Annotated in this window: 48 protein-coding genes; 15 read left to right on the top strand and 33 right to left on the bottom strand. The window is 58.7% G+C overall.

Features of this window, described 5'->3' with window-relative positions:
• Nucleotides 1-164: 164 nt before the first annotated feature.
• From MLD04_RS02470 to bioB, 4 genes are all read right to left on the bottom strand, one after another.
• Entirely contained in the window at nt 165-410 is a 246-nt protein-coding gene (locus tag MLD04_RS02470; protein ID WP_248154449.1) for a flagellar basal body rod C-terminal domain-containing protein, read from the bottom strand.
• Between the two features lie 50 nt (nt 411-460).
• Nucleotides 461-1153, bottom strand: coding sequence for a dethiobiotin synthase (gene bioD / locus MLD04_RS02465; RefSeq protein ID WP_248154447.1), 693 nt, complete (start codon nt 1151-1153; stop codon nt 461-463).
• 54 nt (nt 1154-1207) lie between these two features.
• The gene (gene bioF / locus MLD04_RS02460) at nt 1208-2386 is read right to left on the bottom strand and encodes an 8-amino-7-oxononanoate synthase (RefSeq protein WP_248154445.1); all 1179 of its coding nucleotides are present in this window, start codon (nt 2384-2386) and stop codon (nt 1208-1210) included.
• Nucleotides 2387-2561: 175 nt separating this feature from the next.
• Complete coding sequence (gene bioB / locus MLD04_RS02455; RefSeq protein WP_248154443.1) at nt 2562-3620, bottom strand: biotin synthase BioB; 1059 nt, start codon at nt 3618-3620, stop codon at nt 2562-2564.
• A gap of 49 nt (nt 3621-3669) precedes the next feature.
• Here bioB and MLD04_RS02450 point away from each other — a divergent pair, with 49 nt between their 5' ends.
• On the top strand, nt 3670-4422 hold the full coding sequence (locus tag MLD04_RS02450) for a ComFC family protein (RefSeq protein WP_465262281.1): 753 nt from the start codon (nt 3670-3672) through the stop codon (nt 4420-4422).
• Here MLD04_RS02450 and MLD04_RS02445 read toward each other — a convergent pair.
• Nucleotides 4419-5525 carry an NAD(P)/FAD-dependent oxidoreductase gene (locus MLD04_RS02445; RefSeq protein WP_248154439.1) on the bottom strand — a complete coding sequence of 369 codons (1107 nt, stop codon included), beginning with the start codon at nt 5523-5525 and terminating at the stop codon, nt 4419-4421. The two genes, MLD04_RS02450 and MLD04_RS02445, sit on opposite strands and share 4 nt — an antisense overlap.
• A 148-nt stretch (nt 5526-5673) precedes the next feature.
• Between MLD04_RS02445 and MLD04_RS02440 the strand changes: the two genes are divergently transcribed.
• Genes MLD04_RS02440 through cmoB form a run of 4 tightly spaced genes read left to right on the top strand, consistent with a single transcriptional unit; the run spans nt 5674 to nt 8818 of the window.
• Nucleotides 5674-6675: a serine/threonine protein kinase gene (locus MLD04_RS02440; RefSeq protein WP_248154437.1), complete on the top strand. Its 1002-nt coding sequence runs from the start codon at nt 5674-5676 to the stop codon at nt 6673-6675.
• A gap of 27 nt (nt 6676-6702) precedes the next feature.
• Nucleotides 6703-7062 carry a PA3694 family proteiin gene (locus MLD04_RS02435; RefSeq protein ID WP_248154435.1) on the top strand — a complete coding sequence of 120 codons (360 nt, stop codon included), beginning with the start codon at nt 6703-6705 and terminating at the stop codon, nt 7060-7062.
• Nucleotides 7055-7810 (top strand): carboxy-S-adenosyl-L-methionine synthase CmoA, encoded by a 756-nt coding sequence (gene cmoA / locus MLD04_RS02430; RefSeq protein WP_248154433.1) that lies wholly within the window; start codon nt 7055-7057, stop codon nt 7808-7810. Before MLD04_RS02435 ends, cmoA begins: the two co-directional genes overlap by 8 nt.
• A 15-nt stretch (nt 7811-7825) precedes the next feature.
• Nucleotides 7826-8818, top strand: a complete 993-nt coding sequence (cmoB, locus tag MLD04_RS02425) for a tRNA 5-methoxyuridine(34)/uridine 5-oxyacetic acid(34) synthase CmoB (protein WP_248154431.1) — start codon at nt 7826-7828, stop codon at nt 8816-8818.
• A gap of 47 nt (nt 8819-8865) precedes the next feature.
• On the opposite strand, the gene MLD04_RS02420 is transcribed toward cmoB, so the two are convergent.
• The 11 genes from MLD04_RS02420 to MLD04_RS02370 form a co-directional block, all read right to left on the bottom strand.
• Nucleotides 8866-10161 (bottom strand): adenylosuccinate synthase, encoded by a 1296-nt coding sequence (locus tag MLD04_RS02420; protein WP_248154429.1) that lies wholly within the window; start codon nt 10159-10161, stop codon nt 8866-8868.
• Between the two features lie 14 nt (nt 10162-10175).
• The gene (locus tag MLD04_RS02415; RefSeq protein ID WP_248154427.1) at nt 10176-11357 is read right to left on the bottom strand and encodes an ATP phosphoribosyltransferase regulatory subunit; all 1182 of its coding nucleotides are present in this window, start codon (nt 11355-11357) and stop codon (nt 10176-10178) included.
• A gap of 176 nt (nt 11358-11533) precedes the next feature.
• Nucleotides 11534-12412 carry a protease modulator HflC gene (gene hflC / locus MLD04_RS02410; protein WP_248154425.1) on the bottom strand — a complete coding sequence of 293 codons (879 nt, stop codon included), beginning with the start codon at nt 12410-12412 and terminating at the stop codon, nt 11534-11536.
• Nucleotides 12413-12415: 3 nt separating this feature from the next.
• Complete coding sequence (gene hflK / locus MLD04_RS02405; RefSeq protein WP_248154423.1) at nt 12416-13609, bottom strand: FtsH protease activity modulator HflK; 1194 nt, start codon at nt 13607-13609, stop codon at nt 12416-12418.
• 77 nt (nt 13610-13686) lie between these two features.
• Complete coding sequence (gene hflX, locus MLD04_RS02400) at nt 13687-14985, bottom strand: ribosome rescue GTPase HflX (protein WP_248154421.1); 1299 nt, start codon at nt 14983-14985, stop codon at nt 13687-13689.
• Nucleotides 14986-15101: 116 nt separating this feature from the next.
• Nucleotides 15102-15353: an RNA chaperone Hfq gene (gene hfq / locus MLD04_RS02395; protein WP_008938998.1), complete on the bottom strand. Its 252-nt coding sequence runs from the start codon at nt 15351-15353 to the stop codon at nt 15102-15104.
• Between the two features lie 33 nt (nt 15354-15386).
• Nucleotides 15387-16427 carry a tRNA (adenosine(37)-N6)-dimethylallyltransferase MiaA gene (gene miaA, locus MLD04_RS02390; RefSeq protein ID WP_248154419.1) on the bottom strand — a complete coding sequence of 347 codons (1041 nt, stop codon included), beginning with the start codon at nt 16425-16427 and terminating at the stop codon, nt 15387-15389.
• A 9-nt stretch (nt 16428-16436) separates the two neighbouring features.
• The gene (gene mutL / locus MLD04_RS02385) at nt 16437-18332 is read right to left on the bottom strand and encodes a DNA mismatch repair endonuclease MutL (RefSeq protein ID WP_248154417.1); all 1896 of its coding nucleotides are present in this window, start codon (nt 18330-18332) and stop codon (nt 16437-16439) included.
• 20 nt (nt 18333-18352) lie between these two features.
• Nucleotides 18353-19708 carry an N-acetylmuramoyl-L-alanine amidase gene (locus tag MLD04_RS02380; protein ID WP_248154415.1) on the bottom strand — a complete coding sequence of 452 codons (1356 nt, stop codon included), beginning with the start codon at nt 19706-19708 and terminating at the stop codon, nt 18353-18355.
• A gap of 36 nt (nt 19709-19744) precedes the next feature.
• Entirely contained in the window at nt 19745-20242 is a 498-nt protein-coding gene (gene tsaE, locus MLD04_RS02375) for a tRNA (adenosine(37)-N6)-threonylcarbamoyltransferase complex ATPase subunit type 1 TsaE (protein WP_248154413.1), read from the bottom strand.
• Nucleotides 20242-21798, bottom strand: a complete 1557-nt coding sequence (locus tag MLD04_RS02370) for an NAD(P)H-hydrate dehydratase (RefSeq protein ID WP_248154411.1) — start codon at nt 21796-21798, stop codon at nt 20242-20244. The genes tsaE and MLD04_RS02370 overlap by 1 nt, the downstream gene beginning before the upstream one ends.
• 145 nt (nt 21799-21943) lie before the next feature.
• On the opposite strand from MLD04_RS02370, the gene queG reads away from it, so the two are divergent.
• A complete protein-coding gene (gene queG, locus MLD04_RS02365) occupies nt 21944-23029 on the top strand; it encodes a tRNA epoxyqueuosine(34) reductase QueG (protein WP_248154409.1) in 1086 nt (361 codons plus the stop codon).
• Here queG and orn read toward each other — a convergent pair.
• Complete coding sequence (gene orn, locus MLD04_RS02360) at nt 23019-23561, bottom strand: oligoribonuclease (RefSeq protein WP_248154407.1); 543 nt, start codon at nt 23559-23561, stop codon at nt 23019-23021. The two genes, queG and orn, sit on opposite strands and share 11 nt — an antisense overlap.
• A gap of 163 nt (nt 23562-23724) precedes the next feature.
• On the opposite strand from orn, the gene rsgA reads away from it, so the two are divergent.
• Nucleotides 23725-24780 carry a small ribosomal subunit biogenesis GTPase RsgA gene (rsgA, locus tag MLD04_RS02355; RefSeq protein ID WP_248154405.1) on the top strand — a complete coding sequence of 352 codons (1056 nt, stop codon included), beginning with the start codon at nt 23725-23727 and terminating at the stop codon, nt 24778-24780.
• Nucleotides 24781-24800: 20 nt separating this feature from the next.
• On the opposite strand, the gene motB is transcribed toward rsgA, so the two are convergent.
• Together motB and motA are read right to left on the bottom strand one after the other, a co-directional pair.
• Nucleotides 24801-25766 (bottom strand): flagellar motor protein MotB, encoded by a 966-nt coding sequence (motB, locus tag MLD04_RS02350; RefSeq protein WP_248154403.1) that lies wholly within the window; start codon nt 25764-25766, stop codon nt 24801-24803.
• Between the two features lie 29 nt (nt 25767-25795).
• On the bottom strand, nt 25796-26647 hold the full coding sequence (gene motA / locus MLD04_RS02345; RefSeq protein ID WP_248154401.1) for a flagellar motor stator protein MotA: 852 nt from the start codon (nt 26645-26647) through the stop codon (nt 25796-25798).
• A 174-nt stretch (nt 26648-26821) separates the two neighbouring features.
• On the opposite strand from motA, the gene asd reads away from it, so the two are divergent.
• Nucleotides 26822-27676 (top strand): archaetidylserine decarboxylase, encoded by an 855-nt coding sequence (gene asd / locus MLD04_RS02340; RefSeq protein WP_248154399.1) that lies wholly within the window; start codon nt 26822-26824, stop codon nt 27674-27676.
• Nucleotides 27677-27681: 5 nt separating this feature from the next.
• Here the strand turns inward: asd and epmA are convergent, their stop codons facing one another.
• Together epmA and efp are read right to left on the bottom strand one after the other, a co-directional pair.
• Nucleotides 27682-28650, bottom strand: a complete 969-nt coding sequence (gene epmA / locus MLD04_RS02335; protein ID WP_248154397.1) for an EF-P lysine aminoacylase EpmA — start codon at nt 28648-28650, stop codon at nt 27682-27684.
• A 6-nt stretch (nt 28651-28656) separates the two neighbouring features.
• Nucleotides 28657-29232 (bottom strand): elongation factor P, encoded by a 576-nt coding sequence (gene efp / locus MLD04_RS02330; protein ID WP_008939011.1) that lies wholly within the window; start codon nt 29230-29232, stop codon nt 28657-28659.
• A gap of 45 nt (nt 29233-29277) precedes the next feature.
• On the opposite strand from efp, the gene epmB reads away from it, so the two are divergent.
• The 3 genes from epmB (at nt 29278) to MLD04_RS02315 (ending at nt 34571) form a co-directional block, all read left to right on the top strand.
• Nucleotides 29278-30318 carry an EF-P beta-lysylation protein EpmB gene (gene epmB, locus MLD04_RS02325; RefSeq protein WP_248154395.1) on the top strand — a complete coding sequence of 347 codons (1041 nt, stop codon included), beginning with the start codon at nt 29278-29280 and terminating at the stop codon, nt 30316-30318.
• 223 nt (nt 30319-30541) lie between these two features.
• Nucleotides 30542-32347: a GTPase gene (locus MLD04_RS02320; protein WP_248155373.1), complete on the top strand. Its 1806-nt coding sequence runs from the start codon at nt 30542-30544 to the stop codon at nt 32345-32347.
• A 139-nt stretch (nt 32348-32486) separates the two neighbouring features.
• Nucleotides 32487-34571, top strand: a complete 2085-nt coding sequence (locus tag MLD04_RS02315) for an EAL domain-containing response regulator (protein ID WP_248154394.1) — start codon at nt 32487-32489, stop codon at nt 34569-34571.
• Nucleotides 34572-34637: 66 nt separating this feature from the next.
• Here MLD04_RS02315 and serB read toward each other — a convergent pair whose 3' ends face one another.
• Entirely contained in the window at nt 34638-35870 is a 1233-nt protein-coding gene (gene serB, locus MLD04_RS02310) for a phosphoserine phosphatase SerB (protein WP_248154392.1), read from the bottom strand.
• Complete coding sequence (gene parC, locus MLD04_RS02305; protein WP_248154390.1) at nt 35863-38157, bottom strand: DNA topoisomerase IV subunit A; 2295 nt, start codon at nt 38155-38157, stop codon at nt 35863-35865. Before parC ends, serB begins: the two co-directional genes overlap by 8 nt.
• A 246-nt stretch (nt 38158-38403) precedes the next feature.
• Between parC and MLD04_RS02300 the strand changes: the two genes are divergently transcribed.
• Nucleotides 38404-38646, top strand: a complete 243-nt coding sequence (locus MLD04_RS02300) for a hypothetical protein (protein ID WP_248154388.1) — start codon at nt 38404-38406, stop codon at nt 38644-38646.
• 124 nt (nt 38647-38770) lie between these two features.
• Nucleotides 38771-40408: a methyl-accepting chemotaxis protein gene (locus tag MLD04_RS02295; protein WP_248154386.1), complete on the top strand. Its 1638-nt coding sequence runs from the start codon at nt 38771-38773 to the stop codon at nt 40406-40408.
• A 30-nt stretch (nt 40409-40438) separates the two neighbouring features.
• On the opposite strand, the gene MLD04_RS02290 is transcribed toward MLD04_RS02295, so the two are convergent.
• On the bottom strand, nt 40439-41026 hold the full coding sequence (locus MLD04_RS02290; RefSeq protein WP_248154384.1) for a YceI family protein: 588 nt from the start codon (nt 41024-41026) through the stop codon (nt 40439-40441).
• 66 nt (nt 41027-41092) lie between these two features.
• Nucleotides 41093-41638 carry a cytochrome b gene (locus MLD04_RS02285; protein WP_248154382.1) on the bottom strand — a complete coding sequence of 182 codons (546 nt, stop codon included), beginning with the start codon at nt 41636-41638 and terminating at the stop codon, nt 41093-41095.
• Between the two features lie 494 nt (nt 41639-42132).
• Here MLD04_RS02285 and MLD04_RS02280 point away from each other — a divergent pair, with 494 nt between their 5' ends.
• Nucleotides 42133-43428 carry an EAL domain-containing protein gene (locus MLD04_RS02280; RefSeq protein WP_248154380.1) on the top strand — a complete coding sequence of 432 codons (1296 nt, stop codon included), beginning with the start codon at nt 42133-42135 and terminating at the stop codon, nt 43426-43428.
• On the opposite strand, the gene MLD04_RS02275 is transcribed toward MLD04_RS02280, so the two are convergent.
• The 8 genes from MLD04_RS02275 to MLD04_RS02240 all read right to left on the bottom strand — a co-directional run bounded on the left by MLD04_RS02275 (nt 43415) and on the right by MLD04_RS02240 (nt 55729).
• Complete coding sequence (locus MLD04_RS02275; protein WP_248154378.1) at nt 43415-45190, bottom strand: SLC13 family permease; 1776 nt, start codon at nt 45188-45190, stop codon at nt 43415-43417. The genes MLD04_RS02280 and MLD04_RS02275 overlap by 14 nt on opposite strands.
• Before the next feature lie 95 nt (nt 45191-45285).
• The gene (parE, locus tag MLD04_RS02270) at nt 45286-47181 is read right to left on the bottom strand and encodes a DNA topoisomerase IV subunit B (RefSeq protein ID WP_248154376.1); all 1896 of its coding nucleotides are present in this window, start codon (nt 47179-47181) and stop codon (nt 45286-45288) included.
• Between the two features lie 98 nt (nt 47182-47279).
• Complete coding sequence (locus tag MLD04_RS02265) at nt 47280-47768, bottom strand: protease complex subunit PrcB family protein (protein ID WP_248155371.1); 489 nt, start codon at nt 47766-47768, stop codon at nt 47280-47282.
• An 11-nt stretch (nt 47769-47779) separates the two neighbouring features.
• Complete coding sequence (locus MLD04_RS02260) at nt 47780-50515, bottom strand: S8 family peptidase (RefSeq protein ID WP_248154374.1); 2736 nt, start codon at nt 50513-50515, stop codon at nt 47780-47782.
• A 149-nt stretch (nt 50516-50664) separates the two neighbouring features.
• Nucleotides 50665-52716, bottom strand: a complete 2052-nt coding sequence (locus MLD04_RS02255; RefSeq protein ID WP_248154372.1) for a TRAP transporter large permease subunit — start codon at nt 52714-52716, stop codon at nt 50665-50667.
• Between the two features lie 15 nt (nt 52717-52731).
• Nucleotides 52732-53742, bottom strand: a complete 1011-nt coding sequence (locus MLD04_RS02250; RefSeq protein WP_248154370.1) for a putative solute-binding protein — start codon at nt 53740-53742, stop codon at nt 52732-52734.
• A gap of 58 nt (nt 53743-53800) precedes the next feature.
• Nucleotides 53801-54862 carry a hypothetical protein gene (locus MLD04_RS02245; RefSeq protein ID WP_248155369.1) on the bottom strand — a complete coding sequence of 354 codons (1062 nt, stop codon included), beginning with the start codon at nt 54860-54862 and terminating at the stop codon, nt 53801-53803.
• A 255-nt stretch (nt 54863-55117) separates the two neighbouring features.
• Nucleotides 55118-55729 (bottom strand): TetR/AcrR family transcriptional regulator, encoded by a 612-nt coding sequence (locus tag MLD04_RS02240; RefSeq protein ID WP_248154368.1) that lies wholly within the window; start codon nt 55727-55729, stop codon nt 55118-55120.
• A 138-nt stretch (nt 55730-55867) separates the two neighbouring features.
• Between MLD04_RS02240 and MLD04_RS02235 the strand changes: the two genes are divergently transcribed.
• Nucleotides 55868-57667 carry an acyclic terpene utilization AtuA family protein gene (locus MLD04_RS02235; protein WP_248154366.1) on the top strand — a complete coding sequence of 600 codons (1800 nt, stop codon included), beginning with the start codon at nt 55868-55870 and terminating at the stop codon, nt 57665-57667.
• Nucleotides 57668-57671: the final 4 nt, after the last annotated feature.

Raw genomic sequence — 57671 nt, 5'->3', positions numbered from 1 at the left:
TCTCTTCAGTACCAGGAAACGATTGGGAGCCCGCCTGGTCAGTACCGGCAGGTTGTTGTGATACGGAAGAATTATCAGATCCGGCGGGCCGCGATGTCGGATAGGTGACACCACCCGCCGGCAGCATTGGGGGAAGGGAGGAAAGTGCGCTCACGACGCCGGTTTCAGGCCATGATGTCCAGCAGCGTTCCCAGCGTCTCGTCGGCCGTTTTAACCACTTGCGCCGAGGCCTCTACGCTCCGCTGGTAGAGCTTCATGTCAATGATGGGTTCGACCAGGCCGCCCGCGCCGTCGGCCGTTCCCTGGGGACCATCCACGCCACCACGGGCAATCTTCCGGGCGGCACTGTCCATACCGATCATCCCGTCCTGAATGCCCTGAACACCGATTCCGAGCGTGTTGTTGATCATCACTGACACTCCAATGACAGATTATTGGCTCTATTTAGCCACAAACCTGTTCAATTTTCAAACAGCGGTGCCACGGTGAGAGACTCCGCCAGAACCGGCGGCGCCGGCTCGTCGAGCCAGGGCAACACGCCCAGACGGGGCGCACCAAGATGATTTGTCAGGTAATCCAGTGTTTCCCGCTCGCAAGCCATCGGTTCCTGTTCGGGGCGGTTCGCAACCCAGCCTGCGATAGCAAGACCATCCGCTCTTATCGCCTCTGCGGTCAACAGTGCATGATTGATACAACCCAGCTTCAGTGCCACCACCAGAATCACCGGCACGCCAAGCTCCCGGGGCACTACCGAATAGGTTTCACGATCGTTCAGAGGCACCCGCCAACCACCGGCCCCCTCAATCAACATAAGATCGGCGGGCTGCATTTGCAGACCACGGCAAAACCCGACAAGACGCTGGGCAGACAGTCCTTTCCCCGCCTGCTGGGCTGCAACATGGGGTGCAATTGCCGGCTGGAGGGCGATAGGATTGATCCGGTCGTACGAGAGCTTTTCGGTGATGGCCTGCTGTAGTATGAGGGCGTCTTCATTCCGCAGACCATCGGGCATCTGGTCGCAGCCGGAGGCGATCGGCTTCATGGCAACGGTACGTTTACCGAGGGCTTTTGCGGCCTCAAGAATGGCCGCAGACACCATGGTCTTGCCAACGCCGGTGTCGGTTCCGGTCACAAAATAGGTTTTCCTGGCCATGCAAGAATGGTCCCTTCGTCAGGAGGATTGCGGTGGATGATAGTGCAGAGGTGATTATACCGACGCGGCTGCCGGAACAGACAGGGTTGGCCGGCAGTACGACAGCGCGACCAACAGTTTTTCAACGTCCGCCATTGTGTGTGCGGCACTCAGCGTCACCCGTAATCGGGCCTCTCCAGCCGGCACCGTTGGCGGACGTATGGCGGTCACCAGGAAGCCCCGCGCTTCAAGCGCCCGACTGAGCCCAAGCGCAGACTCATTGTCACCCACCATCAACGGCTGGATCGGCGTGTGCGACGCCATCAATTCGAAACCAAGTTCACTGGCGCCGGCACGAAAACGGGCAATCAACTCATCCAGGTGTGACCGCAGGTGGTCGCCCTGCTCAATCACATCGAGACTGTTGATCGTTGCCCTGGCCACTGCCGGCGGCATGGCCGTCGTGTAGATATAGGTTCGGGCCTTCTGGACCAGATAGTCCATGAGCAGTTCCGAACCGGCCACAAATGCGCCACTGGTACCGACAGCCTTACCCAGGGTACCGATCAGAACCGGCACATCCTGCTCCGTGAGCCCTGCATCGAGAACACTACCCCGCCCCTCCGGACCCAGCACGCCAATACCGTGTGCATCATCGACCACCAACAACGCATCGTTCTCGCGACAAAGACGGGCCAACTCCCGCAACGGTGCGACATCGCCGTCCATGCTGAACACGCCATCGGTAACCACCAGCTTGTGACCCGACGTCTCACGGAGCATGGATTCGAGGGCGTTCACATCACCGTGCGGATAACGCTGAATCCGGGCACGACTGAGAATACAACCGTCGATGATCGACGCATGGTTGAGGCTGTCCGAGAAAATCGTGTCACCACGACCGGCCAACGCCGAAATCACGCCCATATTCGCCATGTAGCCCGTGGAAAAAAACAACGCCGCACTGCGACGGGTAAAGGCTGCCAGACGCTGCTCCAATTCATGATGAGCCTCATGATGGCCACAGATCAGGTGAGATGCCGCGCCGCCCAGACCGGTTTCCGGGAGGGCATTTCGCAAGGCTTCAATGTTGGCAGGATGATTGGCCAGACCAAGGTAATCGTTGCTACAGAAGGACAGCAGCCGGTTACCATCAGCCGTCAGTTCGGGTCGCTGGGGACCAGAAACCAGCCTCCTGGTCCGATACAACCCGGCCTGCTTTCGTTCTTCAATCTCTCGTGCAAAATCACGCATCACTTAAGCCCATATTGGATCGGAAGACGACTACTTGGCCCGGGTTATCGGCAGGGAGGCCCTTCCAGGAATGTGTGAAGCCATGGACGGCTTCACTCAAGCGCACATGGATGTGCTCGTAGCGGTTCCTGGAAGGGCCTCCCTGCCGATAGCATGCTCCAAAGTCGCCCCGCTATCAGGCCGACTCCCGGGTCGCGTCGTAAAACAGGTGGCGGGTTGCCTCATGCTCTACCGCCTCGACAATCGCATCTTCCTCCTGCTCCTCGGTCGCACATTGCTCCCGCTGCTCCGGCCGGATTCCCAGCTTACGGAAGAGCTGCATGTCCGAATCCGCCTCCGGATTGGAGGTGGTCAGCAGTTTCTCTCCATAAAATATGGAGTTGGCTCCCGCCATGAAGCATAGCGCCTGCATCTGCTCGTTCATCTGCTCGCGGCCGGCCGAAAGCCGAACGTGGGAAGCGGGCATCATGATGCGAGCCACTGCAATGATTCGGATAAACTCGAACGGATCCAGATCCTCGACATTCTCCAGGGGTGTCCCCTTCACCTTGACCAGCATATTCACCGGAACACTTTCCGGGTGCTGGGGCAGATTGGCCAGCTGGACCAAAAGCCCAACCCGGTCATCCTCTTCTTCCCCCATGCCCATGATGCCGCCACAGCAGACTTTCATGCCCGCCTTTCGAACGTTGTCCAGTGTGTCCAGACGATCCTGATAGGTCCGGGTGGTAATGATGTGGTTGTAGAACTTCTCGGAGGTATCGAGGTTGTGGTTGTAATAGTCCAGCCCGGCGTCCGCCAGCTCCCTGGCCTGGCTCTCTTCCAGCATCCCCAGGGTCATACAGGTCTCAAGCCCCAGCGACTTGACCTGTCGGATCATATCCAGCACATAAGGCATATCCTTCCGGGCCGGACTCCGCCAGGCGGCGCCCATGCAGAAGCGCGATGCGCCCTTCTCCCGGGCTGCCCGGGCCTCGGCCACCACCTTCTCGATCTCCAGAAGCTTTTCCTTTTCCAGGCCGGTGTTGTAATGACCGCTCTGGGGGCAGTACTTGCAGTCCTCCGGGCAGGCACCGGTCTTGATCGACAACAAGGTGCTCACCTGCACCTCATTAGGGTCGAAATGGGCTCGGTGCACCGTCTGGGCACGGAACAGAAGATCATTGAACGGCAGCTCAAAAAGAGCCCGGGCCTCTTGTAGGGTCCAATCGTGACGCAGTTCAGTAGCGGTCATAGTTCAGTCCTGTTAACCTTTCCCGGTCTCTGGGTTTACGGATAAACAGATGATAAAGGGACTGCCACCGCTGTCAACCTTGATAGGACTAAAGGTTAACAGCAGACCAACAGCCGGGCGTTGCGTCGCCTGCCTGGATACCAATGCATTCAATGGACTGTGCACACCATGCCGGCTTGAACTTCCCGTTAACCGCTTTGGCTGCCGCCGTTGCGGGCTTCCCCTGCCGGAATCAGCGATGCCGCGCTCTTGCGGTGAATGCCTGCTCGACCCACCACCGTTTATCAGGGCCCGGATTCCCTGGCAATACCGGTTTCCGGTCGATGGAATGATCGGTCGTTACAAATACCGGGGAGACCGGAAATTCGGACGCCCGCTCATAGAGGATTTTTCCCGTTTTCTCGAACAGGACCTGAGAGAAGAACCATCCCCGGAAACCCTCGCCCTTGTGCCGGCACCCATGCACCCCGGGCGTCGCCGGCAACGCGGCTTTAACCATGCCGATGACATTGCCGAGGGCCTCGCAAAACACCTGACGCTCCCGATTCATGCCGGACTTATCCGGCGGGCACGGCGGACAACGCCCCAGAGAGCGCTGACACGGGCACAGAGACTGGATAATCTGCGGGATGTGTTCGAGGTCTCCCATGAACCGCCGTCAGACATTGCGATTGTCGATGATGTGGTGACGACCGGCGCAACGGCGAGAGTGATGGCAGCAAACCTCCTGGAAGCCGGTGCGCGGCACGTCGAGATCTGGGCCCTGGCGCGAACGCCCGCCCAGGGCCAGTACGACGGCTAATTCAACAGCTGCCGGACCTCATCGGCCAGAGCCAGGCAAGACGTCAGGCCGGGGGATTCAATGCCGAACAGGTTCACCAGACCCGGAATGCCATGATCGTTCGGGCCGTCGACGCGAAAATCCCGGAAGCCATCGTCCGGCCCTCCCAGTTTCGGCCTTATCCCCGCATAAGCCGGTTGAAGTCGGGATGCATCCAGATCCGGCCACCAACGCCGGATCCCCGCCTCGAACCGATGAACGCGCTGGGGATCCACGAAATAACGTTCCTCCGAAACCCATTCGACATCCGGCCCAAAGCGGGCCTGGCCCGCCAGATCCAGGGTCAGGTGAACACCCAGACCGCCCGGCTCCGGAACGGGATAGATAAGAGTGTCGAAGGGGTGCCGACCCGAATAGGAAAAATAGACACCTCGCGCCAGCCATTGGCGGGGCTGCCAGGCGTTTGGTAAGCCATCCCAGTGGCCGGCCAGTCGGGGTGCTCCCAGACCTGCGGCATTAACGACCCGGTCGGCACGGAGAACGCAGGACGACGCACCTCCAACGGTCAGACGATGACCAGTCGGATCGGACACCCCACTGAGAACCGGCGCATTCAACGCCAGTTGTCCGCCATGGTCCTCGAGGTCCCCAAGCAGCGACAGCATGAGGCCATGAGAATCCACGATGCCCGTTTCCGGCGACCACAGGGCCGCGTCGGCCCGGATACCCGGGAGCCGCCGGGCCAGATTGAGGCCCGCCACCCCGGTCAGCATCACCCCGTTGCACGCCGCTTTTCGCTGAATATCTTCGAGCATAGCGGCCTGTTCCGCCGACGTGGCGACGATCCATTTGCCACATTGGCGGTATCCGACCTGATGCCGCCGGCAATACTCGTAGAGAGCCCGACGACCGGCCATACAAAGGCGCGCCTTCAGGGACCCCTCCGGGTAGTAAATGCCCGCATGGATCACCTCGCTGTTGCGTGAGGATATCCCCGAACCGAAGCGGTCGGCCGCCTCCAGCACAATCACATCCTGCCCGGCCAACGCCAGTGCGCGGCCAACAGCCAGACCAACTACGCCTGCACCGATCACAACCGTCTGTGTTTTCAGTACTTCTCCCATTGGGTTATCCGATACTCCTGCGCGCCTGTTCGACAACTTACCCTGTTGATCCCGATCCTGGAACCGTCAACATTCCTCATCCGCGAGCATTACGGGCCACCCCCTGAACAGGTATAATCGGCCAAATTTTCCGCGGTTTGCAGTCACTATGCCCGATGTTTCCAGCCATCCCTACGACCAACTGACGCCGGACCTGATTCTTGACGCCGTCGAGGCCGCCGGGGTCGCCGTCAATGGCCGGCTGTTCGCACTGAACAGTTATGAGAACCGGGTGTACCAGATTGGTGTTGAGGACGCACCCTCTGTCATAGCCAAGTTCTACCGGCCCGGCCGATGGTCCGAAGCGGCAATCCGGGAGGAGCATGCGTTCAGTCTTGAACTGCAGGAAGCGGGCATTCCGGTCGTTGCGCCGGTGCCCCTGGCCAATGGGGACACGCTGGGATCGGAGGGAGGATTTCTCTTTGCGATCTTCCCGCAGCGAGGCGGACAGGCACCGGACACCAGCGTAACGGACACGCTTTACCGACTGGGCCAGTGGCTCGGGCAACTTCACAACATCGGCGCTCGACACACTTTTGAGCACCGGCCGTCTTTTTCCCTGCTTCAGGGACTGGCTGCCAATAACCAACTGCTGATCGAGGGTGACTGGGTACCCCGGGATCTTCGCCCGGCGTGGGACAGCCTGATTCCTGAGCTCACCAAACTCTGCGCTGCGCGCATTGAAGAGGCCGGCCCCGTCGACACGCTTCGTCTGCATGGCGATTGCCATGCCGGAAACATCCTGTGCCGGGAGGAACAGATGCTGTTCGTTGATCTTGACGATTGCCGTTCCGGGCCTGCAATCCAGGACATGTGGCTGCTGCTCAACGGGGAAGACAACGAACGGGGCGCCCAACTGGGAGAGCTTCTGGAAGGTTATGAAATGTTCCGCGACTTCAACCGGCGGGAACGCCACCTTATTGAGCCGTTCCGCTGCTACCGGCAAATCGCCCACTGCGCCTGGCTGGCGAAACGCTGGGACGACCCGGCCTTTCCCCGGTTCTTTCCGTGGTTTGGCCAGGCCCGGTTCTGGTCCGATCAGATCCTGGCGCTCCGGGAACAGATCGCGGCGCTGCAATCTTCGGCCATCAGCATTCCCGGTCAATACTGATTTCATCCATTCATCATTGAGGTAGGCATGAGCCAGACCGAAGCACGCTTTACCGTCCGCAGCCTGATCCTGACCGCCCTGGTGTCGGTGATCGGCACCATACTGGCCCTCGAGGTCGCCGGCCGGATTGATCATTCCGACAACAAGGATCATGTGCCTGTCGGCGACTTCCAGGCCATCCACGTTGCGCCCGGAGAGGATTTCCGGATGTCTCCAAAGGCCTCGGAACTGCATGCCGCCTGTGAAGATGGCTACCTGGCCATCGCCGCCGACGAGGATCCGTCATTCCTCGGCATCCTGGTGGACTACAAGAATCGTGGCGTACGCTGTACCCGCCCATCGCCAACCGCGCCCGCCGTTCCGAAGCAGGAGCCCGCCAATGAGTGAGGGTCCGAAGACGCCGGAGCAAACCACGGACCGCCTGTTTGCCACCGAACGCAAGCCGGAAGACTTCCGGTTCGACGCGTCCGTCGCCCGGGTCTTCCCGGACATGATCCGTCGCTCGGTGCCCGGCTACACCACGATCATTCCGATGATCGAAGTGATCACGGAGCAATACGCCCAGCCGGACTCCCACTGCTACGATCTGGGCTGTTCCCTGGGCGCCTCGACCCTGGCCATGCGCCATGGCATCCGGCACGATGACTGCCGCCTGTTCGGTGTCGACAACTCGGATGCCATGATCGAACGTTGCGAGCACTATGTGGCGCTGGACGATTCATCGGTACCGGTGACGCTTCGGTGCGAGGACATACTCACGACCGAGCTGAGCAACGCCTCGGTAACGACGCTTAATTTCACGCTCCAGTTCGTACCGCCGGAACAACGTACCGATCTCCTGACCCGTATTGCGTCAGCGACCCGGCCCGGAGGTGTCCTGATCCTGTCGGAGAAGATTCGCTTCGAGTCCGACGCCGAACAGGACATACAAACCCGCCTGCATCACGAGTTCAAACGGGCCAACGGCTACTCGGATCTGGAAATCAGCCAGAAGCGGACGGCCATCGAGCAGGTACTGATTCCCGAGACCCTGGCCGCCCATCGGGAGCGACTGCTGAGTGCAGGATTCGAGCGGGTGGTGCTTTGGTACCAATGCTTCAATTTTGTATCCATGCTGGCCATCAAGGCCGACTGACATCCGACCCTTACCATGACCCGATTTGACTGGCAGTCCACTTTCAATCCTGTACTGAACGCCCTCGACAAGGACGGCCTTCAGGACTGGGCAGAGCTGCTCAGGGAGCAGTTCCGGCACAAGTTTGATGATCATCCCCACGGCGACCTGGGACGCTGGCAGGACGCACTGGCATCGCTCCCCGCCCTGGGCCCGGCGAACGCCGGCCTCAACACCTCCGCAGTTACTCTGGAGGCGCCGAGTCCCCTATCTGCTTCGATCCGCGAGCAAATTGAACGAGGACTCAGGGGGCTCATGCCCTGGCGCAAAGGTCCTTTCCGGTTCTTCGGCATCGACATCGATACCGAATGGCGATCGGACTGGAAATGGGATCGGGTCGCGCCCCACCTCTCGGACCTGAACGGTCGACAGATTCTGGATGTGGGCTGTGGCTCGGGCTATCACTGCTGGCGTATGTACGGTGCCGGCGCCCGACGGGTCATCGGCATTGATCCGGGCCTGCTGTTCCTGTTCCAGTTCCTGGCCGTTAAAAACTATCTTGGCGACGTGCCTGTGGATCTCCTGCCGGTGCGGATGGAAGACCTTCCGACTGGACTGGAAGCGTTCGATACCACGTTTTCAATGGGCGTGCTCTATCATCGCCGCTCACCACTGGACCACCTCCTGGAATTGAAAGGCACGTTGCGCCGCGGCGGGGAACTGGTGCTGGAAACTCTGGTCGTGGACGGCCCCGAGGGCTACAGCCTGATGCCAGAGGATCGTTATGGCCAGATGCGTAACGTCTGGTTCCTGCCCAGTTGCGATACGCTGCTGCGCTGGTTACAACGGACCGGTTTCCGGGATGCCCGGGTGGTGGATGTCTCGGTGACCACCACCGAGGAGCAACGCTCGACAGACTGGATGCGATTCAACTCACTTCAGGATTTCCTGGATCCGGAGGACCCCTCCCGGACCATTGAAGGCTATCCGGGGCCAAAACGCGCAACGGTTATTGCGACCAAGCCCTGAAACGCAAAGACCCCGCAACTGCGGGGTCTTTGAAAGCAACCGAGCGATCACCCACCAAACGGGTGGCGCAGTGTAATCGTCTCGATCCGGTCCGGACCGGTAGAGATGATGTCGATCGGCGCCTCGATCTGCTCCTCCAGGAAACGGATATAAGCCTTGGCATTCTCCGGAAGCTGGTCAATGCTGGTGAGGCCAACGGTGCTCTCGCTCCAGCCCGGCAGTTCCTCGTATACCGGCTCGATGTCCTTGTAGCTGTCGCAACCGATAGGCGGACGGAAGATTTCGCCATTCGGAGTCTTGTATCCCACGCAGACCTTCACGGTTTCCAGACCGTCGAGCACGTCCAGTTTGGTCAGGCAGATGCCGGAGACACTGTTGATCTGGATCGCGTGGCGCAGCGCCACAGCGTCAAACCAGCCACAACGACGTGAACGGCCGGTGGTCGTACCAACTTCGTTACCCTTAACCGCAAGGTGCTTACCCATGTCGTCAAACAATTCGGTCGGAAACGGACCCGAACCCACCCGGGTGGTGTAGGCCTTGGTGATACCCAGCACATAGTCCAGGAACAGCGGGCCAAATCCGGAACCGGTTGCGGTGCCACCAGCCGTGGTGTTGGATGACGTCACGTACGGGTAGGTTCCAAGATCGATATCCAGCAGTGAGCCCTGGGCACCCTCAAACAGGATATTTTCACCACGCTTGCGGAGGTCGTGAATAATGTCGGTCACGTCCGCGGACATGGGCAGGATTTCCTCACCCATCTGGTGCAACTCTTCCAGAGCCGCGTCGATGTCTTCGGCCTCTTCCTTGTAGTATTCAGTCAGGACGAAGTTGTGGTAGGCCATGATTTCCCGCAGCTTTTCTTCAAAGTCGGCGGGATTGCAGAGATCACCCAGACGAACGCCGCGCCGGGAGACCTTGTCTTCATAGGCCGGACCAATGCCACGACCAGTGGTACCGATCTTGTCGTTACCGCGGGCCCGCTCGCGAGCCTGGTCGATTCGTACGTGGGTACGAAGAATGATCGGACAGGCGAGACTGATTTTCAGGCGCTCTCTCACTGCGACGCCATTGCTCTCGAGCTCCCGAACCTCTCTCAACAGCGCTTCCGGAGAGAGCACAACCCCGTTCCCGATCAGGCACTGGACATCCTGGCGAAGGATTCCGGAAGGAATAAGGTGCAGAGCCGTCTTCTTACCCTCGATCACCAGGGTATGACCGGCGTTATGGCCACCCTGAAACCGAACCACAGCCGATACTTTGTCGGTCAACAGGTCGACGATCTTACCTTTGCCTTCGTCACCCCATTGGGTGCCCAGCACAACAACATTCTTACCCATGATTCGCTCTCGATTCAGTCCAGAGATTCGACGACCCACTGGCCATCTTTTTTAACCAATTGCCGGTCACACCCTCGAGTGGCCGGATTGCAACCTTCATCCTCGGGCAATGCCCGGACCACTGCTTCGGTCAGCCGCAGTCCCGATATGACGCCTTCCAGGGCAGGATCCTGGTCGGCTGGGGCCCATATCGCTCCCTGCCTCTGGACCACACGCTCCCCCAGGGAGACCAGCGCTCGAATGTCCAGGCTGAAACCGGTTGCAGGACGCGCGCGGCCAAAATCGCTTCCGATCGCATCGTATCGGCCACCCTTGGCCACCGAATCCCCATGGCCAGGCACATAGGCGGCAAACACCAGGCCGGTATGGTAGTTGTATCCCCGGAGCTCACAGAAATCGAACCCGAAACTGATCTCAGGAAAATCACGGGCGAGCATCCGGGACACACGCTCCAATTGATCCAGGGCACTGTCGAGTGCTTCGGAGGCACCGCTGAGAACCTGACGCGCCTCGTCCAGCGCTTCCGGGCCACCGCTGACCCGGGCCAGCCGACGCAATCGGCTGCCAGCCGAGCCCTCCGGACATTCACCCAGCAACTCATCGAGCTCGGGCACGGACTTACGGGCCATCGCATCAAAAATCGCGGCTTCGGTATCACGGTCGAACTCGGCCTCGCCAACCAGGCTCTCGTAAATGGCGACGTGGGCCAGATCCAGGTGGATACGAGGCAGCCCCGCGACTCGCAATGTCTCCAGCATGAGGCTGATCACTTCCATGTCCGCAGATTCGGAGGCACTACCAAACAGTTCACAGCCTGCCTGAATGGGCGTACGGCCGGTCAGCATGTGGCGGGGGCGGGTATGCAGCACATGCCCGGCATAGCAAAGTCGGGTAATCCCTTCCTCGCCCAGGGTATGGGCGTCGATACGGGCAGCCTGGGGGGTCATGTCCGCACGGACTCCCATCATGCGCCCCGTGAGCTGATCCGTCAGTTTGAAGGTCTGCAGCTCCAGGTCATGACCGGTACCGGTAAACAATGACTCCAGGTATTCAATGAGCGGCGGGATCACCAGCTGGTAGCCCCAGCGCTGGCACGTATCCATTACATCCCGTCGAAGCGATTCGATCCGTCCGGCCAGCGGCGGCAGAATGTCCTCTACCCCGTCCGGCAGTAACCAGCGATCAGATACTGTCATGAGATTCCGTTGGCTGTGGTGTCCGCGACGACCGGTTGGCCTGCACGGACGCTCAGGATTTGTGACGTAGTCGGCGTCCGGAAAAACCCGAAACAAAACCGACCGAATTCTACACGGTTGTCAGGCACAAAAAAACCGGAATACCGCAGCATTCCGGTTCTCTAAACAGGGCACCCTCAGTTGGAGGCGCCCCTGGGGCTCTTCAGGAACTTCAGGAAGTCGCTGTCAGAATCGATGACCATCACGTCATCCTTGTTTGCAAACGCCTTCTGATAGGCTGACAGACTCCGGTAAAAGCTATAGAAATCCGGATCCTTGCTGTAGGCATCGGCGTAAATCTTGGCCGCCGTACCGTCACCTTCACCCCGGGTTTTCTCGGACTTGGCGAAGGCTTCAGCCAGGATGACGGTCTTCTGGCGATCCGCATCAGCCCGGATGCCCTCGGCCGCTTCCTTACCGCGGGAGCGGAATTCCTGGGCCAGTTTTTCCCGTTCCGTAGACATCCTGCGGTAAACGTTCTGACTCACCTGCTTGGGCAGCTCGATTGCCTTGACGCGGATATCAAGCACCCGAATGCCGAATTCCGAAATCGACGTTTCGTTCACCTGGTCACGTAGCGTATGCATCAGCTCGTCCCGCTGGCCGGTGACCACTTCATGCATCGTACGAACGCCGAACTCGTTACGCAGGCCGTTGTCGATGCGGGAGGACAGCAACGACTGTGCGCTGAACTCATTACCGCCGGTCGCCCGGTAGAAGGTATCGACATCGCTGATTTGCCAGGCGATGTAAGAATCGACATCAAGCGGCTTCTTTTCCACTGTCAGATACTGCCGGGACGGCAGATCCATGGTCAGTACCCGAACATCGAATTGCCGCACCTGGTCGATCACCGGCACCTTGAAATGAATGCCCGGACCGACGTTGGTCTCAATCAGTTCACCAAAGCGCAACAGCACGCCCCGGTGAGTTTCAGGAATGATGTAAACACTGGAGGTGACCACCAGAACAACGATCAAGGCCCCAGCAAGACCGATAATACTTTTCGGACCCATTGATTATCTCCCCGTCCTGGAATTGGCACTTTGACGATTGCGCAGTTCGCGCAGCACCTGGTCTGTCACCGACTGGATGTCGACCTGGCCAGATGCGTTACCGGAACCACCCGAGCTACTGCTCTGGCTGGAAGAACCCGACCGGCCCTTCATCATCTGATCCAGGGGCAGATACATCATGTTGCTGGAAGACTTGGTGTCGACCAACACCTTGCTGGTATTGGACATGACGTTCTCCATCGCCTGCAGGTACATGCGCTCACGGGTAACGCCCGGCGCCTGCGAGTAGGCTTCCAGCAAATCCAGATAACGCGCCGTCTCACCCTTGGCGGACTCGGTCACCCGGGATTTATAGGCGTTTGCTTCCTCGACCAACCGCTGGGCCTGACCCCGAGCTTCCGGCACAATCTTGTTCCGGTAGGTCTCGGCCTCTTCAACGAGACGCTGCTCGTCCTCCCGGGCCCGCTGGACTTCACGGAACGCGTCCTGAACCGCAGCAGGCGGCTGTGTGCTTTCAACGTTCACCCGAATGATCTGAAGTCCGGCACCATACTCCTGGAGAAACGCCTGCAGGCGCTGTTCCACGTTGATCGCCAGTTCCGCACGCCCTTCGGTCAGCACGGCATCCATGGTGGCGTTGCCCACCTCGTGACGCAGGGCACTATCGGTGGCGAATGCCAGCGCCTGATTGGAATCACGTACGTTCAACACGTAGTCCCGGGCGTTACTCACCCGGTACTGGACCTGAAGGTCCACGGAAACGAGGTTCTCATCCTGGGTCAGCATCTGACCCTGGGACTCTGCGGTGCGCACACTGGTGACCCGCACCTTGTAGACGTCATCAATGAGAGGCACCTTGAAACGAAGACCGGGATCCTCGGTTCTGGAATACTCACCGAAACGAAGAACGACAGCACGCTCCTGCTCGTCAACGGTATAGAAAGACTGATAGATCACGTAGCCAACAACGAGAATGACTGCGATTGCCAGAATGGCACCGTAGCCACCCGCGCTACCACCGGTATTCCCGCCGCCGGACTTGCCGCCTTTACCGCCCAGCATGCGATTCAGCTTGTCGAGGCCTTTTTTCAGCGCCTCGTCGAGGTCTGGCGGTCCCTGATCATTGCCGCGACGACCGCCCCCGGTTCCCCAGGGATCGTTGTCATTACGGTTTCCACCCGGTTCATTCCAGGCCATAGTGCTCTCCGTTCCTTATCATGTCGAATGGCTGCAAATACTAGGGATTTATCAACGCCCCGGCAATAGCTGCCAGCTCAAGCCCGGCTCTCATCAAGCCGGACCTCATGCTCCTTCATTCCCGCCCGGCTCAGCAACTGGAGCCAGTCGCGGTTTTGCAATCTCACCTCCACCACGCTCTCGCCGGTGTCACGGTGGTCTTCACTCAGTACCGATCCGGCTTCATGCAGCAGCGCCCGGAGTTTCCCGTCGGTCGGCCCGAGCAGCACAAAATAGTGGACAACGTCTTCCGCCAGCCGCTCAACGACCGCATCGAACAGGATGTCGATCCCATCGCCGGTCACCGCTGAAACCCAAACCCTCACCGGAATCCCTTCTTCGTTCCGGTCAATGCGGGGCACAAAACCGTCCAGAAGATCGATTTTGTTGAACACCTGTAATACGGGGATTTCGTCCGCACCGATCTCTGCCAGCACGCCCTCAACCTGATCGATGTTGTCATCCCGACGGTGGTCATGACAATCGATAACGTGCAGCAACAGACTCGCTTCCGTCGTTTCTTCCAGAGTGGCCCGGAATGCTTCGACCAGTTTGTGGGGCAAATGCCGGATGAAGCCGACCGTGTCCGCCAATACGACCGGCCCGATGTCAGGAAGTTCAAGACGACGGAGAGTGGGATCCAGTGTGGCGAACAACTGGTTAGCGGCATAGACCGTCGAGGTGGTCAGTCGGTTGAACAGCGTTGATTTGCCGGCGTTCGTGTAACCCACCAGCGACACGGTAGGAATATCCGCCCGATGACGCGCCCGACGCCCCTGGTTACGCTGACGACGAACCTTCTCAAGGCGCTTGTGGATCGACTTGATCCGCTCCCGGAGCAGACGGCGGTCGGTTTCCAGCTGGGTCTCGCCGGGCCCGCGGAGACCGATACCACCCTTCTGACGCTCAAGGTGCGTCCAGCCCCGAACCAGCCGGGTCGACATGTGCTCCAGCTGGGCCAGTTCGACCTGGAGTTTCCCTTCGTGCGTTCGTGCCCTCTGGGCAAAAATGTCCAGGATCACCCCGGTCCGGTCCAGGACACGGCACTTGAGTTCCCGCTCGATGTTGCGTTCCTGGCTCGGGCTCAACGCGTGATTGAACAGAACCACGTCCGCCTCGTAGGCCGCGATCGCATCCCGAATTTCTTCAAGCTTGCCCTCACCAACAAACAGGCGAGGGCTCGGCTGCTTCCGGGAACCGGTAACCACGACAACCGGCTCTACACCGGCCGACGTGACCAGCTCACGAAACTCATCGGGATCTTCCACATCATCGTGGGCGGTAAATTCGATGTGGACCAGCACCGCCCTTTCACCAACATCGGGACGCTCAAACAAAGGGTAACAACTCCAGGATCACAAAAGCTCAAAGGCCAAAAAAGAAACACCCGCGCTCCTCGAACCGATTACGGCTCTCGGAAACGCGGGTGGCAAAACCTGCTTTACCGGACAGATCAGTCCTCGGACTCACCTTCACCTGCCGGGTTCTGCGGCGGAACGCGAACGTTACGAGCAGGCACCACTGTAGAAATTGCGTGCTTGTAGACCATCTGGCTGACAGTATTTTTCAGCAGAATCACGAACTGGTCGAAAGATTCAATCTGGCCCTGGAGCTTGATGCCATTGACCAGAAAGATGGAAACCGGGATGCGTTCCTTGCGCAAGGCATTCAGGTAAGGGTCTTGTAACGAGTGCCCTTTTGACATGTGTATTCTCCTGTTTTGAGTAATTGCAGATCGTCATTTTTCAGATTTTAATGTGGTGCGTTGTCCGATTTTTTTCAAGGCTGTCGCGACCATAAGTTTATCGTCACTGTCCAGCCAATGGACATCGGACCATTTGCGCAACCAGGTGAGCTGACGCTTCGCCAACTGTCGCGTTGCCGCCACACCGGAATTTACAAATGCTTCATAATTCGTCACGCCTGACAAATACGCCCAGGCTTGTCGGTACCCGACGCAGCGCATCGAGGGCATTTCCGAATGAAGGTCGCCCCGGGCCTTGAGACCCCGAACCTCGTCCAGAAAACCCGCCTCCAGCATCAGCCGGAAACGGCGTTCGATCCGCTCATGGAGGTCCGCACGCGCCCGGGGAGCCACCGCAAGCTGCGTTACAGTATACGGTAGCACATCGCCTTCGTCTGCCTGCCAACGCGTGAAATAGGTGTAATCCTCGACGCCTCCCGCCGGATCAGGGGCATTAACGTCCGGCCCCGCCTGCCAGAACGATGAAATGGGTTTCCCGGTCAGGCGAATGACTTCTACTGCCCTCATCAGACGCTGCCGGTTATTGGGATGGATCATACGGGCCGCAACCGGATCGATCCGTTCAAGCTCTTCGTGGAGCGCCTGCCAGCCCTGTTCATTGGCTTCCCGCTCAATCCCGGCCCGAAGTTCCGCATTGGCTGAAGGCAAGCCAGACATGCCATGCATCAGAGCCTTGAAATACATCATGGTCCCGCCCACCAGGAGAGGAATCCGCCCCTGTTTGGTGATGCTCGCCATTTCCGCCAATGCATCACGCCGAAAATCCGCAGCCGAGTACGTCTCCGCCGGATCGCAGATATCGATCAGACGATGCGGTGCCCGGGCCAGCTCCTCGGCAGAGGGCTTGGCCGTACCAATATCCATGCCCCGGTAAATCAGTGCCGAATCCACGCTGATAATCTCGCAGGGCAGGTGCTCACAAAGGGCCAAAGCCAGGTCCGTCTTGCCGGAGGCAGTGGGTCCCATCAGGAAGATGGCAGGCGGGCGTTGCTCCGGGGCATTCTGTTCTGTCATCCGCTCGACCTATCGCCCCCGCAGGAAAAGCTTGTCCAGTTCGCTCAACGTGACCAGTGTCCAGGTCGGCCGGCCGTGATTGCACTGCCCGCTCCGCTCGGTTGCCTCCATATCCCGCAACAGCGAGTTCATTTCCGGTATGGTCAACTGTCGGTTGGCCCGAACCGAACCATGGCACGCCATGGTGCCCAACAGCTCATGGGTGACCGCTTCGACACGGTCGCTCTGACCGTGCTCGATAAGGTCAGCCAGCACATCCCGGACAAGCTGCTCGGTATCGGCGCCACGCAGCAGTGCGGGAACCTGGCGCACCGCCAGGGTTTCCGGTCCGATCCGCTCAATCTGCAGCCCCAGCTGATGCAGTTCCTCACCGTGGATCTCCGCGAGCGCCGCCTCTTTCTGGCTGACCGCAAGCGATACCGGCACCAGCAGAGGCTGACTCTTGAGATCCTGCTCCGCCAGCGCCCGCTTCATTCGTTCATAGGTAATCCGTTCATGGGCGGCGTGCATATCGACCACCACCATCCCGGCGCGACTCTGGGCCAGGATGTAGATACCGTGGAGCTGGGCAATGGCGTATCCGAGTGGGGGTTCGTCACCGGCATCCGCCGGCGGCGTTGGCGCGGTTTCCGGCAGGTTTGAAACCGGGCGCGCTGGCTGCTCGGTAACGCCACCACCGCCATTGAGCGACTGGTAAAACGCCATCTGGTCACTGGCCTGCCATTCCTGCCTTGGCGGATTCGGGTTCCAGTTGCCACCGGCGCCGGAGTACCCGCTTGGCGCCCCTGACATCGCGCCACCAACCTCGGCCCCGGCGCCGGCCATTGAATCCACCAGGGCCCCCTGAGCCGCAGTTTCGCGACCGACAGACTGGGCAACCGCCCCGCGCAGATGATCATCGGGCCGGACATCCGCCAAGGCCCGGTGCAGGGTTCGAAAAATAAAGTCGTGTACCAGACGGCCATCCCGGAAACGCACTTCGTGTTTCGTGGGATGGACATTGACGTCCACGGTCGCCGGGTCGACTTCCAGATACAGCACGAACGCGGGATGGCGGTTGTTGTAGAGCACATCCCGATAGGCCTGCCGGACTGCGTGAGCGACGAGCTTGTCCCGGATCACACGGCCATTTACAAAGAAATACTGCAGGTCGGCCTGGCTCCGGGAAAACGTCGGCAGCGCCACCCAGCCCCAGAGCCGAAGACCGGTTGCTTCGGCATCGATCACCACAGCGTTGTCGATAAACTGCTGACCACACAGCGCGCCGATCCGCCGCTCCCGGTCCAGCGAGGATTCCGCCGGCCTCAGGCTCTGAACCACTCGCTGGTTGTGGCGGAGGGTGAATCCTGCGTCGAAGCGACTCAGCGCCTGGCGACGGACACACTCCTCAACATGATTGAATTCGGTCTTTTCAGTGCGCAGAAATTTTCGCCGTGCAGGCGTGTTGAAGAAGAGATCACGAACCTCCACGGTAGTCCCGACCGGGTGCGCCGCCGGAGAAATGCGAGCGTCCATCTCCCGCCCCTCGACTTCCACCCGGGAGGCGGCCTCCTGAAACTCGGTCCGGGAGGTCAGGGTCAGCCGGGAAACCGAACTGATACTGGCCAGGGCCTCGCCACGGAACCCCAGCGACGCCACGGACTCGAGATCCTCAAGGCTGGTAATCTTGCTGGTTGCGTGTCGGCTCAGAGCCAGCGGAAGGTCGTCCTCACCAATCCCGCACCCGCTGTCCCGGACGCGAATCAGCTTGGCACCGCCCTGTTCGATTTCCACATCGACCCGCGCAGCGCCGGCGTCCAGCGCATTTTCAACCAACTCTTTGACGACCGATGCGGGACGCTCCACCACCTCGCCGGCGGCGATCTGGTTTGCCAGCCGCGGCGAGAGCAAATGAATGTGGGGCATGTTTCGGGAAAACCTCTTGATCAGGATGCAGGAATACGAATGGTTTGCCCTACCATAACACGGTCATCACTCAAGCCGTTAAAGCGCATCAACTCGTTGACGGAAACCTCGTTTTCCCGTGCCACCTGCGACAGTGTATCGCCCCGCTGGATGCGGTACTGACTGATCCCGTCACTGACGTCGCCATGCTTTTTCTTCCAGGCGAGAAGCGTCCCCGGCGGGGGCGTTTTCCGGAAATATTCATCGATACCGCTGACAACCGCGTTGGCAATCCGGTTACGGTACCACTCCGTCGACAGGTTCTTTTCCTCCCGCGGATTGGAGATAAAGCCGGACTCGACCAGAATTGATGGGATGTCCGGGGATTTGAGCACCACGAACGCGGCCTGCTCTACCCGGGATTTATGCAGTTTTGCCACATCGTCCAGATTGCTGAGTACGGAACCGCCGACGCCGAGGCTGGCATTGATACTCGCCGTCATTGAAAGGTCCAGTAGCACTCCCGCCAGCATATCGTCCTTGCCATCAAGCGAAACGCCTCCGGTGCCGCCAATCAGATCCGAGCGGTTTTCCGATTGCGCCAGCCATCGCGCTGTCTCACTGGTGGCACCTCGCTGCGACAGGGCAAACACCGAGGCACCCCTCGGCTGCGGCGTACGGAAGGCATCGGCATGAATCGATACAAACAGGTCGGCGTTGTACTTCCGCGCCAGCACCGTGCGGTTCCGAAGCCCGACATAGTAGTCTCCGGTACGCGTGAGCTTGGCGGTATAACCAGGTTTCTGATTAATGATCGCAGCGACCTTCTTCGCCAGCTTCAGAACGATATCCTTTTCCTTGGTACCGTGCGGACCACTCGCGCCGGGGTCCTCCCCGCCGTGGCCGGGATCCACCACCACAACCACATCGCGCTTGCCGGTGGCATCCTGGGTGACCGTTGGCTGTGTGGCTTTCTCGATCCGTGTACCGTTCTCGTCAATGAGGTCCACAACCAGCCTGTGGCCATACTGCTGGTTGGGCTCCAACTGGAAACTACGTGGTTTGACGGCGCTTTTCAGATCCAGGACGACCCTGAGATCGTGACCGTGTCTCGGCGCACTCCGAATCTGGCGGATCGGACTTCCGGAGAGGTCCAGAGCGTCCAGATTCGTCTTCAGAGACGCGTTCTTCAAATCGATGACCAGACGGTCAGGTCCGCTCAGGGCAAAGACGTTGTGTTCCACCGGTCCGGTCAGATCCAGCACCAGGCGAGTGTGATCGGGGGCAGGCCAGATACGCGCATCCTTTATACGATCGCCCGCCCAGGCATTCAGCACCAGCAAACTACCGGCGATAAACACAAGGGCCCTCAAAATACCACGATTCTTCCAGTCCATACCGCTATACCTGCAGACTTGAGACATACCCGACCGTCAATGATGCGGCCCGATCAATTCCAGTTCATTCATCAGGTGAGCCCCGCGAGCCGACCGCGCGCGGAGGACAACAGAACGCCCCTCACCTTCCCGCTCGAGATGGATTTCCAGGTCGGGCTCGGGCAAAACACCCTGCCCCCGCTCCGGCCACTCGACCAGGCACAGATTCTCGTCCGAGAAATAATCCCGGATCCCCATGTATTCCAGCTCTTCCGGATCTCCGAGCCGATAAAGATCAAAATGATAGGCTCTCGGCTTGAGATGCTCGTACGGCTCTACCAGGGTATAGGTCGGACTTTTGACCGCCCCTTCATGGCCCAGGCCGTGCATTACGCCGCGGCTCAGGGTCGTCTTGCCCATTCCCAGATCGCCCTCTAGAAAAACCACCAGGCCGCATTCCGATTCAACAGCCCGTCGCGCCAGTTCGCGGCCAAGTTGTTCCGTCTCTGCTTCGCCGTCCAGAAACAGGCGTCGCTCATTCCCGTAAATGGTCATCAATCCTCCTGCAAACCGGGTACAGGAAACTCAATCGGGCGGAAGACTGCCGGCAGGGCATCAATCACGTCCGCCGGTATCATCCCCATGTATCCTTTGTCCCGGGAAGCCAGGTTCGCCGCCTCCAGATGAGCACAAGCCCCGAGTGTGGCGGCTCTGGACATATCGTCCAGCTGTCCGGCCAGTGCGCCAATAACACCTGCCAGAACATCCCCCATGCCGCCGGTCGCCATTCCCGGGTTGCCACCGCCGACAATATCCACCGTTTCTCCGCCCCGGGCTATCACCGTACCTGCGCCTTTCAGCAAGACGGTTCCACCAAAGGTGCTCTGGAGCTTTCTTGCCGCCGAGACCCGATCGTTCTCCACCTCGGCAACCGAGCAGCCCAACAGCCGTGCGGCTTCGCCCGGATGCGGCGTCAGAATCTGCCGATCGGACAGGACAGCGACCCGCGCGGCCATCAGATTCAGCGCGTCGGCATCCAGCACCCTGGGCTTCTCGGACGCCAGCACCTGCTGAAGCATCTGCTGCCCCCAGGATCCGGTACCGATGCCCGGACCACACACCACCACCGACGCAGCTTCCAGCATGGGACCAAGCTCGGAGCCGTGAATAATCCCGTGAGCCATGACCGAGGGGCACCGGGCCAGTGCCGCCGACACGTGTTCTGGTCGAGTGGCCAGGGTAACCAGGCCGGCCCCGGACCTGGACGCAGCCTCAGCCGCCATCAATCCGGCTCCGCCAAATCCGCGTTCACCGGCAATCACCAGCACATGGCCAAACCGCCCTTTGTGAGCGTTGGCCGGCCGCGCAGGCAACCAGGAACCGATCCGGTCGAGAAAGCGCAGGCAGGCCAGGGGCGTTTGACCGCTGCCCCCGAGAGCGTCCGCGGTTCCGAGCGCATCAAACAAGATCTCACCACATACGGCGGCTCCCTGTCCGGTAAACAGCCCGGCCTTGAGACCAATAAACGTTACCGTCAGGTCTGCCCGGACCACGTCGCCTGCCGCAGCCCCTGTGGTTGCATTCAGTCCGGAGGGTAAATCCACGGCCAGCACTGGTACCGGGACATCATTGGTTCGCCGGATCAAGTCGGCAAACACACCCCGAGGCGCGCCGGATACGCCTGTTCCGAGCATGGCATCGACGATCAGCCGGGCCTGTTCGAACAACCTCCCCAACTCGGACTCATCAAGGTCATCAAGTTCCCGGACCACCACACCATCGGACAACGCCTTTTGCCAGGCCTTGCGGGCGTCTCCCGCCAGTTTCTCGGTAGGTGCCACTGCAATACAGTGCACCTCCAGCCCATGACGATGGGCATTGGCTGCCACCAGATAGCCATCGCCACCATTGTTGCCGGCACCACAAAGAACCAGCAACGGACTGATGTCCGGCCACCGGCCCATCAAACGACGGAAGGCAGCGCGGGCCGCGCCCTGCATCAGCTCGAAACCGTCAACGCCCAGCTCATCGATCACAAACCGGTCGATCTGCCGAACGGCATCGGCGGAGTAGAGGTCGTCTGGTAGACTATGCGGAGATTGTGGCGGCATGAGCCAGAGCTCCCGTTACAGAAACCGGTTTAAGAAAATTGGCCAGATCTCTGTAAAGCATAGCAAAACAGCGAAAAAGGTCATAACTTAATCAGATTAAAGATCCATTGGATGATTTTCTCGCCCACCCCCCGTGCATTGCCCCATGAATGACCTGACGCCAGAACAACCGCCAACCCCACCACTGGCCGACCTGCCCGGCACCATTCGTCAGTGGGCCAGGGAGCTCGGCTTTGCGGATGCAGGCATTACCCTTCCCGACACCGGAGAGCATGCCCGATACCTGAAAAGCTGGCTGGCAAGCGGTTATCAGGGTGAGATGGAATACATGGGCCACCACGGCAACAAGCGCTACACGCCCACAGCATTGGTACCGGGGACGGCCCGGGTCATTTCGGTCCGCATGGACTACCTGCCACTTCCCGACAGCCCGAAACAAGTACTCACTAACCGTGAGACCGCCTATGTCACGCGCTATGCCCTTGGTCGGGATTACCACAAGCTGATGCGCAAGCGGCTCGCGACCCTGGCCAAATGGATCGACGACGCTGTCGCCGGCTATGACCATCGCGCCTTTGTCGACAGTGCGCCGGTTCTTGAACGGGCACTGGCGCAACGGGCCGGCCTGGGCTGGATAGGCAAGAACAACATGCTGATTCACCCGAAAGCCGGTTCGTTCTTCTTCCTCGGGGAGATTTTCACCAGCGCCCCGCTGCCAGTGGACCCGCCCTTCGAGAGCGATCACTGCGGCAGCTGTTCGGCGTGCCTGGAGGTCTGCCCGACAGACGCGTTTGTGGGCCCCCACTTACTCGATGCCCGCCGCTGCATCAGCTACCTGACCATCGAGCTGAAGGGCTCTATCCCGGAAGAGCTGCGCCCACTCATGGGCAATCGGGTCTTCGGGTGTGACGATTGCCAGCTGGTCTGCCCCTGGAACAAGTTCAGCAAACCCACCGATGAGCAGGACTTCCAGCCAAGGCACGGCCTGGACAATACGTCATTGGCTGAGCTGTTTCTCTGGTCCGAGACCGAGTTCCTGAACCGCACGGAAGGTTCCGCGATCCGTCGGACGGGCTATGAGGGCTGGCTACGGAATCTTGCAGTTGGCCTTGGCAATGCTCCCTCAACCATCCCGGTGATCGAGGCGCTCAAACAGCGGGCCGACCACCCTTCTGATCTGGTCAGGGAGCATGTCCAGTGGGCGCTCGCCCGCCACGGCATTACACTTTGAAGAAATTTTCCCGGTAGTGGCGCAACTCATTGATGGAATCACGGATGTCATCAAGGGCAAGATGGCTGCCTTTTTTCTTGACCCCATCCAACACGTCGGGGCGCCAGCGACGGGCCAGTTCCTTGATGGTAGAAACGTCCAGGTTCCGGTAATGGAAGAAGGATTCGAGTTCCGGCATGTATTTCACCAGGAAGCGGCGGTCCTGGCCGATGCTGTTACCGCATAAGGGGGACTCGCCCGCACCCAGGTGTTTGTTCAGGAACGCCAGCGTCTGCTGCTCCGCTTCGGCCTCGTCGATGGTACTTTCCTTGACCCGTTGGGTCAGGCCGCTGGCACCGTGGGTTCTGGTGCACCACTCGTCCATGGCATCCAGCAGACTGTCCGGCTGATGGACGGCGATGACGGGGCCTTCGGCGATAATGTTCAATTCAGCGTCAGTAATGATCGTGGCCATTTCGATGATCCGCTCTTTTTCCGGATCCAGGCCGGTCATTTCCAGGTCGATCCATACGAGGCGATTGCCTTCAGACATCTTTTCCTAACCTTCTGGTCTGGGTGACGGCTTGAGGCGACCTCAAGCCCGAAATTGGACACTATGGTCGCGCCAACCCTCAACATAGTAAAGCGGCCCACCATTGATTCCAGTATGATGGCACGGACCACAAGGAACATTCACGGCATTCTCTGATTCATCTATGGCAAAACGGCGACTGAACAAACAGCAGCAATGGCGTATCCAGAAAATCCAGCAGGAACGGGCCGCCCGTGCGGCACGGAAGGAAAAAGCCATTGAGCAACAGACCGAGGCCGGAGAACTGGGGCAGGAACAGGAAGGTCTGATCATTGCCCACTATGGTCAACAGCTGGATGTCGAAGCACTTGAGGGTCAGGACCGGGGTACCGTGTTCCGGTGCTTCGTGCGTGCCAATATCGACAACCTTGTGACCGGTGACAAGGTAATCTGGCGACCGGGCAAAAACGACGCCGGCGTGATTGTCGCCCGGTGCGACCGTCGGAACCTGCTACAACGCCCTGACAACTTCGGGGCATTGAAGCCTGTGGCAGCGAACATCGATCACATCATTCTGGTCATTGCACCGGAGCCCGAACCCCACGACAACCTGATCGACCGGTATCTCGTTGCCTCAGAGACCACCGATATCCCGGCGGTGATCCTGCTCAACAAGACCGACCTCATCACCGACGCCAATTGCGATGCCATTGAACAACTGCTTCATCGCTACGAGTCTCTCGGATACGAGGTGGTGCGCACGTCCGCCGCCGAAGCCGGAGACCAGCCTTCCCCGGAGGTCACTGCCCTGGTGAAGGATCAGACAAGTGTTTTCGTTGGCCAGTCCGGGGTGGGCAAATCCTCGATCATCCAGACCCTGCTGCCCGATGAATCGCTGCGGGTGGGCGCAGTCTCAGAGAGCACCGGCAAGGGGATCCATACCACCACGACCGCCAAACTGTTCCACCTGCCCCTGGGCGGGGATCTTATCGATTCGCCGGGCATTCGGGAGTTCGGTCTCTGGCACATGACGCCGCAGGAAATCGAGTACGGTTTTCGGGAAATCCGCGAGCTCATCGGAACGTGCAAGTTCCGGAACTGCCGCCACATGGGGGACCCGGGGTGCGCGCTGGAGGCAGCGGCGGCCGAGGGCCGGATCAGCCCGGAGCGTCTCCGGAGCTTTCACCGGATCCTGGCCGACATGGCCGAGCAACAGTCCCGTGGGCTCACGATCGACTAGGCAACAATCCGGCGCGCCGCTTACCAGTTGAGCTCGCCGGGCGCGGGCTTCGGCTTGTCCTGCTGCCAGTCACCCGCTTTGAGTTTGTCCATCGCCTGCTGGGCTTCGGCATCGGTGGGGCGGGTCAGATCAATCACCGGCACATCGCCACCACCGGCGCTGTGCTGGATGTCCTCGGCGGTCTTCTTATTGAGCACGATAATGGAAATCCGTCGATTCACCGGTGCGGTGGGATTTTCCTTGTCGAAAAGCACTGAATCGGACAAACCGACCACCCGGGCGATCTGCTCAGGCCGCACACCACCAGCCACAAGGGCCCGCCGTGCGGTATTGGCCCGATCTGCCGACAACTCCCAGTTGGTGTACCCCGGTCGCCCATTGAAAGGCGTCGCATCGGTATGCCCCGTAATACTGAGTTTGTTGTTCACCGAGCCCAGGGTCTTGGCCAACTCGAACAGGATCTCCTGGGAATAATACTTGAGCTCGGCCCGCCCACTGTCGAACATCGGTCGCCCGGAGCGGTCGACAATCTGAATGCGCAGCCCTTCATCGGTAATGTCGATGAGGAGCTGATCCTTGAACTCCTGAAGGGTCTTGTTCTGCTCAATCCGCTGCTTGAGCTCCTGGAAAAGCTCCTGCATGCGTCGTTTTTCAAGTGTGTCGGAGAGCTGGTCGACGACTTCGTCCTTGATCTGAACCTGGCTGTCTGCGACGTCCTGGGTGGCCTCATTCACCACAGACGCGCTGCCCTCGAGATCGACGGGATTGGGAGAGCCGCCTTCGGTGAAACCCACCGGATCCCGAAAATACCCTTCAACCGCCAACTTCTGTTCCGGACTGGCGGTGGAAGTGAGCCAGAGCACCAGAAAGAACGCCATCATGGCCGTGGCAAAATCGGCAAACGCGACCTTCCAGGAACCGCCATGGTGACCACCAACGACCTTTTTCTTGCGTTTGATGATGATCGGCTGATCTTCACCCGCCATGCTTCAGCTCCCGACGCCTATCACGAGGATCACTTCGAACGGACATGATCGTTGAGTTCCTGGAAACCCGGGCGCTTGTCGGTGGGCAAGGCCTTGCGGCCGAATTCGATTGCCATTTGCGGCGCCTGGCCGGAGACCGTCGCCACCAGGGCCGCCTTGACGCATTCGTAGGCTTTCAACTCGTATTTACAGGCATGTTCCAGAGCAATGGATGCAGGACCCACGAATCCATAGCCCATAAAGATACCCATAAACGTACCGACCAGGGCCGCTGCCACACTGTGGCCGATTTTTTCCGGCCCCTCCGACATGAAATTCATGGTGACAACGATGCCCAGCACTGCTGCCACGATACCCAGTCCCGGCAACGCGTCTGCAATCTTGTTAACGGCATGAGCCGGTTCCTCCAGCTCGTGCTGACGACTGTCGATCTCGTTCTCCATCATGCCTTCGAGCTCATGGGTGGCCATATTGCCAGCACTGATGATGCGCAGGTAGTCGGTAATGAAGGCCAGCAGATCCTTGGATTTCATGACGGCGGGATAGCGACTGAAGATCTGACTGGACTCGGGATTGTCGATATCTTCCTCAATCGACATCACGCCCTGCTTTCGGGACTTGTCGAAGATCTCATACATCAGGCTGAGCAGGTCCATGTAAAAAGCCTTGTTGTAGGGTGATCCGGTAATCAGCCGCATACCCTTGCTGAACACTTCCTTGACGGTATGCATTGGATTGGCAATCACAAACGACCCCAGTGCCGCACCGAAAATGATCAGGACTTCCGTGGGCTGCCACAGAACCATGAGATTACCGCCGTGCAGGGTGAAACCGCCCAGTACACAGGCCACAACAACAATCGAACCAATAATCAGCAACATGGGATACTTCGCAAACCTTATGGTTATGTAATCGGCTTCTGCCAGACGCCAGCGCGCAAAAAACTTTCTGATAATAGCAAGGAGCCGCAGGAACCGCGAAGCCGTGAAACAATTTCTATACACGCCCGCGGATTTGGTAAACTTCCGCACCCTGAAATCAAAGGTATCGTTTTAATGCTCGATAAACTGTTCGTACTGAGCCAGTACGTCACACCCCAACTGGCCGTCTCACGCCTTGCCGGGAGACTGGCGGATAACGACCGCACCCCGGCACTGAAAAACCGCGTGATCAAATGGTTTATCGACCGCTATGGCGTAAACATGAGTGAAGCAGCGGAACCGGACTTCACCGCGTATCCGAGCTTCAACGCCTTTTTTACCCGTGCCCTCAAACCCGGCATCCGGCCCGTTGCAGATGGCGATGAGGTCGTGGTGAGCCCGGTCGACGGAGCCATCTCGCAGCTCGGCTCGGTCACCGGCGACCGCGTCTTCCAGGCCAAGGGCCAGTCGTTCAGCCTGATCGAGCTGCTGGGTGGCGATAACCAGCGCGCCCAACCCTTTGCCGGAGGCGAGTTCGCGACAATCTATCTGTCTCCGAAGGATTATCATCGCATCCATATGCCGATGGCCGGCACCCTGCGGGAGATGGTTTACGTGCCGGGCAAGCTGTTCTCCGTCAACCCGGTGACGGCTGAGAATGTCCCGAACCTGTTCGCCCGCAACGAACGCGTTGCCTGCATCTTCGACACCGACGCCGGACCCATGGCCATGGTTCTGGTGGGAGCCATGATCGTCGGCAGCGTCGAAACCACCTGGTCTGGCGTCGTCGCTCCGGGGAACGGACTGGTTACAGCCTCGGTCTACGAGGGCGAGCAGGCAATCCAGTTTGGCAAGGGCGAAGAAATGGGACGTTTCCGTCTGGGATCAACGGTGATCATGGTCATGCCGAAAGGCAGTGTGCACTGGAACGACGATCAACAGGCGGGCAAAACCGTCAGAATGGGTGAAGCCTTCGGCAGGAAAGCCTGACGAGTTCAGGCTTCCTCAAGCGGAAACGTCAACACCTCGGCAATGTCCGTGAGACCGAGTTTGAGCATCAGCAGCCGATCCAGCCCCAGCGCCACTCCGGCACACTCCGGCAGCCCGTGGTCCAGTGCCGCCAGGAACGCGTCATCGATCGCCATCTCAGGCTTTCCTGACGCGCGCCTGATCCGGTTATCCGCCTGGAACCGTTGCCGCTGCTCTTCCGGGTTGGTCAGCTCCCAGTAGCCGTTACACAGCTCGATACCCTTCAGATAAAGCTCGAAGCGGTGTGCGACCGGAACCCCGCTCTCAACCGAGACCTTCGCGAGCGAAGCCTGGGATGCCGGATAGGACGTGATAAAGACGGGTCTTTCCTGCCCAAGGTTGGGCTCGACCGCAAAGCTCATCAAAAGGTCCAGACAACCATCTCGGCCAAGCCCCGCCAACTGTTCCGGTTCAAGCCATTCCTCGCAGCGACGGCGCAGGGTGCGATCGGATGCTTCAAACGGGTCCACGTGAGCCCATGCAATCATGGCATCCCGATAGGAAAGCGTATCCGGGCGTTCGCACTGGAGCCAGTTGCAGACCAGGTCCGCCACTTCCCCCATCAGCTCGTCGTCACTGAAACCCGGCCGGTACCACTCAAGCATCGAGAACTCCGGGTTGTGACGACGGCCTCGCTCGCCATCGCGAAACACCCTGGAAACCTGATAAATCGCCCCAGCCCCTGCGGCCAGAAGCCGTTTCATGTGATATTCAGGCGATGTCTGCAACCAGCCTACTTGCACGCCTGGCGCGGACACGGTCACAGCGACAGGGTCAAGATTGGGATCGGTCACACCAAATCGGCCGAGCGCAGGCGTCTCGACTTCAAGGACCCCTCTTTCAGCAAAAAAGCCGCGCACAAAGGCCAGTTGCTGTGCGCGGCTTTTCAGGACGGCCAATGACGCATGGGGGCGCCAGGCCGGCTGTTCACTCATGGCTAATCAGCTGCTTTTGACGCGGTTAACGTATTCACCGGAGCGGGTATCCACCTTGAGGACCTCGCCAATAGTGATAAACAAAGGCACGTTCACCACCGCACCGGTCGACAGGGTTGCCGGCTTGGAACCGCCCTGCGCCGTATCACCCTTCATGCCGGGGTCCGTGTCCACAACCTCGAGCTCGACAAAGTTGGGCGGGGTGACCGTGAGAGGTGAGCCGTTGTAGAGGGTCACGGTGTAAACGTCCTGCTCCTTGAGCCACTTCACCGTATCGCCGACCGCCTTGGCGTCCGCCGGGAACTGCTCAAAGGAACCGTCGGTCGCCATGAAATGCCAGAATTCACCATCGCTGTACAGGTATTCCATGTCCTGATCGATCACGTCCGCCGACTCCAGGGTTTCCCCGGACTTGAACGTCCGCTCCCACACCCGGTTGGTCATCAGGTTACGCAGCTTCACCCGGTTGAATGCCTGACCCTTACCGGGCTTTACGAACTCGTTTTCCAGAATGATGCAGGGGTCTCCGTCGAGCAAAACCTTAAGACCGCCGCGGAATTCATTGGTAGAATATGAAGCCATGAAATGTCCACCTGACAGTATGTCGTTTAAATTTGAAAGGTCGCTATGATACAGCGAACCCCCGCCCGTATAGAAGCCCAAGAGCTTGAAGTCGCCTCGGGCAGCTGGCAGACGTTGCTATCCCGATCCATCACCACTCCGGAATCACTGCTTGAGCGCCTGGGCCTGGACGCACAGGCATGGTTTGATGGAGCGTCCGACGGGCACCGCCTGTTTCCGATACGGGTTCCCGAACCGTTTCTGATGCGCATGGAGTACGGTAACGCCCACGATCCGCTGTTGCTACAGGTGCTGCCCCGCAAGGAGGAGCGGGAGAATCGCGACGGATTTGTGCGCGATCCTCTGGCGGAGAACGAAGCCATCCAGACTACCGGACTGATCCGGAAATACCGGAGTCGTGCCTTGCTGATGGTGACGGGCCAGTGCGCCATCAATTGTCGCTACTGTTTCCGGCGTCACTTCCCCTATGACGAGCAGCGTCTGACCCCCGAAGACAGACAAAGGGTCCTGAGGACACTGGAACAGAGCCCCGAGCTCAACGAGGTCATATTCAGCGGTGGCGACCCGCTGGCCGTGAACGATCGATTGCTGTCGCAATGGGCCCGGGATATCGCCCGGATCCCGCATATCCGCAGGCTCAGACTCCATACCCGCCTGCCGGTGGTTATCCCACAGCGGGTCTGCGACACACTTTTGCAGTGGATCCGGGAATCGGATCTGCAGATTGTTATTGTGTTACACGTTAACCATCCTGCCGAGCTTGACGGGCCAACCTACCGGGCCCTGGCCGATCTCCGGGCCGCCGGCGCGACTCTGCTGAATCAGAGTGTCATACTGAGGGATGTCAACGACCGTTCGGAAGTGCTGGCGGCACTCAGCGAACGCCTGTTCGATGCGGGTGTCATACCTTATTACCTGCATGCATTCGATCCTGTCGCCGGCGCCCACCATTTCGATGTCAGCGACGACAAGGCCCGTCGGCTGGTACGAGAGCTGCTCGACCAACTCCCGGGCTTTCTGGTGCCAAAACTTGTCCGGGAAATTCCGGGGCGAACAAGCAAGACACCGCTGGACCTGTTCCCGTGACATCGCGCACAGAAAACACGCGTTCGGGACTTGTCAAAGATTGTCAACACGTGATCTTCTCGCTTTTTGATAATGGTTTGCTATTTTAAAGTCGAGTAGTGTTTAACGATAAAAACATGTATTTACGGCGTTTTCCTGAATAACGTGCAGCAAAGGCCGACCGATGCTGTTCATGGAGGTAAACTCCGGGATATTCACCGTGGTCCGAGATTGGCGCGCACTCATGGAAGGCAATACCCTGAAAAACGAGCTGAAAGTTCCCGAGCAGAAAACGTCCAGCCTGTCGTTCAGCGACACCAGCCCAAAGGCATTCCGCCAGTGGGTAAGCCAGCTGCCCATGGCCAATATCGGTGAGGTATCGCGGCAGCTCTATCACGCCATTATCGAAGTGAACCAGCTTTTCATCGCACCGCATCAAAGGCTTCAGTTACTGGAAATGCTCCGGGACAAGATCCACTTCGTGTGCAAGGAACTCTCCCGCCATTTTCTGGGGCTTGCGGTTGCGCTCCCCGAGAAGCAGCGCAAGGTCGCCAACCTGTCCCAGGCACTGCAACTGCACCTGGCCGGTGGCTACAAACTGTGCCTTGTGGAGCTGATCGACAATGGCGGGACGGACAAACACCGGAAACCGGTCGTCATGGCTATTCACCGGGCGATCTCGGAGCTTTCGGCAACGATATTGCGCTCCCACCAGCTCTATTGTCCAAGCCCGGCCAACAGTTGGCTGGAGTGTCACCACCTCTACCGGTATGCGCACCAGAAGGGGCTCGCTGCAGCCTCCGTTGACGACGACACACTGGGACACCGAAGGGCGAGTACCATTGCAGACAGCTACAAGCGGATTCTGCTGCTGGGCTGCGCCCGCCCGAACCAACTGAGACAGTCAGAACTCGAACAGGTATACGACCTGTTCGAGACCTGGACCGACCACACCGACTGCGGACCGGACATCGGCCAGGACAGCCTGTTTGTCATCAACATGGAGAAGGACAATCCGCCAATCTACCGCAGCCTGCTCGACACCGTTCCGGGAGAGGAAAGCTACGGTTTCGATACCCGGGAACTTTCAGCCCTGGTCTCAGAGACGCTCGAGGCGCGCCGCGAGGGCCGGCGGGAAGATTCGCCACTGTCGGTTCCCGCCAAGATCAACGACATGCTCCTGCTGCACCTGAGCCAGGCCCTGGGCATCCTTGCCAAACGCAATTTCAACCGCATTGCCAGCCAGGGCAAGCTGGAAATCTGCGTCGGTCTTACCGCTGCTCACTATTTCATAGCTGGAGAGAAAACCTTCACCGAATTTGTCAGTGGCAACGACAACGGCCATGGAGACGATGAGAACCGGTTCGTGCGTGCCTCACGCCAGCGCGAAGATGCCTGGTCCGGCGCTCACGATGCAGGCCCCAGCGAAGACCGCCTCTACTCGGCAGATACTCCGATTAATTTCAGGGGCGCCCGGGGAACAACGCCCCAGAATGAGGCGGATCGAAACCGTCCCGGCTCCCACCATGCCTACCTGATTAACACCAGCCCCGGTGGATACTGTGTGGGTTGGGAATCCAATGTCCCCATCTCCCTGCAGGCCGGCGAAGTGCTGGGCGTACGGGAACAGCGCACCCACCCCTGGAGTGTTGCTGTGGTCCGCTGGATTCGCCAGGTGAAGAACCAGGGAACCCAGGTGGGAATCGAGCTGCTCGCCCCCAGTGCATCGCCCTGTGGCGTGCGTCTGATCCAGAAAATCGGCAACAGCAGTGAGTACCTTCGCGGCCTGCTTCTTCCGGAAATCAGTGTGGTTAATCAGTCTGCCACCCTGATCACGCCCCGCCTTCCATTCCAGTCCGGCAGCCGTATTTCCCTGCTGCACGATGGCCGGGACGACCAGGGAACCCTGGGACGCAAGGTTTCCTCCACGGGCAGTATCAGCCAGTTCGAGCTGAAGCTTCAGCATAGCCGGTTACAAGCTTCGGAGGATCGTCCGGACGATAGCGGCGCCAGCGAAGACGAATTCGATTCGCTATGGCCGTCCCTTTGATGCGAGAACTGTGTTGCTCTCGCGGATAGCAGGGTTGTTATTAGCTACTAACCCCTGCATCATTCTGCTTACGTAATCAGCCGGTGCCAACACTGCCATCAACCGGCGCCGCCAACGAGTAGCTTGAGACGTTTTCCGAATGCAGAAAAAGAACGCCACCGTACACCTCCTGATTCTTGATCCATCCCAGAACGACGCTGAATCGCTGGTCAGCCTTCTTCGCAACTCCGGGAAGGCGACGCGGGCTCATCGCATCACTTCTGAAGAAGATCTGGAAGAAGTTCTCAAGACCGGGAACTGGGACCTGCTGCTTGCCCGTGACAGCGACGACGAGTTCACGGCGGACGAAGCCCTGGCAACCATCCGGCGTATGGACAAGGACATTCCCTTCATACTGCTGACCTCCGAGGAAAGCCCCGAACGCACCGTTGGTATGATGAAGGCTGGTGCCCAGGACACGGTACCGGCAGAGTATTCCGATATGCTGATGCTGGTGGTCAACCGGGAACTGGCAGCGCTGGAGGAACGGCGTCGCCGGCGGGTGCTCGAATCCCATCTTCGGGAAGCGGAACAGCGGTGCCAGTTGCTTCTGGAGAGTTCCAAAGATGCGATTGCCTACATCAACGATGGCATGCACATCTATGCCAACCAGTCGTATATGGATTTTCTCGGCTACGACGACATCGACGAGCTGATCTGTATTCCCGTTCTGGACACCCTGACGCCCGAAAGTCAGGAACAGTACAAACAGTTCATGAAGTCCTTTGTCGAAAAGGGCGAAGACGGCATGACCCTTAACTGTACGGCCCGGCGCAGTGACGACCAGGAGTTCAACGTGAGCATGTCAGTGTCCGCGGCCACTTACGACGGGGAAGCCTGTACACAGATCGTATTACAACCGGAACACAACGACGCCGAGCTGGAAGAAAAGCTGCGACAGATCAGTAGCCAGGATTTGTTGACCGGACTTTACAACCGCCAGCATATGATGAGTGCGCTGGGCGAAGCGATCGCGCGAGCGGGGAAGGAAAACGAAACCGGAGCACTCGCCTACATCGCCCTCGACAATTTCATCACCATGAAAAGCCAGGTCGGCATTGCCGGTGCCGATCTTCTGTTGGGAGATCTGGCATCACTGCTCAAGGAAACGGCGGCTGAAAACATGACGCTCGCCCGCCTCAGTGACGACGCCTTCAGTATGATGTGCCAGCCATGCGATGAAAAGGCCATGGCAGAGCAGGCGGAAAAAGTACGGAAGGCGGTCGAGGATCACCTGTTCGACATTGATGGCCGCACAATCCCCCTGACGGTCAGCATCGGTGTCGCGGCCATTACCGAGAACTCGCCCAAGGCAGAGGAGCTGCTCGGACGCGCGCACACGGCATCCGCCGATGTTCGCAAGCAAGAAGGCCAACAGCAGGGTAACGGAGTCCTCGTATACAACCCGGCAGAATATGAATCCCTGGACACCTCGAACTCTGTGGAGGCCATTCAGAAAGCCCTTGACGACAACCGTTTCCGGCTGCTGTTTCAGCCCATCATCAACCTTCGTGGCGAGGGAGAGGAACATTACGAGGCCTTCGTGCGGATGCTCGACAAGGACGACAAGGAAGTATCCCCGTATGACTTCCTGCCACCTTCCGGGCCTTCAGACACGGCCATCAAGATCGATCGCTGGGTCATTCTCCAGACCATCAAGCAGCTGGCCAGCCATCGATCCCGTGGCCACGACACCCGGCTGTTCCTGAATGTTACCGCCGAAACGCTCCAGGACAAGACCTTTACGCCCTGGCTGAGCGTGGCCCTGAAAGCCGCCCGCCTGCCCGGTGACTCACTGATCTTCCAACTCCGGGAAGGCGATGTGAACAATTTCATGAAACAGGCCAAGGACTTCGCCAAATCGGTTCACGAGCTGCACTGTAAGGTCTCGATCTCGCAGTTCGGTTGCAGCCTGAATCCGTTCAACACCTTCAAACACGTAGACGCGGATTACGTAAAAATCGACGGATCCTTCACGGAAGAAATGCAGAAAACCGACGAAGCCAAGGAGCAGGTGAAGGAAATGGTCAAGAGCCTGCAGTCCTCCGGCAAGCTGACGATCATTCCGCTGGTGGAGAACGCCGGTATCCTGGCCACACTCTGGCAGGCCGGCGTCAACTACATCCAGGGCTATTACCTGCAGGCACCGGTTCCGGAGATGAACTACGATTTCGGCGACAACTGATACGCGGGTCCGACAAAAAACGGCGCCCCGGGGAGCGCCGTTTTCGGTTCTGTACCGCTAATAATCCTACAGTCCCGATTGCTGGATCGACTGGTTGGTTTCGCTCTCGCGGAATCCGATCAGGTACAGGATGGCATCCAGCCCCAGCGTGGAAATCGAGTGACGGGCGGACTCCTTGACCAGGGGCTTGGCCCGGAAGGCCACTCCCAGCCCCGCCTGACTCAGCATCGGTAAATCGTTGGCACCGTCTCCCACGGCAATAACCTGCTCCCGGGAGATGTGTTCCTTCCTGGCGATTTCCAGCAGCAGCTCCGCCTTACGCTTACCGTCTACAATCTGGCCAGACACCCGACCGGTCACCTTGCCGTTCTCGATTTCCAGTTCGTTGGCGTAGACATAGTCGATGCCAAGCTTTGCCTGCAGGTGCCTCGCAAAGTAGGTGAAACCGCCGGACAGGATGGCTGTGCGGTAGCCCAGGCCTTTGAGACTGCGGATAAGATGCTCGGCCCCCTCTGTCAACCTCAGGCGGCCGGCAATGCCTTCAAGTACCGATTCATCAAGCCCTTTCAGCAGGGCCAGACGCTCGGCAAAGCTCTGACTGAAATCCAGCTCCCCCTGCATGGCCCGCTCGGTAATCTCCGCCACCTGATCGCCAACGCCCGCTTCCCTGGCAAGCTCATCGATAACTTCCGCCTCGATAAGAGTGGAGTCCATATCGAATACCACCAGACGCCTGTTCCGACGGAAGATAGAGTCCTCCTGAAAGGCAATATCAACGTTCATTTCACCAGCAATGTGCAGAAAATCGGCGCGCAGTTCTTCCAGGTCTTCAGCGGTACCGCGTACCGAAAACTCCACACAGGCAATCCGGTTATCGCCAGGATTGAGCGACGGGCGTGCAGACAGGCGACTGATGTTGTCGATGTTAAGGCCGTGTCGGGCGGTGATTGCCGAGACCTTGGCGATCTGTTCGGCCTTGATATCCCGGGACAGGAGCGTGACGATGTAGCAGGCACGATTACGGCCGGCCGCCCACGCCTGATATTCTTCTACGGTAATCGGCGCAAAATGCACCTGAAGATCCAGCGCATGCAACCGGAACAGCAGGTCACGGATGACCGGTGAGGACTTGGACTCATCCGGGATCTCGATCAGGATTCCCCAGGTCAGGTGGTCGTGAATCACCGCCTGACCGATGTCCAGAATCCGGACGTCGTATTGCCCCATGATGCCCGTGATTTCCGAGGTGAGTCCGGGCTTATCGCGTCCCGATACGTTAATCAGTACCAGCTCACTCACTGTCGCCGCTCTCCTCTTGCCCCGCCTGCGTGGCAGTGGCTATCACGTCAATGGCATCGACCCGCTGAAGCCCCCGTGGCAGTTTGTGGCCACGACGCCCGCGTTCTCCGAGGTAATGCTCAAGGTCACTGAATTTCAATCCCATCTTGCGCTTGCCGGCCCGGATTTCGATCAGGTCGTCCTGAGCAAAGACCGCCACGGCCACCACATACTCCTCGCGGTTCTGGACGCGGGCAGACGGAATACTGATGATCTTGTTGCCTTTCCCCTTGGCCAGTTCCGGCAGCTCGCTGAGCGGGAAAACCAGCATCCGGCCTTCATTGGAAATGGCCGCCAGGTACAACGGACTCTCCGAACGGGGTACCGAAACCGGAGGCATGATCCTCGCGCCCTTCGGCACACTGACAACGGCTTTGCCATTGCGGTTCTTGCTGATCATGTCGTTCAGACTGGTCACGAAGCCATATCCGCCATCGGTAACCAACAGCACCTTACCGGACGGCTCGCCCAGGAGAAGCCCGGAGAAAGTCGCGCCGGAGGGCGGATTGATACGCCCGGTCAGCGGCTCGCCCTGACCCCTGGCTGATGGCAGGGTGTGCGCCAGCAGCGAGTATGCGCGTCCGGTGGAATCCAGGAAGATCGCCTGCTGGTTGTTACGCCCCCGGGCGGCCAGTGCAAACCGGTCACCGGCCTTGTAACTCAGCCCTTCCGGTTCGATATCGTGCCCCTTGGCGGCACGGACCCAGCCTTTCTCGGACAGGACAACCGTCACCGGATCGTTGGAGACGAGGTCGACTTCACTGAATGCCCGCGCTTCTTCGCGCTCCACAATGGGTGAGCGGCGGTCGTCGCCAAAGGCTTCCGCATCCTGCTGGAGTTCCGTCTTGATCAGCTCGCGCAAACGGTCCTCGGATCCGAGAATGGACTGCAGTTCGTCACGCTCCGCCGAGAGCTCGTCCTGCTCGCCCCGGATCTTCATTTCTTCCAGCTTCGCCAGATGACGCAGCTTCAACTCCAGGATCGCCTCGGCCTGTTCCGGCGACAGCCCGAAACGGGCCATCAGCTCATCCTTGGGCTTGTCCTCGTACCGGATGATCTCGATGACTTCGTCGATATTCAGGTAGGCCACCAGAAGGCCTTCCAGAATGTGCAGACGGGCCAGGACCTTGTCCAGCCGATGCTGAAGGCGTCGCACCACCGTTGTGCGGCGGAAGGCCAACCATTCGGTCAGGACGGAATGTAGCCCCTTCACACCCGGGCGGCCATCGTTTCCGATAACGTTGATGTTCACCCGATAGGTCTTTTCCAGGTCTGTACTGGCAAAGAGGTGGGCCATCAGCCCATCCAGGTCCACACGGTTGGATCGGGGCACAATCACCAGGCGGGTGGGGTTTTCATGATCAGACTCGTCACGCAGATCCGCCACCATGGGCAGTTTCTTGGTCTGCATCTGCTGGGCAATCTGCTCCAGCACGCGATTTCCGGACACCTGATGTGGCAGATCCGTGACCACCACTTCACCATTTTCGCGCGTCCAGCGGGCCCGCATCCGGAGTGATCCGCGACCGGTTTCGTACATCTGGCGAATGTCACGACGTGGGGTAATCACCTCGGCATGAGTCGGGAAATCCGGGCCTTTGATGTGCTCGCAGAGATCGTCCACGGTGGCGTCCGGCTGATCCAGCAAATGGATACAGGCGGAAGCAACTTCCCGGACATTGTGGGGCGGGATGTCCGTCGCCATGCCGACGGCAATGCCAGTGGTTCCATTGAGCAGCACGTGGGGCAAGCGCGCTGGCAGGATGGCAGGTTCTTCCATCGTGCCGTCAAAATTGGGCACCCAATCCACTGTGCCCTGCCCCAGTTCACCCAGCAGAACGTCCGCAAACGGCGCCAGGCGGGATTCGGTATAACGCATGGCGGCAAAGGACTTGGGATCGTCCGGAGATCCCCAGTTTCCCTGCCCGTCTACCAGCGGATAGCGATAGGAGAACGGCTGGGCCATCAACACCATGGCCTCGTAGCAGGCACTGTCGCCGTGAGGATGGAACTTGCCCAGTACATCCCCGACCGTGCGGGCCGATTTCTTGTACTTGGAGGTGGATTTCAGCCCCAGCTCCGACATGGCGTAAACGATTCGCCGCTGAACCGGCTTCAGCCCATCCCCGACATTGGGCAGGGCCCGGTCGAGGATGACGTACATGGAGTAATCAAGGTAGGCCTTTTCCGTGTAATCCCTGAGCGAGACGCGCTCAAAGCCTTCATCAGTGGTTTGAAATTCTGGCATGTATGCCTCTTGTTTACCTGGACTGCCGGTTTATCTGGACTGGCAGTGATGCTACCTTTTGCGCCCGCGAAATACACGGGATATGTGCGAGCGCACATTATATGGACGGCAATCCGGATACTCCAATCCCGTGCAATCGTGAAAACGCCAATAGCGGAATTCCCGAATGGAGAGACGGTAACCCTGACCGTATTCTCGTCGATGGTAAGTGATTGAGCGTTTTCTTTCCCGGACGAGCGGAACATTATGAGACAGAACCTCAAAGCCTGTGGGCAGGCCATGGTGACGGCCCTGGTCAATGCGGTACTGGCCGTGGCACTGATGCTGCTCGTTGAATTCGCGATCAGCGGCAACTTTGTTGTTCCAACAACCTACCTCTGGGCAGGTCTGCTGATCTGGATCGTTATCTTTGCCGGACAGTTCTGGCGGCAGCGTTACCTTTGCAGAAACTGTACCTCCAACGAGGAATCGCCTCGTTCTTCCTCGTAAACCCGGCCAAATTGACTCATATCATAACGCCTCGCGCAGCTTCCTCGTTTTGTCAATGTTTTCGGAGCGTTGACGCATCCAGCTGCTATGCTGTCTTCAGAACAGCAGACATTGCGAGGACAGCATGCAGGTGTTTCGTCATCTTGGTCTCCGAACCAAAATCGCTCTCCCTTTTGGCATCACTGCCGCGGCCCTGATCGTAATCGGGATTCTGAACGCACTGACGGTCCGGGAACTCATCTCGGATACCAATCGAATTGCCACCAATTACCTGCCCTCTGTCAGCAAGATTCTCAATGGTGACCGAGATCTGTATCAGGCTTACGTGGCACAGATCCGGTTGGTTGATGCAATGTCCAACGACGAGGACACCGAAGCCTTCCTCGAAAGCTTCAACGAAAATGCCCAGCAGGCCCGCGACCGTTTTGACCAGGCATCGGACCTGCTCTCAGGCTCGGGAGCGGCAAGCATTATTCAGGGCTTCGATGATGCGTTCAGTCGCTGGGAAGGGTCAGCGCGAAAGGTGATGCAGACCGCGCTCAATGGCTCTCCTGAAGAGGCCAGAACACTCGCAGAGAGCGAGACAGCCGCACTGTTCAGCAACCTGCGGGATTATTACGACAAGCTCGGCGCGCTCGCTGACGAACAGGCCGCAAACCGCGCAAAGGATTCCGCGCAGGAGGGCATGTCCAGCTCAATCACCACGGGCACTGTCACTGTTCTGGCGATCATTCTGAGTCTCGTCCTGTTCCTGTTCTTCATGCGACTGATCATTGGCTCCATCAGTGCAGTACGCCGTCAGCTCGACGCGATCGCACAGGGCAAAGGCGACCTTACCCAGCGCATTCCTGTCGAAGTAAAGGATGACCTTGGCCGACTGGCCGACAGTTTCAACCAGGTCCTCGCCAATCTTCAGAGCATGATCCGGTCAATCCAGGAACTCAGTAACGGGCTTGGTGACGGCGCCGGTCGACTGGCCACCGCGGCCCAGGAGAACAACGACGGCGTGAGCCGGCAGACCGATTCCATTGCCATGGTGGCCACCGCCATCAACGAAATGCAGAGTGCCATCGAGGAAGTGGCCGGCAACGCCTCGCGGGCGGCCGAGATCACCCGGGAGGCTGAGCAGAAGGGCCGCGACAATGCTCGCATCATCGGAGATTCCTCCAGGCAGGTGCACAGCCTGGCAGCCCAGACGGCCAAGGCGGCCGAAGCGATCCGGAAGCTATCGGAAGATTCCGATAACATCACGTCGGTACTGGATGTGATCCGGGGCATTGCCGAGCAGACCAACCTGCTCGCCCTTAACGCGGCCATAGAGGCGGCCAGAGCCGGCGAACAGGGACGCGGCTTTGCGGTTGTGGCTGATGAGGTCAGAACACTGGCGCAAAGAACCCAGCAGTCTACGGAAGACATCCAGACCATGATCACGGCTCTGCAAGGCGGCGTATCGGAAGTGGTGTCCGTCATGGAGGTGGGCAGTCGCGAAGCCGGAGAAACCGAGAAGCTGGCAACCGAGGCCGAAAGCGGGCTTCAGGCCATCCTCGAAGGCATTGCCGATATCAGCGATGCCAACACCAGCGTTGCGTCCGCCACGGAACAGCAGACCCAGGTTGTGGACGAGATCAATCGAAGCATTACGGAAATCAACGATCTGGCGTCAGACAGCGCCAAACGTTCGCGGGAGATCGACGAGATCAGCCAGTCGTTGCACGGTTACGCAAGCGACCTGGAGCAACAGACAGGCCGATTCCGGGTGTGACTCCCGAAATCGGCCCATTGTACCTGCTGCTTACTGTCGTATGCCTTCAACAGAAATGATCATATCCACCGTTTCGGAAGCGGGGCCCAGGTCCATCGGGATGCCGAAATCCTTCAGCCGCAGTTCCGTTTCCGCTTCGAAGCCCATGCGGTAACCGCCCCAGGGATCTGATCCATGCCCGATCATCTCGGCATCGAGCGTGATTTCCCTGGTGACGCCCCGGAGCGTGAGATCGCCGACGATGTCTGCTTCGCCATCTCCCTGCATCTCGATTCGTTTGCTCTTGAAGGATGCTTGCGGGTATTCATCGACGTACAGGAAGTCCTCACTCCGGAGATGCTTGTCCCGCTCTGCGTGATTCGAGTCGACGCTGGCCGTGTCAATCGTCACCGATACCGAACTCTTCTCGGGGTTTTCCGCATCGTAGGTGAACTGGCCGTCAAATTCGTTAAAACGACCATAAAGCCAGCTGTAGCCCAGATGAGAAATCTTGAACATGATGAACTGATGGTCGCCCTTGGTATCGAACTGATAGGTGCCGCTGCCATTGTCTTCCGCCGCTGACGCAACGCCCGTCAACGCGAGTGAAACCGCAGATGCCAGAATGAGCTTTTTCATGGTGATCTCCTTTTTCATCAATGTCAGTCCCTGACTGGGACAGCCTTAAGACAGCAATTTCCAACTCTATAGACCGAGCATACGCCGTAGCGTTTGGTCCCGATCAACCCAGTGATGCTTGAGCGCGCCAAGCGCATGCAATCCGGCCAGGAAGACCAGCCCAAGGGTTGACCAGTAATGAATGCTTCCAGCGATGTCTTCCAGATGATTGATGTTGCCCGTCACCGACGGGACGTCGAACCAACCGAATACACTGATCGAGGACCCATCGGCCGTTGTGATCAGGTATCCACTGCCCATCGCGACAAACAGCAGCAGGTACAGAGCCCCGTGTGCAACCCGGGCCATGACCTTCTCGACCCGGGAATGACCGGAAACGGGATCCGGGGCAGAATCGGTCAGGCGCCACGCCACCCGTGCAAGCACGACCAGGAACAAAAGAATGCCAAAACTCCGGTGCAGGTCAGGGCCGCGCTGATACCACGCGTGGTAGTAAGTCAGATCCACCATCCAGGTGCCCAGCACAAACAAGCCAAGCACGGTTGCGGCCACAACCCAATGCGCTGTCACAGCTACCGCACCATAACGCGTTGAATCATTTCGCCATTGCATACGAATCCGACTGCTCCCTGTCACGTTGATCTGCATAGTCTAAAAAGAGGCGTTCCCACAGCAAACCAAAATCTTTTGCTGTGGCTCATCAGAATTTCTGATCGATATTCGCCTATCCCTTTAGTCTTATACGGGTTTTACGGATTGTTGAATTTCATCGCGGCGATAAACTTTAAGTATTCTTGAAAACCATCGTGACAAGCGACTGTGAGGCATAACATGGAACTGGAATTCGACGAGAACGTGGTTGTTCCCAGCAACAACTGATGTTTCGGGCGGCCAGCGCGCCGCCCTCCCTTCGAGTTAGCACTGACTGCCCCCTTTGGATACAAACCGTTTCGCGTTTGTATATGAAACGGTGGTAATAATCCCTGTTTTTTGGCAAGCTTCTTACAACGTACCCCGGTGAGCTGATCGCCGCTTTTACGTACGTGTTTCAGACAGTTCGGGCCTGACTGTTGCCCGTTGTGTTCGTCAAACTAGCCAGAAACTCTATGTCGCGACCCTTGCCTGAAAAGCTGACAGCGCCGGAGCTGGATCTGCTGTCCCCTATGCTGAACCAGGAAGGTAGCGGCTGGACCGCAGATTTTCGAGGACTCACCCTCAGAACCGCACTCCAGCCTATTTACAGCATTTCCCACAAACGTATTGTTGGCTACGAGGCCCTGATACGGGCTTTCGATACGGACAACGCACCAGTCCTGCCGGTCCAGCTCTTCCAGCTCCCCGCATCAGAAGCAGAGAACCTGCTGCTTGACCGCCTGTGTCGCTATCTTCACATCCGCAACTACAGCTGTATCAAGGACGAGCTCAACTGGCTGTTTCTGAACGTGTCACCCCGGGTGGCCGCGGGCGCCAATAACTCCGACTCATTCTTCGGTCAACTGCTGAAGAAAACCGGGCTGCCACCACACCGGATCGTTATGGAAATTGTCGAGCAGCCGACGGATAACGCGGAGCGGCTGAGGGAAACCGTCGCTTACTACAAGGATCTGGGTTGCCTGACGGCGATCGACGACTTCGGCGCCGGACATTCAAACTTCGAACGTATCTGGAACCTGTCACCGGATATCGTCAAACTCGACCGAACCCTTCTGACCCGCGCAACAGAGGACCACAAGGCCCGGCAGATCCTGAATGGCATCGTATCCCTTCTGCATCAATCGGCCTGCCTGGTGTTACTGGAAGGCGTCGAAACGTACGATCAGGCGATGATTGCCATCGATGCGGGCGTGGACTTCGTGCAGGGTTACTATTTCCGGAAGCCCAGCATCGAGCTAGAAGGCATTGATATCCAGCCGGCGGATTTTGATCACCTGCTGAGAGATTACAAGCAGCAGACCCAGGTAACGCTGGACCCGACCCGCCAACTGGTCAGTTTTTTCGACGGCTTTTTCCACACCGCCATTGATCGGCTATGCTCCGGTGCTGGTATGCAGCAAGCCTGCAGCGAACTGCTGAATCATCCGGCGGTATCCCGCTGCTACCTGGTTAATGCCGAGGGCATCCAGATTGAAGACACTCTGATTTCGGACGCCGGTGTCCGAAACCAGGACCCGAGATTCAAACCACTCGAAAGCACAACCAGTGCTGACTGGTACCGCCAGCATTACCTCCGACAGGCCATTGCCCAGCCAGAGCAATTGCAGGTAACCGCACCCTACCTGTGCGTCACGGGGGCCTACATGTGCGTTACCATGTCTCAGGGGTTCTACGACAACGGCCAACTCAGAGTGCTGTGTTGCGACATCCTCTCCAACCCGGTAGAAACCGACATCAGTAGAAGCTGATCCCGTACACAAGCCCGATAACAAGAACGGTCAGCAACCCGATGAAAATATTCATGGGCAGCCCAACCCTGAGGAAATCAGCGAACCGATAGCCGCCCGGCCCGAACACCATCATGTTGGTCTGATAGCCCAAGGGTGTGGCAAAACTGGCCGATGCCGCCATCATTACGGCGATCACGAACGGCTCGGCCGGCACCCCCATAACCGTCGTCATCGACAACACCACGGGAATCACCAGCACGGCAGCGGCGTTGTTGGTCACCACTTCCGTCAGCACGGAGACGGCAAAATACACCATCAGGATGCTAAGGAGAACGTGGCCCTGGCTCAGGCCCATAATGGTCCCGGCCAAAAAGGTAGCGGCGCCGGTTTCCTCCAGCGCTGCCCCCAGCGCAAACGACGCCGCGATGGTCAGGATCACCGGCACATCGACCGCTTTCTGAGCCTGGCCGGCGGAGCAGCATCCACTGAGAATCATCAGGGCAGCACCGGACAGAGCCGCATTGAGCATGGTCATTACCCCGCAGGCCGCCAGGCTCACCACCACGAGAAGAATCAGCCAGGCCAGCCAGGCCCGGTCGTGTCGTGGCGTCTCGGTATCAAGATCGTTGATGAGAAGGAAATCCCGGTTGTATCGCTGCCGGCTGACAAACGCAGGCCGCGCCTCCAGCAACAGCACATCCCCCGGTTTCAGACGGATATTGCCCAGGTTGCCAGATACCCGCTGCCCCCCTCTGGCCACAGCAAGCACCACCGCACCATAGCGATCCCGGAAACGGGCATCGCGGATGGTCAGCCCGAGAACATCTGACTGGGGCGACAGAGCCGCCTCCACCAGTCTCCGTTCCGCACGGTCTTTACTCAGGCTGGGTTCGTCTTCGTGCACCGAAGGGACAATGCCCGGAATCCGCAAAAGATCGGAAATCGCCTGCGTATCTCCGGCGAACACCAGCCGGTCACCGCCCAGGAGGCGTTCTTCCGAGGGCACAGCCGTCACAACGCTGCCATCCCGCTCGATCTCAACCAGATACAGACGCTCAAGCTCCCGCAATCCGGCCTCGCCCACGCTTTTGCCAACAAGAGGCCCATTGGGCGAGACCGCCACCTCCAACGTGAATTCCCGCATGGAACCGAACTTCTGCTGATCCTTGCGGTCTGGCAGCATCCGGGGCAGAACCAGCAGCATCACGGCCAGGCCGATCACGGCGACCGGCAATCCGACACTGGTAATCGAGAAGATGGAGAAGCCGGCACTTCCGGTCAGTTGCTGATACTGGCCATTTACCACCAGGTTGGTACTGGTCCCGACCAACGTAAGAGTGCCCCCGAGGATCGCCGAATAGCTCAAGGGAATCATGAGCTTGGAGGGAGCAATGCCGATGCGACGGGACCAGCTGTGAACAGCGGGAATCATGGTGGCCACCACGGGGGTATTGTTCAGGAAGCCACTCAGCAGGGAAACGGGAAAGGCGATACGGGCCTGGGCACTGCGGACGGTTTTCGGGGAACGGAGCAGATACCGAACCACCAGGTCGACACCGCCGGAATGATGAATACCCGCGGCCACGACGAACATGGCAGCCACGGTAATCAGACCACTGTTACTGAACCCGGACAGCGCCTGGGCCGGCGATATAATGCCACTGGTGCTCAGAACGACCAGCACCCCCATCATCACCATATGGGGGGCAAATCGTCCGGAGCTCATCATCAGCAGTGCGCCAGCCGCCAGTGCCAGAGAAAACCAGCCTTGCCAGTCCATGTACGGTATTCCCGGTCATAAAAACTGGCAGGATAACGGCTTTGATGAAGACTTAAAAAGAATAATGGGCGATTTTTAAAGCGCCAAAAAGAATATCAAACGGCCACGTCCGCCATGTTGCCGTAGGTTTCGAGCCAGGCCCTGCGATCGGACGCCCGCTTCTTGCCAAGCAACATATCCATACGCTCTTCGGTCTGGTCGCCATCCTCAAGGGTGAGCATGACCAGCCTGCGGGTATCCGGCGCCATGGTGGTCTCGCGCAACTGCAACGGGTTCATCTCGCCAAGGCCCTTGAATCGGGTGACGGAGATCTTGCCGCGTCGCTTTTCCGCCTCGAGGCGGTCAATGATGCCCTGCTTCTCATGCTCATCCAGGGCGTAGAAGGTCTCCTTGCCCAGGTCCACCCGGTACAGCGGCGGCATCGCGACGAACACGTGGCCGGCGGCGACCAGTGGACGGAAATGTTTCACGAACAGGGCGCACAGTAGTGTCGCAATGTGCAGGCCGTCCGAATCGGCGTCCGCCAGGATGCAGACCTTGTTGTAGCGCAGTCCGGCAAGATCGTCCGATCCCGGATCCACACCAATGGCCACGGCAATGTCGTGAACTTCCTGGGACGCCAGGATCTCACCGGAGTCCACTTCCCAGGTGTTGAGAATTTTGCCCCGCAGCGGCATGACCGCCTGGAACTCCCGGTCACGGGCCTGTTTGGCCGATCCACCGGCCGAGTCCCCTTCCACCAGAAACAGTTCCGAGCGGGCAGTATCACCACCGGAACAATCCGCCAGTTTGCCCGGCAAGGCAGGCCCGGAGGTCACCTTCTTTCGCGCGACCTTCTTGCTCGCGCGCAGCCGGCGCTGGGCGTTGTTGATGAACAGCTCCGCCAGTGCCTCGGCAATGTCCGTGTGCTGGTTCAGCCACAGGCTGAACGCGTCCTTGACCACCCCGGAGATAAAACTCGCCGCTTCCCGGGAGGACAAACGCTCCTTGGTCTGGCCGGAGAACTGGGGCTCCTGCATCTTGAATGAGAGCACGTAGGCAACCCGCTCCCAGATGTCTTCCGGGGACAACTTGACGCCCCGGGGCAGCAGGTTCCTGAACTCGCAGAACTCCCGCATGGCCTCCAGCAGCCCGGTCCGCAGACCATTGACGTGTGTGCCACCCTGGGCCGTCGGGATCAGGTTGACGTAGCTTTCCATGACCGTCTCGCCACCCTCAGGCAACCACTGGATCGCCCAGTCCACGGCCTCGCTGTTGCCGGAGAAGGAACCGGTGAACGGTTCAAGGGGCACCGCCTCAATATCCGCAAGCGCGGTACGCAGATAGTCGCGCAGGCCGTCCTCGTAAAACCATTCGTCCTTTTCACCGGACTTTTCCTGGAGGAAGGTTACCGTCAGCCCCGGGCACAACACAGCCTTCGCCCTCAGGTTGTGCTTCAGACGGCTGATGGAGAAATTCGGGCTGTCAAAATACTTGGGATCCGGTTTGAAACGCAGGCGGGTTCCGGTGTTTCGCTTGCCAACGGTGTCGATCACTTCAAGGTCGGTCGCCTTCTCACCATCAGCAAAGGTCATCCGGTGCAGCTGCCCGTCGCGCTTGATAGTGACTTCAAGCTCGGTTGACAGGGCATTGACGACGGAGACGCCCACCCCGTGCAGACCACCTGAGAAGTTGTAATTGCCCTGGGAGAATTTGCCACCGGCATGGAGCCGGGTAAGGATCAGCTCAACCCCCGGCAACCCCTCTTCCTTGTGCAGGTCCACGGGCATGCCACGGCCATCGTCCTCAACGCTGAGAGAACCGTCGTCGTGGAGTACCACATCAATCCGGCGGGCGTGGCCTGCCAGCGCTTCGTCGACGCTGTTATCGATGACTTCCTGAGCCAGGTGATTGGGCCGGGAGGTGTCCGTATACATGCCCGGGCGTTTACGCACCGGGTCCAGACCACTCAGAACTTCAATGGCGTCGGCGTTGTACTGTTGCTGGCTCATAGGCAGGACGAGACTCCGCAATGGATCAGAAATTCTGAGCCATAGCTTAGGGATTCACCGGGAAAGATCAACGGTTGTTTTGTGTTCCGATCGAAAGATCAGGGGCGCAACAGCAACGGAGAATCACCGATGCCCGTCACCCGTATGGCGTTCCAGTTGCCCGGTTCAACCGCCAGTACCGCGCAGGGTGAGGTCATAACCTGGGCCAGGATGGCATCCTTGGGAGGAGAGCGGACCTCGGCCCGAATATCCAGGACATCGCCGTGGATCTCAGCGGACGTCAGCCGGACGCCATAGCCCGAGGTCGATTTCTTCCCGAGGGTTACGAACAACAGAAACTCCCGCTCCAGGTCAACGTTACGGAGCTGCTGGGTTGCCAGGTTCTGGGCAGGAAGCCCCAGATACTTCGACAGCTGCGCATCGGAAGTGACCAGCAAAAGGCCGGGACCGGTCAGCCCGCAATGACTGGATTCGGTCACCTGACGCACCTTGGCCGGCGCAGAGACGATATCCGGCGTGCTGGCCGCACAACCGGCCAGGCCCACCATACAAAATGTGGCAGCAGCGACGACCGCTGATCGCACCATACGACGCACGTTCACTCTCCTGACAGCCTCTTCAAGGGTCTAACAAAGTCATCTTCCGGGATCAGCCGGTAACCTGCAAAATCCGGTCGGGGCAGCACGTCCGGCGTTGCCGCTGAAATGGTCGGGCGACTGAAACCGGTCGTCATCCGGATGTTGGTCAGATCGGTGTTCTGGTCCACATGGATGGCCTCCCGCAACCCCGAGACCGGATACTCGGCGCAGGCCTCGCCCGGCTGGCAGATAATGCCATCGTTATCCAGATCGGTCCCGGCCACCAGGAAGTAATCCCCGGGTGTCACCTCGGATTGGGTCTGTACGCCGTCGCCGTTTTCCAGCGGGAAGCTGAACTGGTACTCGCCGTTTTCAACCGTGGCGGCTACCTGTGCCTCCGCCTGATATAAACCTTTTGCGTCAGGTGTCGTATCTACAAGTAGAACAAAATGAACACCGGCATTGCGCTGCTGCTCGTCGGTGACCACTTGGGCGGATACGGGGATATCTAAAGTCCGCTGCTGATCTGTTGTATAAGAGACTGATACAGACGCCTGAAGTGGCACATTGGGATCTAGGTTTTGAGGATTGGTCAATGCGAAAGTCAACTCTGGATTCGCGCCGGAATTGTTGACAGATACCGACAACCAGTTCGGATAAGAACCGACTGTTAAGCCGGTCACGGATGAAGACGCCCCCACCGGATTTAGCGTTACAATTTCAGAAATCCGCTCCGAGTTGAGACTGACATAATAAGGTGTGGGAGAAAGGACGGTGATGGAAGGGTTTTCAAGAGCCGTGGCTACAGCCTTTCCCGCATCAATTAGTCCATAACCAAATTCGGGGGTCTTAGAACCAGCGGATCCATTAGTCAGTCTCCCTGCCATAAGCCATGATTCGAGGTCATTAACAACGTCGAGGTTTGGCTTTGCCTCCTTCATTAGAGCAAAGACGCCAGAGACGTGGGGAGCAGCCATGGACGTTCCCTGCAAACCTATGTAAGCGGGTTCAAAATACCCGCCATCACCTAAGATCGCGCTGCTGCTAAGAACAAGGTCTGCTTTGCCATCAAAATTTGCATCTCGCGAACCATCTCCACCTGGTCCAGCCAGATCAATCCTATCTCCGTAATTCGAGTAACTAGCCAAATTCCCTGCAGCATCTACCGCACTCACCCCGAACACCGAACGTGACGCTCCTGGATAGGTTGGAACATTGCTACGGTCATTACCGGCAGCTGCGACGACTATGATGTTATTGGCCTTGAGGTTTGCCAATTTGGCTTCCAGTTCCTGATCATACGGAAGTCCACCGAGACTCAAATTGACGATATCCGCACCACTATTGCTAGCAACCCAGTCTAGGGCTCGATACAGGTCTTTCAGGGATCCACTTCCCCCCTCTCCCAACACCCGTACCGGGATAAGAGAAGCGTTGAAAGCGATTCCCGTTCCACCTTCATCGTTATTACCGTCTCCAGCGATCGTCCCAGCAACATGAGTACCATGAAAAACGTTGCTACCAACTGCATTGCCTGGATCAGCAGGAATATCATCAGGGCCAAGACTCCCGAAAATAGCAGTGTTAACATCATCATTGTCGTAAGGCTCAGATACAAAATCTGAACCAGGAAGAACTAACAAATTGCCACTCAACTCCGGATGCCAAGCCGAAGGGGACTTGAAAACCCCTGTATCAAGCACCGCAACCTTGACACTGCTGGCTCCATTTGGCGCCAACTGCCATGAGGCCGGCACGTTAATCAGACCATAATGCCACTGCTCCTTGTAAAGCGGCTCATTAACAGCTGTTTGCGGACTTCCGACGGCCTGCGAGTGCATCACATAATTGGGCGTAACTCGGTCAATGCCGGACTTCTTTCGCAGGGCAGAAACCCAATTTAGAGTCGCATCCTGCCTTTCAACCGTTCCGGAGAACTGCCGCGGCGACATCTGAACCAACCAATGATGGTCATCTAACTGCCTGGCATTTGAAGCATCAAGAGCGGAAAGTGCTGCAACGCCCTGAGCACCGGAGGTTTGCATTGAAACGATCGCTTCAGACGGAACAAACTCAAATCGCGGCCAATCGAACGACAGGGTTAAAGATTGACTGAAAGGCATCTTCGTCAAAACATATCGCACCGGTCCAGCGTCGTTAACATCCGTTTCAATATCGACTGAGTAATTGCCCGAAGTGTAACTCCCATCGCTTGGCAAGGTTATTGATGCCAATAACTTAGGTAAGGCTGGATTACTCGGATCCGTTGTTGGATCCGTAGAATCAGAAGAAATCTCTGCGCCAGTGGAAGGATCGCGTAAAACCACCCGAACTTGGTGGGTTGTGGCTAAGTCAAAGGTTTGAACCCTTACCGTATCGCCAGGCGCCAAAGCTATGGAATACCGATCCACGCTATCCATAGCATAGTCGTCGTAAGGGTTGCCAACAGCCCTAGCACCGGAGTCAGCACTGACATAACCACCCAAGACCACTGAACTAGGTAGCAACTGCCGTTCAGCATCCGAATTCAACGGCGAATCTATACTCGGGTCGCTACTGAAAGACAGGAAATCCGAGGTATCCTGATCGACCCGGGTATTCGCTTCGATCCCGATCGACCCCGCCACCACCGTCTGGGGCGTCGTGGTCCCATTGCCATCATCGGCCGTTGAATCTCCACCACCGCCGCCACCACAACCGGACAAAGCCAGGACAGAGACGAGTACGGACCCACCCAAAACGTCGCGAACAACCATAACAACCTTACCTCGATGACGGCTTACCCCGGGTGCGGGACTACCCTCATTGTAGAACCAAACAATGACAAATACCTGTCATTCCGCACAGCCCGGATGCAAAAAGCCGGACCTCGCAGGGTCCGGCTTTTTGGCAAGGCTCGCAAGCCTTACAACGCGTAGAACAGCATTGGCACAAAGGCCACCAGCAGCAGCGTCGGCCCCATCACCGCCAGCGGGAGCAGCAATCGCTGGTAACGGTGCCAGAAGGAGCCGGTACGCTCCGCCGCCAGCACCTCCGTCTCTCCAACGACCTGCCGGGTCAACAGATGGTTGAGAGCGACTGGCGGGCTCAGGTAACCAAGCTCGAAGGCCACGAGGCAGACCAGCCAGAAATGGAGGGGATCGATACCCAGATGGATCGCTGGCTGGGCAATCGTGGCAGAGACCAGAATCACGGCACCAAACGGATCCATCACCATACCGATGAAGGTCAGCATGACGACGATCACCAGCATGGCGATCCAGGGACTGGTCAGATGCTCGGGGAACAGAACGTGCACGATCTCCGAACGCTCCAGGATACCGCCCATGCAGATGGAGAAACCGATCAGGGCCAGGAGAGCTCCGATGTGCACCGCAGAATCACTGGCGGCGGCTGAACTCCGGTTCCAGAAGGCCTGCAACCGGGTCTCTTCATCTTCACGATTCGATTTCCGGGCATCGAGCATCACCAGCGCCAGCATGACCAACGGCAGAATCAGGGGCGCACTGTATTCATTGAATTTCAGCCCGAGAATGATCCAGATTGCCAGAATCACCAGACCGCCGACGAGCGCATAGGGAATCAGCGGCCGCAATTCACCAATCGCCCGTGTCAACGCGCCAGGAGCCGGCCTGGGTTTCCAGTTGCCTTCCGTCTTGCAAACCACGAATGAAAACAGGGTCGCCGACATGATGAAGATCCAGAAACCCCAGCTGTACATTTCGGTGGTAGTGACTTCCTTGTTCAGGGCTGCAACGACCACAATCAGCAGGCACGGATTCAGCACCACACCCAGGCTGCCCGACATGGCCGTGGTGGCCAAGGACAGCTGGCGACCGGCACCGGCACGACGGAGCTCGTCGTAGACCACGCCACCGACGGCCAGGATGAAGATCCCCGAGGCGCCGGTAAACGCCGTGGGGAACGCGGTGCTGAAGATGATCACCGAAGCCAGCAGGGGCGCCGGCAGGTTGAACGGTTTGATGACATTCAGCAGCAACTCCGGCAGCTGGGTCTGCTTGAGCATCATCCCCACCAGCACATACAGGCCGATGTTGATGAACATCGACGACAGGTTGGTCATCATGCCGAAGTAAATGGCCAGACCGGAGGCATACCCATCCACCAGGAAGAAGTAACTCATCGCAATCAGGCCCATCGCACAATACAGCGGTATGACCAGACCGGACGAGAACGACAGCGAACCGGAACTGATCCGCGAAGGCACATAGATGAAGCGTGCGGCGTTGATGACCATGAAGAGACCGAACACCATGACCCAGGCGTACTGCAGCTCCATGGTGCCGCCTGACTCCGGCGACGTCGTGAGCTTGCCCAGATAGGCATTCAGCGAAACCACCATCAAGCCATTGACCACAAACTGCACACCCTGGCTCAGGCGCCATTCGGCCCGGTTCCTGGGCAGGCGCAGCGCGATGTGGTCCGTATCCAGGGCGGCAATGGCCGCGGCCATTGCAAACATGGCAATGAAGAGGAACTTGGTCAGTTCAATGTTGTCCAGCAGGAAGTGTGCGATCCCCTGCTCCACCGCCTTGTAGACAGCGAGCGCGGCGGTAGCATGCTTCAGATTTTGCTCGTAGAGCGCATACTTCTGCTGGCACAGCTCCAGGTTGCTCTCCAGCGACTTGCGAATGGCCGCAGGATTGGGCGGCGAACTGAACAGGTCGTCCGGGTCCGGCTTGTAGGCCTGGACCCGTTTGGCGACTTCCGCATCGATGTCACGGTGCAGATCACAGGCCGGTTCCTTGGCATCGGGGTCAAGCAGGTAGTAATTCGGCCAGGTCTGCTCTCCCACCCACAGCAGGCGGGAATGCAGCGAACTCCCCATACCCAGCAGCAGCGTGAACAGCAGGAGCAGCAGGAGCAGGGCCCCGTGCAGCCGATGCACGGGGTACAGGGTTTTCGCGGCCGGGACCGTCAGCGTTCGCCAGTTCATGTTCGCACCGTCCTGTTATTCGCGGTTGGCCGCAGTACACTCTGCAGCAGACGGATTACTGGCACAGCGGATCTTGCTCAGCAGACCGAGCATTTTCGGATCGTAGACATCCGGTGCACCGTTCTTGCCATCACGCATTTCCAGACGGTTCTGACGGAACATTTCCTGATAACCGCGAATGTCCTTCTCGGGAATGCGGATCCACACATCGTCCGGAATGGCGCTTTCCTGTTTCTTGATCAGGTCCATCGCCTGGGGAAACATATTCCAGGCCACTTCCCGGGATTGCTGCGCGGTCTTCTCATCCATCACACCGTCACGAGCAATAATTTGCATGGTCAGCTGAGCCAGCGGATAGTCGACGACCCCACCCTTGTCGCCAATACCCTTGTAGAGCTCCAGGGCCTCGTAGGCAAAGGCCGGCGCGTACGCGGTATCAACGGATCCGTTATTGAATTTACCTGCAAAGTTGGTGATGTCCGAAGGAACGACGGTGGCCTTCACAAAGTTCACCATGTGGATGGCGTCTTTCTGGTAATCCAGGGTCGCCATGCGCTTGCCGGCCAGTTCGCCGGCGGTATCGATGCTCCGATCGTTTACGAACAGGTAACCGGCGCCAACCGGAATGATACCCAGCACTTCATAGCCATTCTGCTTCATCAGGGGCGCCGCCTTGGGCTGCGCAAGAGTCGCGAGCAGGGTTTTCAGGTTGTCGTAGGTCGGAATGGCACCAACCGCACTGATACTGCCGGTGAACCGGTTGAAGGGGCGGGTTCGCAGGTCTGTGGCTGCCACCACGTCGCACTGGCCGGCGTTGAAGTCGCCCACGGCGACGCCTTCATCCGTATAGGGCTTCAGCTGGAAGTCAACGCCGTGACTCTTCATCTCCAGCGCGTAGTCCTTGGCCATGTTATAGAAGTCACCGTTGGCACCGATGACATCGAACACACACATGGAAACAGTCTGTGCAGAAGCCAGTGGTGCGGCGGCAACCAGTGCCAGTGCAGTAAGGGACTTGCGGATCATAACGACCTCCGGGTCATTTTCTTGTTTATGGGTAATCGGATCGGGATGGATGACCTGCTCAGAGCAGGTCATCCAGGTTCATGGTTTCGACATTCTCGGTATCACGCTCCGGGCTCATCTTTCCGAAGAAGCTCTGGGGCGTCCGGTAACCGTAATGCTCGGTCCAGTATTTGTCGGAGGAGAACTGGATGACGCCCCGGGCAACGGTGTCCACAAGACGGTACTCATCCCAGACGTCCACAGTTGCATCAGAATCGGCAAACTCGGAGATGGCTTCTTTCAGCTTGTCGGGGCGACCAAAGGTTTCAGCGGCGACCGCCTTGAGAGCCAGGGATGCACGGAAACCTTTCTGGATACCCAGTTCTACGCTGTGATCCATAACCACCCAGGGATCGGGTGACAAATCAGGGCGAGTATCGGGCAGGAGGAGCCAGACAAGTGCGCGGATGGCATTGGGCAAACCGCCCCACTTCTTGTCATCCACACAGGTGGCGGCGCGTTCTGCCTGAGGCGCAATATTCCGGGGAATGCCCGCCATGGCGCCGGAATTGGCATCATTCACGATGGCCTGCATGCCGGTCAGAAGTCCCAAAAGGAAGGTCAGTTCATCCTGTTCATTGAACAGGAACGGGCACTCGAGTGGTTCGGCAGCCGGATCGAAATCGTACGCCGCCATGGCCCGTTTGAAGGCCTTATAGCGACGCTCTGCGGTCTTGGCGTACAAACGCTTGGCCTCTTCACGGGCATCCTTGGCCGCCGGAACGTTGCCTTCGTAATCCGCCCGCAGATAGGACAGCTCAGCTTCCCAGGCCCGATATTCCATACAGTTGCCTGCCAGCAACATAAGCAGCGAACCGGTACTGTCCGGCGCATCCGTTACCCGTGAAAACGAATACAGCAACGGGTCCACACCCTCACCCAGCGCGCAAGCCAGCTGCGGGTCGGACATCTGCATCACGTAGGGAGTGGCTTCCTGCTCGGAATAATTGGAGAGAACAACACCGGTGGTGGAGTAGATGGGATTCGCGGAACAGCCGGCAAGCATGACGGCCGCACCCACAAGCAGAAGCTTGAGATGCGCCACACACTGGCGGCCGGTTTCAATAACCAGTCGGTACATCATAATTCGCCCTGTTTCACGTTGTTTTTATTGGATCTGGATGACAGCGTCAGATTATTGCTGTTATGCCGAGGCAATACTGTGAAGCATCGCGCGCTCCGCGGGTTGCGCCGTCTCCAGTCAACGGTTACAAGAATGCGTTGAAAATTGTCCGACCAAAATGGCTGGTTTGCCGAAACCGACATGCCGATCAGGCCAATGGCCTTCTGGGAAAGGTATTCTTTGGTTATTTTTTGATCTGGCGCACAGAAATTACTAAAGATTCATCATCGCCATTACCTGATCCGTCAGGCCGTCCAGGGTCAGGCCGCCCCGCTCGGGTTTATACCAGGTTACAGTCCAACTCAGGGCGCCGGTCAGCATACGGCGCACCACAAACGGATCTGCCTGAAGATCGCCCTGCTTCCGCAAGGTGCCAAGAACCTCGAGCCAGAGTGCCTCGTAGATATCCCGGAGCTTCAGGACCTCCGCCTGCGAATCCGCCGACAGGCTACGCCACTCGAATACGAGAACCGCCATGGCCTCGCCCGTCTGGCCGTTGATGGATTCCAGCTCCACCCGGACCAGCGCCCGAAGCTTTTCCCGTGGCGCATCCACCGCCTCGACGGCCGCCTCCATCAGCGCGGTATTCAGCCGGATCGTTTCAACCATCACCGCCTTCAGGATGTCTTCTTTCGTGCGGAAATGGTGAAACAGACTGCCGGACTGTATGCCAACAGCCGCCGCAAGATCCCTCACGGTAGTGCGCTCATAGCCCTTGTCCCTGAAAAGACGGGCTGCCTCCCTCAATAACCGTCCACGGGCACCATCGGGATCGGAGACGAGATTTTCACGGACGAGTTTCTGCAGGATCGGTGTTTGTTTCACGAGACGGTTCCGGTCAGCGGGAAGGAAGGCCCATTTTACCTGAGACTTGCCTGTTTACAAACCAAGCGCTTGCTTGGTATCGTCTTTCCAACACAGTTCAGCCCGGCGGATGCGGGCATAACGAACAAGGTAACCTTCATGTCAGACAACTCTGGTAAAACCGTCCGGATCGGCTGCTCCGCTGCCTTTTGGGGCGATACGGAAACCGCCGCCGCCCAACTGGTCCGTTACGGCAACATCGATTACCTCGTCGCGGACTACCTGGCCGAAATCACCATGTCGATCATGGCGGGCCAGAAGATGAAGGATCCGTCCCAGGGCTATGCACGGGATTTCGTCCAGACGGTGATGGGCCCCCTGCTCGCCGAGATCAAAGAGAAAGGTATCCGGGTGCTGGCGAACGCGGGAGGCGTTAACCCGGAAGCCTGCCGCGATGCGCTCCAGGCTCTGTGCGACAAAGCCGGGGTCGATCTGAAAATTGCCCTGGTGCTCGGGGATGACCTGCTGCCTCAAAAGAAGTCGCTGGCAGACGATGGCACGCGGGAAATGACCACCGGCGACCAGATGCCCGGGATGATGGTGAGCCTGAACGCCTATCTCGGGGCTCCCGGACTGGTAACGGCCCTCGAACAGGGAGCGGACATCGTCATTACCGGCCGGGTCGCCGACAGCGCACTGGTGCTGGCGCCGCTGGTGCACGAATTCAACTGGTCGTGGGACGACTACGACAGACTGGCCCAGGGAAGCCTGGCCGGCCATCTACTGGAATGTGGCGCCCAGGCCACTGGTGGCAACTTCACGGACTGGCAGGATGTGGCCGATGGCTACGCGGACATGGGTTTTCCCATCGCCGAGGTCGGTGCCGATGGGGCCTTTACCATCACCAAGCCTGAAGGAACCGGGGGCAGAGTCAGTCGGGGGACCGTGGGCGAGCAGCTGGTATACGAAATAGCGGATCCCAGGGCCTACCTGTTGCCGGATGTGAGCTGCGACTTCAGTCAGGTCACACTCGAAGAGACCGGCCCGGACCGGGTCTCTGTCCAGGGGGCTCGTGGCCGGGCTCCTACCGACACCTACAAGGCATCCGGCACCTGGCCGGACGGCTTCAAGTGCACCGTCACCTTCCTGCTCGCCGGGCTGGACGCAAGGGCGAAAGCACAAACGGTGGCGGAAGCCATCCTGGCCAAGACCTCCCGGCTTTTCCGGGAGCGGGGCCTGCCGGACTACAGTGAAACCAGCATCGAACTGCTGGGCACCGAAACCACCTATGGCTCCCACGCCCGTTGCCAGAACTGTCGGGAGGTGGTCGTTAAAATCAGTACGGCGCACCCCAAAAAAGAGGCCCTGGCCCTGTTCTCCCGGGAAATCGCGCAGGCTGCCACGGGTATGGCACCAGGTATCACCGGTATTGTCGGTGGACGCCCGACGGTTTGGCCGAAAATCCGGCTGTATTCCTGCCTTGTGCCGAAAACCCGGGTCCAGGTCTCGGTCGACCTCAATGGCGAACAAACCGACGTTCCTGTAGAAACCGCTGGCGGCTTCGACGCGGCTCAACTCCCTGAGCTGGCACCGCCCCCCGGCGGAACCGACGGCGATACCGTCGTGCCACTGATCGAACTTGCCTGGGCTCGCAGCGGCGACAAGGGAGACCACTGCAACATCGGTGTTATTGCCCGCGAACCTGACTATCTCCCCTACATCTCGGCTGCCCTGACCGAACAGGCTGTCGCCGACTGGATGGGCCATACTCTCAACACCGAATCCGGAAAGGTTACCCGGTGGTTCATGCCGGGCCTTAATGCCTTCAACTTCCTGCTGGAGCACAGCCTCGGCGGCGGCGGTGTCGCGAGTCTGCGAATCGATCCGCAGGGCAAAGCCTTTGCCCAGCAGCTTCTGGAGTTCCCGGTACCCGTCCCTGCAGGCCTGATTGCACGTTAAACAG

Origin of the sequence: Marinobacter koreensis, from assembly GCF_023156285.1 — a bacterium.
Lineage (GTDB): Bacteria > Pseudomonadota > Gammaproteobacteria > Pseudomonadales > Oleiphilaceae > Marinobacter > Marinobacter koreensis.
This window is presented reverse-complemented; position numbering and strand designations above follow the sequence as displayed.

What these genes read in the sequence shown, in the direction of transcription:
- epmA (WP_248154397.1), bottom strand. Translation starts at nt 28,650, where the DNA reads ATGAGTGAACAGCCGGCCTGGCGCCCCCATGCGTCATTGGCCGTCCTG.
- MLD04_RS02440 (WP_248154437.1), top strand. Translation starts at nt 5,674, where the DNA reads ATGCCCGATGTTTCCAGCCATCCCTACGACCAACTGACGCCGGACCTG.
- queG (WP_248154409.1), top strand. Translation starts at nt 21,944, where the DNA reads ATGAATGACCTGACGCCAGAACAACCGCCAACCCCACCACTGGCCGAC.
- MLD04_RS02295 (WP_248154386.1), top strand. Translation starts at nt 38,771, where the DNA reads ATGCAGGTGTTTCGTCATCTTGGTCTCCGAACCAAAATCGCTCTCCCT.
- MLD04_RS02285 (WP_248154382.1), bottom strand. Translation starts at nt 41,638, where the DNA reads ATGCAATGGCGAAATGATTCAACGCGTTATGGTGCGGTAGCTGTGACA.
- mutL (WP_248154417.1), bottom strand. Translation starts at nt 18,332, where the DNA reads ATGCCCCACATTCATTTGCTCTCGCCGCGGCTGGCAAACCAGATCGCC.
- asd (WP_248154399.1), top strand. Translation starts at nt 26,822, where the DNA reads ATGCTCGATAAACTGTTCGTACTGAGCCAGTACGTCACACCCCAACTG.
- epmB (WP_248154395.1), top strand. Translation starts at nt 29,278, where the DNA reads ATGATACAGCGAACCCCCGCCCGTATAGAAGCCCAAGAGCTTGAAGTC.
- parC (WP_248154390.1), bottom strand. Translation starts at nt 38,157, where the DNA reads ATGCCAGAATTTCAAACCACTGATGAAGGCTTTGAGCGCGTCTCGCTC.
- MLD04_RS02290 (WP_248154384.1), bottom strand. Translation starts at nt 41,026, where the DNA reads ATGAAAAAGCTCATTCTGGCATCTGCGGTTTCACTCGCGTTGACGGGC.
- MLD04_RS02320 (WP_248155373.1), top strand. Translation starts at nt 30,542, where the DNA reads ATGGAAGGCAATACCCTGAAAAACGAGCTGAAAGTTCCCGAGCAGAAA.
- hfq (WP_008938998.1), bottom strand. Translation starts at nt 15,353, where the DNA reads ATGTCAAAAGGGCACTCGTTACAAGACCCTTACCTGAATGCCTTGCGC.
- MLD04_RS02275 (WP_248154378.1), bottom strand. Translation starts at nt 45,190, where the DNA reads ATGGACTGGCAAGGCTGGTTTTCTCTGGCACTGGCGGCTGGCGCACTG.
- MLD04_RS02245 (WP_248155369.1), bottom strand. Translation starts at nt 54,862, where the DNA reads ATGTACCGACTGGTTATTGAAACCGGCCGCCAGTGTGTGGCGCATCTC.
- parE (WP_248154376.1), bottom strand. Translation starts at nt 47,181, where the DNA reads ATGAGCCAGCAACAGTACAACGCCGACGCCATTGAAGTTCTGAGTGGT.
- motB (WP_248154403.1), bottom strand. Translation starts at nt 25,766, where the DNA reads ATGGCGGGTGAAGATCAGCCGATCATCATCAAACGCAAGAAAAAGGTC.
- rsgA (WP_248154405.1), top strand. Translation starts at nt 23,725, where the DNA reads ATGGCAAAACGGCGACTGAACAAACAGCAGCAATGGCGTATCCAGAAA.
- MLD04_RS02435 (WP_248154435.1), top strand. Translation starts at nt 6,703, where the DNA reads ATGAGCCAGACCGAAGCACGCTTTACCGTCCGCAGCCTGATCCTGACC.
- MLD04_RS02250 (WP_248154370.1), bottom strand. Translation starts at nt 53,742, where the DNA reads ATGATCCGCAAGTCCCTTACTGCACTGGCACTGGTTGCCGCCGCACCA.
- MLD04_RS02315 (WP_248154394.1), top strand. Translation starts at nt 32,487, where the DNA reads ATGCAGAAAAAGAACGCCACCGTACACCTCCTGATTCTTGATCCATCC.
- MLD04_RS02260 (WP_248154374.1), bottom strand. Translation starts at nt 50,515, where the DNA reads ATGGTTGTTCGCGACGTTTTGGGTGGGTCCGTACTCGTCTCTGTCCTG.
- efp (WP_008939011.1), bottom strand. Translation starts at nt 29,232, where the DNA reads ATGGCTTCATATTCTACCAATGAATTCCGCGGCGGTCTTAAGGTTTTG.
- MLD04_RS02255 (WP_248154372.1), bottom strand. Translation starts at nt 52,716, where the DNA reads ATGAACTGGCGAACGCTGACGGTCCCGGCCGCGAAAACCCTGTACCCC.
- hflC (WP_248154425.1), bottom strand. Translation starts at nt 12,412, where the DNA reads ATGGGTCCGAAAAGTATTATCGGTCTTGCTGGGGCCTTGATCGTTGTT.
- MLD04_RS02235 (WP_248154366.1), top strand. Translation starts at nt 55,868, where the DNA reads ATGTCAGACAACTCTGGTAAAACCGTCCGGATCGGCTGCTCCGCTGCC.
- MLD04_RS02265 (WP_248155371.1), bottom strand. Translation starts at nt 47,768, where the DNA reads ATGGTGCGATCAGCGGTCGTCGCTGCTGCCACATTTTGTATGGTGGGC.
- MLD04_RS02280 (WP_248154380.1), top strand. Translation starts at nt 42,133, where the DNA reads ATGTCGCGACCCTTGCCTGAAAAGCTGACAGCGCCGGAGCTGGATCTG.
- orn (WP_248154407.1), bottom strand. Translation starts at nt 23,561, where the DNA reads ATGTCTGAAGGCAATCGCCTCGTATGGATCGACCTGGAAATGACCGGC.
- MLD04_RS02415 (WP_248154427.1), bottom strand. Translation starts at nt 11,357, where the DNA reads ATGACAGTATCTGATCGCTGGTTACTGCCGGACGGGGTAGAGGACATT.
- cmoA (WP_248154433.1), top strand. Translation starts at nt 7,055, where the DNA reads ATGAGTGAGGGTCCGAAGACGCCGGAGCAAACCACGGACCGCCTGTTT.
- hflK (WP_248154423.1), bottom strand. Translation starts at nt 13,609, where the DNA reads ATGGCCTGGAATGAACCGGGTGGAAACCGTAATGACAACGATCCCTGG.
- motA (WP_248154401.1), bottom strand. Translation starts at nt 26,647, where the DNA reads ATGTTGCTGATTATTGGTTCGATTGTTGTTGTGGCCTGTGTACTGGGC.
- tsaE (WP_248154413.1), bottom strand. Translation starts at nt 20,242, where the DNA reads ATGACCATTTACGGGAATGAGCGACGCCTGTTTCTGGACGGCGAAGCA.
- bioF (WP_248154445.1), bottom strand. Translation starts at nt 2,386, where the DNA reads ATGCGTGATTTTGCACGAGAGATTGAAGAACGAAAGCAGGCCGGGTTG.
- MLD04_RS02380 (WP_248154415.1), bottom strand. Translation starts at nt 19,708, where the DNA reads ATGGACTGGAAGAATCGTGGTATTTTGAGGGCCCTTGTGTTTATCGCC.
- MLD04_RS02450 (WP_465262281.1), top strand. Translation starts at nt 3,670, where the DNA reads ATGATAAAGGGACTGCCACCGCTGTCAACCTTGATAGGACTAAAGGTT.
- miaA (WP_248154419.1), bottom strand. Translation starts at nt 16,427, where the DNA reads ATGACAGAACAGAATGCCCCGGAGCAACGCCCGCCTGCCATCTTCCTG.
- cmoB (WP_248154431.1), top strand. Translation starts at nt 7,826, where the DNA reads ATGACCCGATTTGACTGGCAGTCCACTTTCAATCCTGTACTGAACGCC.
- MLD04_RS02470 (WP_248154449.1), bottom strand. Translation starts at nt 410, where the DNA reads ATGATCAACAACACGCTCGGAATCGGTGTTCAGGGCATTCAGGACGGG.
- MLD04_RS02300 (WP_248154388.1), top strand. Translation starts at nt 38,404, where the DNA reads ATGAGACAGAACCTCAAAGCCTGTGGGCAGGCCATGGTGACGGCCCTG.
- MLD04_RS02370 (WP_248154411.1), bottom strand. Translation starts at nt 21,798, where the DNA reads ATGCCGCCACAATCTCCGCATAGTCTACCAGACGACCTCTACTCCGCC.
- bioD (WP_248154447.1), bottom strand. Translation starts at nt 1,153, where the DNA reads ATGGCCAGGAAAACCTATTTTGTGACCGGAACCGACACCGGCGTTGGC.
- MLD04_RS02420 (WP_248154429.1), bottom strand. Translation starts at nt 10,161, where the DNA reads ATGGGTAAGAATGTTGTTGTGCTGGGCACCCAATGGGGTGACGAAGGC.
- MLD04_RS02445 (WP_248154439.1), bottom strand. Translation starts at nt 5,525, where the DNA reads ATGGGAGAAGTACTGAAAACACAGACGGTTGTGATCGGTGCAGGCGTA.
- bioB (WP_248154443.1), bottom strand. Translation starts at nt 3,620, where the DNA reads ATGACCGCTACTGAACTGCGTCACGATTGGACCCTACAAGAGGCCCGG.